We start from the raw sequence: 47169 nt of genomic DNA on the forward strand, positions 1-47169 counted from the left end.
GGGGATCGCTGACTGGGTTTTTGCCCCCCCCCTTTTACCGGTCGGCGACGGGCTGGCGTTCTCGCAGCGCTGGCCCGTTTCTTATTCGAACCGGCGATCGGAAATCTCTAGGCCGCGAGCTCGCTCACGCGCGATGACGACGTTGCTGTGCCGCGTGCACAACTCGATCTGCCGAACGTGCCGGCCCGCACCGTCAACCTTCTCGGCGATCAGCGTCGCGCGCTCGAGGCATCCGCGCCTTTTGCATTTCGAGACGTAGCCGCAGCGATGGATGCGGAGAGTCGTTGGTGCGGGATTGAAGTCGGGTTGCAGCATTTGGCTCAGCCGTTCACTTGTTGGGCTTAACAGCGATCCTCGCACCGCTGTAGGCAGTGCCCGGGTTGTCGCGATACTCGCCCAGAATGCGACGCGATATCGACTCCGCGATTAGCCTAATGTCTCGCTTGCCATCGAGCTCCCATCCTAGCGGTTGATGAAGCTTCCGCTCGAACGCGGGTAATTTCGTGTCTTCTTCAAACGTCACGCGGATCGTTCCGAGCTGACGGCTCTGCGACAAGAATTGTTCGATCTTGCCAGGGTCGGCGCCTTTTGCTCGAGGCAGGAATAGCTCGGTTGTCATCACGGCGTTCGCGTCGGCTTTCGCCTCCCGTATCCGAGTGTAGACCCGCGGCACACCTACCGCGAGCGCGAACCAAGGGTGTTGGTGGCTCTGGTGGGTGTGGTGGCTCTGTTTCCAGCCCTATGAGTTTCACTCTTGCTCCCAACCCGCCCGGCGACGCGACCTGTACAAAACCTGCACAATTTCGCCAAATATCGCCTGCGCGAGATCTCGCCGCAGATTAGGTGATTCAGCTAAGTACTTAATTTCAATAAAGTTTTTCAATGCCGGGGGCGGGGGTCGAACCCGCACGGAGCTTTCGCTCCAGAGGATTTTAAGTCCTCTGCGTATGCCATTTCGCCACCCCGGCCCCTGGTCGAACAGGATCGTTAAATCATAAACAGACCCGCACGCGAAGATCGTGCGCTGGTCCGCAATTGTTCATTCTGTCCGGCGCCTGATGCGTATATGCTCGACCTCGCTTGTCCCCCAAACGGTTCATTGTCGCGGTTCTACTAGCGCTAGTCGTTTCGGGTTGCGCGGCATACCGCCGCTACGAAGCCTCAAAGCCTGAGACCGTTCGAAAAACCGAGGCGATGCTGGCCGACGCAGGTTTCATCACGATCAAGCTGGACACTGACGACAAGGTCGGACTCGTCGAGGACCTTCCGCCGTACGAGATTCGCAGCTACGCGGCTCAATCCGGCACCGTTTACTGGTATTACGACCCTGACGTTTGCGTATGTGTTTATGAAGGACATCAGAGCGAGTTCGATCGCTACCAACTGGCGTTGACGCACGAAAACGACGCCGCGCAGTATGCCGCCGAATCGGACGACGAGCAGGTGGCGTCGTTGAACGCTCTAAACGGCGTATTTTTCCCTCCGTCGATATTCTGGATCGGTGGAATCGCCCCCTACCCACATTTCATTGGCGGTGGATATGGCGGCGGACACGGTGGATGGCATGGTGGTGGCGGGCACGGACGGGGACACGGTTTCGGCGGTGGCCACAGCGGCGGTCACGAGCGCTAGCCGGCCCGTAGCCATCTGCGGACTATTTGAATTGCAGCAGCGATCTCTACGCGGGCGAGCCGCGCCGTGTCAGCCGGGATTGCGCGCGAAAGTCGGCACGCCCGCAAAGTGCGGCGCCCACTTCGGCGCGCTGGCGACGAAGATGCTCGCGGTGAGCTGAAACTGATTCGGGTCGTCCAGGCTGCCAGCCTTGATCGCCGTGAACGGCATCGCTGACAGAACGCTCATGATAGGTGAGCCGCAATCGGCGCAGAAGCCGCGGCTGACCTTGTTGCCGCTGTCGCCCGTCACCTCGTAATGCTTCAACTGTCCGTTGGTCAGTTTGAACGCGTCCTTCGGCACGAGTAGCACCGGGGAGAAGGCGCTGCCGGTTGAGCGCTGGCAATCGCGGCAGTAGCAGCTTGCCTGCATGACGGCGTCGGTCGCGGACTCGTAGCAAACCGCACCACACATGCACCCTCCGACAATTTTTGCTGCCATTGCATATCCTCCTGTTCGATTTCATGCGAGCGCAAGGCGCTCGAATTGATCCTGAGGCGCTTCTATCTTAATCAACGCTGCTCGGAGTTTTTCAGCCGCTCGCTTTTCTTCGGCACTGCCCGCGAGGTTCGCTTCCTCCGCGGGATCGTCGCGCACGCGATATAGATGATTACCGCTGAACTTGCCCATCGCCCAGTACGGCAGCAAGTCGCCCGCGCGGAACGGTTGGCGGATGACCGGAGTCCTCGCGCCCGGCATCCGGTCGAGCACTGCGCGCTCGTCCGGCGGCGGCAACTGGATCTCCGGCATTCGATGTATCGGCATCGTGGACCATCGATTCGACCACAGACTCAGCGGAGCGTTGTCGCCCGACGGCGCGCGCGCATACTTCGCGTCCGCGTCGATCAAATGAACCTCGCGTCCCCAAACCCCCGCCAGCGCCCAGTCACGAATCGAGCGCGCCGCGCCAGTTATGAGCGGGAGCATCGAGCGTCCATGCGTGCGATGCGCCATCTCGACGCCGAAAATCTCCGCGAGGGTCGCGCAGATATCGACATTGGTCGTCAGCGCGTCCACGTTTCGCGCGCTGACGCCCGGCGCCGCGATCAACAACGGCGTATGCCCGAGCGGTTCGTAGATCGGCACCGCGGGCTTGCCCCAGATGTCTTTTTCGCCGAGGTAATGCCCGTGATCGGTGCATACGATCACCGCCGTGTCGTCGTAAAATCCGCCGCGCTCGATTGCCGCGAGCAACTTGCCCAGCCACGCGTCGATCATCGTCAGCTTGGCGCCGTAGCATGCGCGGATCTGGCGCGCCTGCTCTTGCGTGAGCACGCCGCGCGCCAACGCGCCGCGGACATAAGGCGGCCAGATCATGTGCGGGCCTTGCCACGACGAATCGTACATCGAGGCGTACGGCTCAGGCGTATCGAATGGCTCGTGCGGATCGAACTCGTCGACGAACAGCATGAAGCGTTCGTGGCTGCGCGCCGAGCGCTCGAGCCAGTCCGTTGCCGCCGCCATGGTGCGCGGTCCCGGAAAATCACTCTCGTCGCGAAAGTAACCGCGCGAGTTGTCGTACGGCGTATGCCCGCGCGCAAATGACGGCGCTCCGATCCAGCTTGGGTCCGGCCGCGTCTGCCACGGGTCGCTCTCATGCCCGCGCTGGTAGTCCCACGCGGTGAAATCGGTGTGATAGTTTTCGCCGCCGACTTCGAACAGATGCGGATGGTCCGAGACCAGCTTGGTGACGACGCCGGCGGCGCGAAGGTACGCGGTCAGCGGCCGTTCCCAGATTTCGATCGACCCCCACGGCTTCCACAAAAAATCGATCGCACCGCACAGGATGTCGTGACGCGCGGGGATGCATGGCAGCGAGCCCGAGTAGTGACGGTCGAAGCGAACCCCGCGCCGCGCGAAGCTGTCCAGGTTGGGCGTGGCAAACTCGCGCCCGCCGTACACGCCGAGCATGTGACGATTGAGGCTGTCGAGCAGGATTACGATGGCGTTTCTCGGACGCCGCGCCGTAGTTTCGCCCGCGCTCATCGATTGAATCCTAGCATTGGCGAATGTCGCCCGGAAAAGCGTTGAAACCTCGGCCCTTCCGCCACGTCTATAGATGCGAGCCAGCGGGTATAGACTTGCCTCGCGCCAAAGACTGAAATGGAATCGTGAAAGTGGCCCTCATGAAGCGCGTCAAAATTCGAATCGCAATCGCGGCGGCAATCGCAATTTCCGGATGCGCCGTCGCGCCCCCGCCGATAGCACATACCCCGAACGTCGTCGCCACTCCGCAACAGGGCCAGCTCGCGGTAAGCGTCGCAGCCGCACCGACGGTCGGCGAGGTCACCCCCGTTTATGTGTCGATCGCCAACGGTACCGATTCGACCCGATCAGTCGTGCCAAGCCAGGTGTTCGCGCTCAACGACGCCGGCGAGCGAGTCGCTCCTCTACCGCCGGGCGAAGCGGCGCGGCAGGCCGGCAGCGCCAAGGAGCTCGAAGGAGCGGTGAAAAGCGCGACCGTCAGCGGCGTCGGCGGCGCCGCCGTGGGAGCAGCGGCTGGAGCAATAGCAGGCGCGGCGGGTTCGGGTGGCGGCTGGTGGGGTTTCGGATCTCCGGGCTCGGGCGCTTTGATCGGCAGCGCGTTCGGCGGTGGATGGGGCATTATCAGCGGCGCCGAAAGAGGCCAATCGAAAGCCGACCAGCAGGCCAATCAGCAGATCGAGGCGGTCTCACTCAAACCCGAAGAAGTGCGCAAGGACTACACGGTCAGCGGCTACGTCTTTTTCCCGAAGGGGCAATACAACCAGGTCGAGATGCTGCTGGTCGATCGAGAGACCGGCGACACCCAAGTCGTCCGCGAACCCTGGCACTGACAGCTCGGCGCTTAGAGCAGCGACGAGATAATCACGATCGCGCCTTGTCCTTTCCCTTTCTCGGCAGGATCGCAAATCACCGCCTTGTTGCCGATAAACTTCATGTCCGTCGGATCCATCAGGCCCGAGGCGAATGGACGAGAGACATCTCGCTCGACTCGATAGATATTGCCGTCCCGCTCGTTGTCGTTCTCCGCCGCGAATTTGCCAGTGTCCGCGATCAGCAGCTCGTCGCCGTATGAGCCGAAGCCTGATGGCGACCACGCGAAGCCCGAGGGCCGCGTGAATCCGACCAGGTAAACCTCATCCTTCATTTTGCCGTCGGCGCCGACGATGGCGATGCGCCCGACCTTCGATGCAAAACCACCCTTCGCGCGCATCCCAACCAGCATCATGCCCGCCGCCTTCGAATCGGACGCGGGCGGAAATGTGATCGTGGTCAGCTCGAACGCTACCGGTTTGCTGTAGTTGCCGAATGTGCTCGCCTTGCCCGACGAATCGATCGAGTAAATCGTCGAGTTGCCGCTTACCGCCGCGTAGAGCTTGCCTGCGAACGGCGAACTGGCGGCGCCAAACTCCAGGTCGCGGCATTCGGTCGCAGCCGCGGCGGGCAGTTTCGCGAACGTGCTGACCGCGCCCGACTGGTCGATTCTCTCGACTTCGCACTGTCCCTTGATGCCGCCGGTAGCCGCGAGCACGAAAACATTGCCCCCGTACGACCCGAATCCTGCCGGCCCAATCGCGACCCCGGACGGGTTCTTGATTTTCGTCTTGTCCGCGAGCGCTGTCACCTTGCCGCCGAACGTGACCGAGTAAACTCCGCCCGCCTGATCGGACACCACCATCGCGCCATGGTTGTCTTGGAGAAAATACGGCGCGACCAGGCCGGGCGCTTTCAGCGCCTTGATCTCGAACGGTACTTCAACGTCGAGGCCGGCGCCCGACGCGCGCGCGATCGAGTTGGTCAAGCTCGGCAGAGCTGCGATCGTCAGCGCGGCGACACCCAACGCGGTGGCGAACACTGAAACAATTGAAAAACTACTTTTTCCTTTCGAGAAGTTCATCAAGCGCCTCGTTGACAACGTATTTTTCGTTAGGATCGCGGTCGTCCAACTCGGACTTGCGGCGCAACACCCACTCGGCCAGCCCAACAGTCGCGGCCTCCTCGGGATTCGAAATCCCCATCGCCTCGGCGACCTGCATGAGCTGCGCGAACAGCTCGTCGGGCACGTCGATCTGAATTTTCCTGCTCAAGCGGCCTCGCGCGATACACTTTCCGGCGATTGTTCGCCCTTCCATATAGTCTTAGCCCGCGGCGGTCGTCAAAATGAATTCTGACGTGTCATCACCGATCAAATACACCGGCACTGTCGTCGAGTACCTCGATCAAGGCCGACTCAAGGCCGCGCTCGTGACTCGCGAACAGGAACGCCATCTCGCGGTGATCGATTCCGCGGGGCACGAACGATTAGTCCCGCGCGATCTGGTCCTTATGCGCCATCCGGATCGGCGCGCCGATCGCGAAGACGTTGCCGAGGTGCTCGCCGAGCTGGAACGGGAACGCGCCGAACTTACCGCCGAGCTCGATCTCCAGTTGCTGTGGGAGGTCGCGCAGGAGCAGGGCCGCAGCTTTTCCGCCGCAGAGCTCGCCGAGCTGTTCTTCGGCCGGCGCTCGAACGCCGCCGCCTCCGTGATGCTCGAGGCGCTGCTGAACGACCGCACCTACTTCACCCGCCGCCACATGGACTTCGTGCCGCGCACGCCCGACCAGGTCGAACGTCTGCGGATACAGAATGATCGGATTCGGGCGCGCAGCGACGACTATCGCAAGATCCAGAAGCATCTGCGCGACGTCCTCAACGGCGCCGAGAAGCCGCCCGACGACGAAGCGGCCGCGCTTGTCGAAGAACTCTCGCGCTATCTCAAGAACCCGTTCACGCGCAGCCGCGACATGACCGCAATGCTCGCGCACGCCGCGCCCGAAGTCGATCCGGCCGAAGCGGCATTCGAAATTCTTGAGCGCCTCGGAGCGCGGCCGCGCGTACCGCGTTTCGCGTTCATCGCCGGGCTCAAGGACGAATTCAGCGACGCCGTGATGAAGGAAGCGGCCGAGGTGGTGCCCGGCCCGCGCGCGATTTCCGACGGCGGATACGCCGTCACCGTCGATGACGAAGACACGGTCGAGGTTGACGACGCTCTCAGTTGCGAGGCGCTCGCCGACGGCGGCATCCGTGTGCGCGTGCACATCGCGCTGGTCGCGGACTTCGTCGCCAAGGGCAGTGCGATGGATCAAGAGGCGGCCTCGCGCGCGACCACGGTTTATCTGCCCGAGACCACCATCAGGATGCTGCCTGATCCGATCTCATGCCGCGCCGCGAGCTTGATTGCCGGCGAAGATCGCCCCGTACTCACCACCGACGTGCGCTTGTCGGCCGACGGCGAGCTGCTCGACGCTTCGATTTATCCCGCGCGAATTCCAATCATGCGCCGGCTCGACTACGACCAGGTCGATCGCATTCTCGAGTCAGGGGCGTCCGCCGATGACACTGCCGCCACCGTCGCGCGACTAAATGCGGCCGCCGGCCAGCTTCGTCAGCGGCGCCGGACTGCGGGCGCGGTCCTCGTGCAGAGGCGCGAGGCGAAGGTCCGCGTGCGCGGCGACGAGGTGGAAATCACAATCATCGATAACGGGTCGCCGGGCCGCGCGCTGGTCGCGGAGTTCATGGTGCTGAGCAATTTCGTCGCGGCTCGCTACGCCGCCGCGAATCGGATTCCGATCATTTACCGCGTGCAGCCGCAACTTGGCGGCGGCGATATGGCGGCGATGCGCCCGCGGCTGTCGCTGCATCCGGAATATCACGCCGGAATCGGACTCGACTTCTATGCGCAGTTAAGCTCACCGATTCGCCGCTACGCCGACTTGGTCCTGCAGCGACAACTATTGGGCGCGCTTGCAAATCGCGACCACGAAGCGCCGATTTACAATGTCGATGAATTACTTGCCGTGCTGGCCGGCGCCGAGAATGCGGAAGCGTCGGGCCGCGAACTCGAACGACGCGCCAAGCGCTACTGGACTCTCCGCTACCTCGAACGTCACGCCCATGATGGCCCGATCCTCGCCTACGTTGCACGCGAAGGCCAAAGCGCGGAACTCGCCGACTTCGCCGTGCGCGGAACCCTGCACGGCGCGCCCACCTTGCCAAATCAGATGCCGGTAATGGTGCAAGTGAGCCGCGTCGATCCGCTCCGCGGATGGCTCGCGTTCGACTTCGTCGGCCCCGCCGACGAAGCCTCAACCGGCGCAATCAGAACGATCTGATCAGTTTCGCATTCGTTCCGTGTCATTCTAGAGCGCGGCGAAGAATCCCGGAAAAGTGCCGGCTCGGGCACAGAAGCCGGGATTCTTCGCTTCGCTCAAAATGACAAAGTGCGCGCCTTCGAAGCAGGCAAACACAGGCCGTCGTCGGCGCAATCGAATCAGGTTCGTCTGACGATGCCGGACTTACTCGCTACCTGCCGCGCAACATGCCCGACATTCATCGCGATGTACCACGGCGCGACCACCCTTAAGTGGACACCAACTGCCTTCACCGTTTGACCGACTTTGGCCCTCGCGTGCGTGCCGAGCGCCGAGTGGATCGCCAGCGACATGCCCATGATCAGTCCCGCTAGTATAGTCAGACGCATATTTTTTCCTCGACGCTCGCCGTCGTTCGTGACGCCCCGTAGTTAGCCACGCCGGGCGTCCTTGCGGACGCCCTTCTGCGTGACTTCCCTCTTTCGCCCCCCCCAGTCCCCCGCTACGCGTCCGGCGCTCCTACAGCTCCTTGAATGTGTCCTGCTCCAGGCGCCACCGGTCGATCGATTCAATATTGAAGCGCCAGTCGCTGCCGACCTTGAACGCCGGCAACCGCCCGCGCTTGAGCTGCCTGTATATCGTTGACGGATGAACCTTCAGGTAGTCCGAAAGTTCCTTGACCGTCAGTACGTGACTGCTGTCATTTTTCAGCATCTGCCAGCTCCCCTTTTCAGTTTCTCTTTATTGATTCGTGCGATTGCCATCCGACCCTTGAGTAGGCTTAACGCAAGCTGCGTGCCGTGGGAGCGCGGACCCAAATGTCACACGAATAAAGAGGTCTGCGGCCATGATTGACCGCAGCAGCCGGTAGGATTTTGCCACTACGCCAGAAAAATGCCGATCACACCGCGAACGCGACCTATCAATGCCCGCCGCCGCAGCTTTGGGACACCCGTCGTCCTATTTTAACTGCGCGCTGCTATCCGCTAACTGCGGGTTGACGCGCTCAGACTTTGCCGATCAGTTGGCGCCCGACCTCGCGAGCGCCCTCGAGCAGCGCCGCTTCGTCCGCGCCGCGCTGCAGCAAAATCAGCCGGCTCACGCCCAAGTCGGCATAGCACTTCGCAGTGTCGCGATCGACCTTCACCCGCGCGTGCGGCGTGATACTCACTTCGATGTCCTCGAACCGACGCCCCACCGCCTTGCACGCTGCCCGCAGCCCCTCGACGCACTTCGCCGTCCCATCAAGGTCCTGCGCAAAGCCGTACCATCCTTTCGCGAGCCGCGCCGCCCGGCTAAAGGCCTCCTTCGTATGCCCGCCGAAGACAATCTCGGGATGCGGCTTCTGCACGGGCCGCGGCATCGCGTTGACACCGCTGAACTTGATCCACTTGCCTCTGAACTCCGGCTTCGGCATCGACCACAGTGCGATCATCGCCGCCAGCCATTCCTCCGAGCGCGCACCCTTGTGATCGAACGGCGCGCCGATCGCGTCGAACTCCGGCTTGAGATATCCGACGCCGATACCGAAAATCAGCCGGCCGTTCGACAGCACGTCCGTCGACGCGAGCTCTTTGGCGAGCACCACCGGATTTCGCTGCGGCAATATGATGATGCCGGTGCCCAGCCGAATCGTCGTCGTGTGCGCGGCGATAAACGCCAGCGCGATTGCAGGGTCAAGCATCGGGTAATCCGCCGGCACGGGAGACGGCGGCGCCTGCGGGTCCGGCAGTATCACATGCTCGCCCGTCCACACGCTTTCGAATCCCGCGTCTTCGGCCGCACGCGCGACCGCGGCGGCGCACTTGGGAGACGCACATGGTCCGTTGTTGATTCCGAATAGTCCGAATTTCATGAGTTCGTCCTTCTTACCTAGACAGTGCGGCGTCGATCACAGCACCGGGTTTCTTCGCTGCGCTCAGAATGACACAAAAAAAAGACGACACAAGAAAGCTGGCCACGGCGTTGCGCTCCGAATATTGGGTGCAGGGGTCACCCCTGCAATTGACGCGGCGCACCGCGCATCATCATAATCGCATCGACTTCTTTCCGATGCGGTGGCAGAGGCGGGCGCGATGAGATGTCCCCAGTGCGGTAACGACACCCAGCAAGGCGCCGCCTTTTGCTCGCGATGCGGCGCGCGGATGTTCGCGCCCAAGCCGGCCGCCGTGCGCGAGTACGCGCTGGCCACATTCCGCCCCTCGCTATGGTACTACGCCAACGGCTTCCTCGTCGGTGGAGTTCTGATCGCCACCGGCGGGCGCCTGCTCTACCTCAAATTCCAGCCGGTGCAGGTAGGCTTCGCTGTAATCGGTCTCGGCGTGTTGATGTTCCTCGTCACCATGATTCGCGCGCGAACCGTCAATTGGAGTCTCACCTCGGATCGTTTGATCGAAAAGCGTGGGCTGGTCGCGTCGCGCCGGCGCGAGATGGAACTGGCCGACATCCGCTCGGTCGAGGTCAGCAAGCGTGTTTTTCAGCGGATGGTCGGACTCGGCGACGTCACGATCGCGTCGGCGGCCAGCGCCGACTACGCGATCCGCCTCAACGACATCTACGACGCCGACCTCGCGGCAGAGACGATTCGCAAGGCGCGTCTCAAGCGGTTGGCGTAACTGACGATGAGCAAGCGGCCTGACCTGCGCTACGAACGACGCCTGTGGAAACTCGGCATCGACGCCGTCGCCGGTGTCGACGAAGCCGGCGTCGGCCCGATGGCCGGTCCGGTGGTCGCAGCCGCGGTTGTCTTCGCGCCCGAGACCTTCATCAGCGGTGTGCACGATTCCAAGCAGTTGACTCACGATCAGCGCGAGGAACTTTTCACTCCGATACGCGAGCGCGCAATCGCCGTCGGCGTCGGCATCGCCGAGGTCAACGAAATCGATCGCCTCAACATATATTGGGCCACGATGTCGGCGAGCCGGCGCGCGCTTACGGCCTTGAATCTCGCGCCCGGCCACGTGCTGGTGGACGGCCGCCTGATTCCCGGCCTCGAACTGCCGCAAACAAAAATCATTGGCGGCGACCGCAAAAGTTTCTGCATCGCCGCCGCCTCGATCGTCGCCAAGGTCACCCGCGACCGCATGATGGTGATGCTCGACGCCCAATACCCCGGCTACGGCTTCGCGCAACACAAGGGCTACTGCACCAACGACCACATGCAATCGCTGATCAAGTTGGGCCCGTCGCCAATCCACCGCCGCTCATTCTCGCCAGTAGCGGCTTCAGCACAACGCCCGCTCTTCTGACAAGAATAGTTCCAATCAGGGACCCTCCGACTTGCCGCATCGCGTCCGCGCTTTGCTACAATCTCAGCATGGACGACAGCGAATTTCGCGAGCGCTCCGATACCGCGTTGACCAAAGTCGCCAAGTGGCTCGAGGACCTCGACCCTGACGAGGTGGACTACACGACCGCCGACGGAGTCGTGACGATTGAGTTTGCAGGCGGCGCGAAGTTTATCCTGTCACGGCAATCGCAGATGAAGCAGATGTGGCTCGCTGCCGGCTCGCACGGATTCCATTACAGTTGGGACCCGGCGCGCGGTTCGTGGCTCGACGATAAGGACGGCCACGAGTTGTTCCCGCGCCTGGCCCAGACGATATCCGAGCAATTAGGGCATACGGTCGAGCTTTGAAAAACGAGTGAGCCTCGACGCCGACGTAGTCGTGATTGGAGCGGGACCTGCCGGATGTGCGGCCGCGATAAGGCTCGTCGCCGCGGGCTACAACGTCATCGCGCTCGAGCGCAAGGATCGCGAAGACGGCGAGGATATCACGTCGGGCGAAGTGCTCGTTGTTCCAACGCAGAACGAATGCGCACAGTTGGGGGTCAACTTCGAAGGGGACTGGGTACTCGACCGGATTACCGGCTTCCGCAACGTCTATCCCGACCTTTCCTGGACGTACCATCCGATTCCGACTCCCACCTGCCCTGCGCAGGTTGACCGCGGCGGATTCAACGCGGCGTTGCGCCGCAGACTGGTTGAGGTGGGAGGGCGATTGATCTGGAACGCGCGAGTCACCGACCTGGAATTTCGCGGCGACGCCGCAATCGCAATCACCGCCGGCCGCAGCCGGCATTCGGCGCGCATGCTGATCGACGCCGGCGGCCGTTACGCACCGTCGCTGCGTGCTCTGAATCTCAAGTCCGAAGACCCCGAGTTTTCACAAATCGGCGTCGCCGTCTTTTTCAATTCGTTCGACGGCACTCCCCTGAATACCTGGGATCGTCATCTGTACGGGATGCGCGGCGCGATGATCAGCGGCTCGCGAATCAAGCCGGGACTGTATCGATACATCCTTGAAGCGGACCTGGCCGAGAAGCAGACCGACCGGCTCGGCGCAATCGAATTCTACGAGTCAGTCGCGCGAAATCACGATCGATGGCTCTACGAGCGCGTAATGAGAGAGCCGCGGGTGGGACGGCAATGGTCGATGGCGCCGTTGGGATATCGCGTCAGCGCAGTCGCACGCGACCGCCTGCTGCTGGTGGGAGACGCAGCGGGATATCTGTCGCCGATAACAGGACAGGGCAACGAATTCGCGCTCCGCACCGGACGGTTGGCGGCGATTGCCGCCGACAACGCTTTGCGCAGCGGCGACCTGTCCGCGAGCGCGTTCGCGTCGTACATCGAAGGCCGCAGGTATGAGGTCGAGCGGCAGGTCGACTACGTCCGGGCGCAGTTGCGAATCTTGCGCGATCGCGCCGCGCTTTTGAGGGCGTCGCGCGATGACGAGTACAGAGCATCGGTGTTCGGCCCATACGGAATCCCTGCGACCGAGCGCGGCTCGCTTGCGTGACGACGGGATCGGCCCGCTCAGTCCACCTCCTCGAAATCCTTTGCCTCTTTGGCCTTGTCCGTGTCCGGCGCGGTCAGGGTGATTGTCACTTTGTCGATCTGACCGGTAAACGGAAAGTGATCTTTCTTTTTGTAGTTGTTCGACACCGGCGTTCCGTTGTCTACACCTACATCGAAGGTTTCGCTGAGCGAGAAGCTTCCTGGAACCGTTTGATCAAGCGCTCCTTCCGCGACTTTGTTCCCGTTCACGTACAACTCCCCGGTGCCTTTCAGCATTCCGGTTTTGATGAAATTGAATTTCAGATCGACTTTGCCGGTGGGCAACGCCGGAGAGACGATCGCGTACCGCGCTACGTTAAAGTAGTTGTATTCGTAGTGCAGTTTGTGGTCGGCAATGAACAGCGTGTATCCGCCGTTCACGCCGCCGCAGGCCACGATCACTCCTTCCTCGTTACCTTTCAGATTGAGCGTCGTCTCGATAGAATGTGAAGTGTTCTTGACCGGGGCCGATGCGGCTTCGGGGATACGCTGAGCGCCGGGCCAGTAGTAGATGAATTGCTTGCGGTCGCCAAAGGCGCGGCTGAACTGCTTGCCTATCCGATTGGCCAGGTCATCGTAGAGCGGATAGACGTTGTTCTTCCAAGCGGCGTCGTCCCAGGCCTTCTTCAGCTCCTCGAGTTTCCGCGGATTGCTGGCCGCGAGATCGTTGGTTTCCGAAAAGTCCTCGTTGACGTTGTAGAGCTCCCACACGTCCTTGTCGAAGGGGAAGGTGCCCGCAACTATCCACGGCATCCGGTTGCCATGGATCGTCACCGCCTTCCATCCATCTTTGTACATCGCGCGGTTCCCCAATTGCTCGTAGTACTGCTCGGTGCGTGTCGACGGTGCGGAGGCGTTGTTGAAAGAATAGACGAGGCTCTTGCCGTCTATCGGAATTTGTTTGACGCCGTCGATCTCGTCCATGAATTGCGTGCCGGTCGCCTCGAGGGCGGTGGCCATCAGGTCGGTGATGAATCCGTATTGATTTCTGACCTCGCCCTTGGCCTTGATGCCCTTGGGCCACGTGATGATCAGGGGATCGGAGACTCCGCCGTTGTGCACGATCTGTTTGCAGTATTTGAACGGGGTGTTGCCGGCCATCGCCCAGCCCGCGTGATAGTGCGGATAGGTGTCAGGCCCGCCCCATTCATCGTAGTGCTTCATATTTTCTTCTAGGCTGGTTTGCTGGGCATTGAGCACCAGCGACTCGTTGAAGGTCCCGTTCAAGCCGCCTTCCCCGCTGGCGCCGTTGTCAGAGGTGGCCATGATGATGGTGTTGTCGTATTGACCGGTGCGCTTCAGGGCCGCAATCATGCGGCCGATCTGCTCGTCGGTCTGCGTCAGCATGCCGGCGAAGACCTCCATCTGATGCGAATACAGCTTCTTCTGTTCCGGACTCAGGCTATCCCACTTTGGAATCTCCGGGATGCCGTTGGACAGCTTGGTGCCGGCGGGTAGGAGCTGCATTTGCATCTGCTTCGCAAAAATCATCTCCCGCGCCTTGTCCCAGCCCATGTCAAACTTGCCCTTGTACATATCGATGTATTTCTGCGGGACCTGATGCGGCGAGTGCATCGCACTTGGCGCCCAGAAAACAAAAAACGGACGGTCCGGATAAATCGAGACGTGCGAGGTGACGCTGTTGATCGCCCGATCGGCCAAATCGGTGGTCAGATGGTAGCCCGGCTTGCCAATCCAGTTTTCCGTCGGATGGTGATCGTCCCAAAGCAAGGTTCGATAGTCGTCAGCGTCGGCTGCCATAAATCCATAGAAATGGTCGAAGCCCTCGCCGCTGGCCCAATGGAGGAACGGCCCGCTCTGCGAAGCTTCCGGCAAAGGCGTATGGTCCCATTTGCCCACCGCAAAGGTCTCGAAGCCGGCGTGCTGGAAGTCCTTGGCGAGTGATTTTGCGCTCTCGGGCGGGACGCCGTTGTAGCCGGGAAAGCCCATAGCGGTGAGCGCGTGGGAGCCCAATCCTATGCGATGCGGATTTCTCGCGGCCATCAGCGCGGCCCGCGAGGGCGAACACAGCGCCGTGGTGTGGAAGTTGTTGTAGCGCAAGCCGTCGGCAGCGAGCGCGTCGACGTTGGGCGTTTTGATCAATCCGCCGTAACTGCCCAGCTGCGAAAAGCCGACGTCATCCAACAGGATGATAAACACATTGGGCGTGCCCGGCTTCGGCTTCGGAACTTCGGGGTACCATTCCTCTGATTCGGCGTACGTCCGACCAATCTTGCCCTTGAACTCCTGGCCGTACTTGGCGAACGAATCGTCGCCTTGGGGCTCTGCGTTTTGAGCGTGCGCAACCAGCGCGACCAGCGCGCAAATCACGCTCAGGAGCGCGGATATTTTCAGCAGTTTCTTGTTCATCAGGGTAGTTCACTCTCTTTGCGATAACTGTCAGCAGATCGGTTTTTTTGAGGTGTTTCTCTTTCGATTTGGCCGCGCCGCATTTGCTTCTTGAGCGGCCAGGATAACAACGACCAGTAGAACAGGATCGCCTGCTGCCGACCAGTACCCCGGCCGTGCAGTCTTACCCACAGGGCTTGCATTTCTCCCGAATCTGGCTAAACTCCCGTTAGCACTCAGACGTTGCGAGTGCCAATTGACAAAGTCAGGACAGTAATTAACTTTCCGACGGGCTGGAATCGTCCAGCCTGGCAACACTTTTCAGCAAGCAAGGAGGCTGCTGGTCCCCAATGAAAATAAAGCCACTGGGAGATCGAATTCTCGTCAAGCGGATCAAGGAAGAGGAGCGGACCAAGGGAGGGATCATCATCCCGGACACCGCCAAGGAAAAGCCCCAAGAGGGCAAGGTCGTCGCCGTTGGCAAGGGCAAATATGGTGACGACGGCAAGCTTATCCCCATCGAAGTCAGAGCTGGGGACAAGATTCTGTTCGGCAAATACTCGGGCAGCGAGTTCAAGCATGAGGGCGAAGACCTGCTCATCCTGCGCGAGGACGACATCCTGGGAATCATCGAGTAGGCATTTCGGCCCGCCCGTGAACGAGTCCCAATCTGACCCGATGAAACCGCAAATATAGGAGAGGCAAAAAAACCATGCCTGCAAAGATAGTTCGTTTCGGACAAGAATCGCGCGAGAAGATCCTCAAGGGGGTCAACGTCCTCGCCGATGCCGTCACCGTGACGCTCGGCCCCAAGGGCCGCAACGTCGTGTTGGAGAAGAGCTTCGGCGCTCCGACCGTGACCAAGGACGGCGTAACAGTAGCCAAGGAAATCGAGCTCGAAGACAAGTTCGAGAATATGGGCGCACAGATGGTCAAAGAGGTCGCATCGAAGACCTCCGACGTCGCCGGCGACGGCACCACCACCGCCACCGTGCTCGCCCGCCAGATTTTTACCGAAGGCATCAAGATGGTCGCCGCGGGGCACGATCCGATGTCGCTCAAGCGCGGAATCAATCGCGCGGTCGAGGCGATTACCGCCGAGCTCAAGAACCTGTCCAAGCCGACCAAGGATCGCAAGGAAATCGCCCAGGTCGGAACGATTTCGGCCAACAACGATTCGACTATCGGCGATATTATCGCCGAGGCGATGGAGAAAGTCGGCAAGGAAGGCGTCATCACGGTTGAAGAGGCGCGCGGGCTGGAGACCCAGCTCGAAGTGGTAGAGGGGATGCAGTTCGACCGCGGCTACCTGTCGCCGTACTTCGTGACCGATCCGGAGCGGATGGAAGCGAAGCTGGACGATGTGTTTATCCTTATCCACGAGAAGAAGATCTCGTCGATGAAGGACCTGCTGCCGATCCTCGAGACGATTGCCAAGACCGGCAAGCCCTTCCTGATTATCGCCGAGGATATCGAAGGCGAGGCGCTGGCGACGCTGGTGGTGAACAAGATTCGCGGCACGCTGTCGTGCGTCGCGGTCAAGGCGCCGGGCTTCGGCGATCGGCGCAAGGCGATGCTCGAAGATATCGCGATCCTGACCGGCGGGCGCGCGATTTCCGAGGAGCTCGGACTCAAGCTCGAGAGTATCACGCTGACCGACCTTGGCCGCGCCAAGCGCTTGGTCGTGGACAAGGACAACTGCACGATTATCGATGGCGCTGGCAAGAAGGCCGACATCGAGGGCCGGATCAAGCAGATTCGCGCGCAGATCGAGGAGACCACGTCGGACTACGATCGTGAAAAGCTGCAGGAGCGGCTGGCCAAGCTGGTCGGCGGCGTCGCAGTGATTCGCGTCGGCGCGGCGACCGAAGTCGAGATGAAAGAGAAGAAGGCACGCGTCGAGGACGCGCTGCATGCGACCCGCGCCGCAGTCGAAGAGGGCGTGGTCCCGGGCGGCGGCGTCGCGCTGATTCGCGCGTCGGGAGTGCTCGACAACATGCGTGCCAGCGAGGCGGAAAAGGTCGGTATCGCGATCATCAAGAAGGCGATCGAGGGCCCGGCGTGGTGGATCGCATCCAACGCGGGATGGGAAGGCTCGGTCGTCGTTGACAAGATCAAGAACAACAAGGGGCCGTTCGGATTCAATGCGGCCAGCGAGGAGTTCGAGGATCTGATGAAGGCCGGAATTATCGACCCGACCAAGGTTGTGCGTAGCGCGCTGCAGAATGCGGCGTCGGTCGCGAGCCTGCTGCTCACCACCGAGTGCATGGTGGCCGAGAAGCCCGACGAAAAGGGCGCGGGAGCGGGCGGTGGCATGCCGGGCGGAATGCCTCCTGGCGGCATGATGTAACCAGAGAACGGAATTCATCACTCAAACAACGGCGGAGCCATCGAAGCTCCGCCGTTTGTTTTTTTGGACAGCACAGAGCGATCGAACAATGTCACCGCGATGCAACAAATCACTTAGATGCAACGTTGATTAGAAATTCCGATCGTACTGCAGCCGAACCGCAGCCGAACGGAGAGCGCCGAAATAGTCAATTAAGTGGCCCGCAATCGCACTTGGCTAGTTTGTTCGCGATTCGGGCAGATGCGTTCGAAGCGCACACTTCTTGGCCCCGCCCTTGCTGAATAGTTAAACGGGTCGCCGCTGTGAACGCCTTGGGGACTGGGCTGGCGCAGTGCTCGTCCAAAGGAGGAGCTGCTGATGGCAGTACGAGTGCTCATTGCGGACAGCTCGGGGATTACGCGCGACATCATGCGCAATCATCTCGAATGCGGTGGATGTCAAGTGGTGGCGGAAACCGAGACGGTCGCGCAGACAATCGATCTCTTTCGCACTACGCGTCCCGATGTCCTCACGCTCGACGTCGGGTTGCATAGCGCGAATGGGATGGAAGCGAAGTCGCTGTTCAGGATGATTCGCCGGGAGTCGCCGCATACGTCGATCGTGATCGTAAGCGCATCGCAGGCCCCCGACGACCAGCGAATCTACCTGCGCGAAGGCGCGCTGGAATGTATCGTCGAGCCGTTCGACAGCTACGGGTTGGAGCGGATGTGGCGCCGGCTGTCGGATATCTATCCCGAGCTCAAACGGCGGGACGAGGCGGCATCCGGGCGCTGACTGCTAACCGACCGTTAGTCTAACGCTCTAGGGCAACCATCAAGCGTTCGATTAAGAGGGGCTGGCCGGGAATGCAGTTGATCCACAGTACCCACCCGGAATTTTCGCTCGAATAGAGCGGGGCCGGCGTGCCGCAGTAAAAGGCGCGCGTCGAGCCCTGCGATACGTCGCTCAGCACGTGTACGTGGCCGAGCGCGACGTAGTCGTAGCGCGAGCGCTCGATTTCCGCGGGCGTGATCGGCGACGATCGCTCGATCTCGCCTTCCTCCATGAAAAATCCATGCGCTAGCGCGATGTTCCACAGCCCTTCCTCGCGCTCCGGTACGCCGCTCATCGGCCGGTAGTCCGGGGTGTGCTCGACCAGCGCGCGGCCCCATACGCGAGTCGCGAGTCCGGGGAAGTCGATCGTCCTGCCCTCAGGCTCGAGGATGAGGTGCAGATTTTCGGGGAGCGCGGCGGGCGCGAGGCCTGCGTAAATCGATCGCTCGTCGTGCGCGTCATGGTTGCCGGGAATCATCACGACCGGCATCCGCGCCCGCGCGATCGTTCCCAGCGCGAAGGCGAGACCTTCTTCGGTGACGCGCGCTGAATCGAACAGGTCGCCGACTATCAGCAGCATGTCGGCGTCGCGCTCGTTGGCGATGTCGATGACGCGGCCGAATGCGGTGCGCACTTTGTCGCGCAACTGCACGCCGCGCTCGCCGGACCCGAACGTGTCGGTCTCGAGATGGACGTCGGACGTATGAACGATGCTTAGTGGTCGATGCGGCGGCTTAGCTGGCAAAATTGCGTCCTTCGATGCGCCAAGCGGGTCGCGGGCGCTCAGTTCCGGTCGATGTGAACATGCTGTAGAGTCAGATTTACTAGAGTTCGAGCACGCATTCCATCGCAATAGGTTATCGCAGAGGGTTTATCACTTGATCGTCGTAATGAAAGCGCATGCCACCGAAGCTGAAATCCAGGCCGTAGCCAAGATGGTCGAGGAACTCGACTACAACGCGCACATTATCCGGGGCATCGAGCGCACGGTGGTCGCATGCGTCGGCGACGAGCGCGGCGAGCAGCATCAACTGACGCATCTCGAGTCGGTCGCCGGGGTCGAGCGGGTGATGCCGGTGGTGCGGTCTTTCAAGCTGGCGTCGCGCGAGGTGCGGCCCGAAGGCTCGCGCATCAAGGTCGGCAACATGGAGATCGGCGGCAAGCGTATCGCGGTGATCGCGGGACCGTGCGCAGTCGAGAGCGAGGCGCAGGTCGAGGCCGCCGCCGACGCGGTCAAGGCGGCAGGCGCTCATGCGCTCCGCGGGGGAGCGTTCAAGCCGCGGACGTCGCCCTACTCGTTCCAGGGAATGGAAGACGAGGGGCTGAGATTGCTCGAGAAGGCCGGGCGGCGCGTCGGGTTGCCGGTGGTGACGGAAATCATGGATCCGCACGATATCGACCTGGTCGCGGCGCATTCCGACATGCTGCAGGTCGGCGCGCGCAATGCGCAGAATTTTTCGCTGTTGCGCCGGCTCGGTAGAATCAAGAAACCGGTGCTGCTCAAGCGCGGCATGTCGATGAAGCTCGAAGAGTTCATGATGGCCGCCGAATACATCCTGTCGGAAGGCAATCCCAACGTCGTGCTGTGCGAGCGTGGGATTCGCACCTTTGAGACGGCGACGCGCAACACGCTCGACCTCAACGCCGTGCCGCTGCTCAAGGAATGGACCCATCTGCCGGTGATTGTCGATCCGAGCCACGGCACCGGCATCTACAAGATGGTGGCGCCGATGGCTCTTGCGGCCATCGCGGCGGGCGCCGACGGATTGCTGATCGAGGTCCATCCGAAGCCCGACAGTGCGCTGTCCGACGGCCCGCAGCAGCTGAAGCCGTCGCGCTTCGCCGCCCTGATGAAGTCGCTCAAGCCGCTGGCCGAGGCGGTTGGCAGAACGCTGTAGCCTCATAACGGTTTGTGCCAGAACTCCATCGCGACGCGGTTCGCGCCGACGACCACGCGATCGAAACCGACTTTGCGGTAGAGGCCGCGCGCGGCGCGGTTGTCCTCGCGCACTTCGAGCGTGATGCGGCAGCAATTCAGCTCGCGCGCTTTGGACTCGATTCGCGCGAGCAGCATCGCGCCGATTCCGAGCCCGCGCAGTGAAGAATCAACGAAGATGTCGTGGATGTTGAGCAGCGGGCGCGCGTTGAAGGTCGAAAATCCCAGGAAGCAAATCGAAAAGCCGACCGGCTTACCGTCGCGATAGGCCATGAATACGTAGCACGCCGGATGCGCGCGCAGGCCCGGCACCAGGTCGCGCTTGACCTGCTCCGAAGGGGGCACCCCGCCTTCCATCGGGTCCAGCATGTACGCGTCGAGCATCGTGACGAGCGCATCCTGATGCTCGGCGCGCGACAGGTCCGCCTCGACGATCGTCACATTTGTTACTGATGCAAGCGTCATGGAAGTTTGTTGCCATCCTTGTAGGTCTCTTCCCAGTTTTTGAAACCTTGAGGATCCCATCGCTTCCAAACGCCCTCTTGCTTGCCATCCTTGTACATACCCATGGCGGCGATTTTGCCGTCGGTGTACCAGCCGGTGTGCTCGCCGTCCTGCACGCCGTCCTTGTAGTGATCGACGGACTTCTTCTGGCCGTTGTCGTACCACATGGTCCATGCGCCGCTCTGTTTGCCGTCGTGGTATTCGCCCTGCATCATTTTCGAACCGTCGTCGTGATAGACGACGTACGGTCCCTCCTTGACGTCCTGACCGTTGACGTTTTTCACACATGCGGTCTCGGATCCGTTGGGTGGAGGATCGCCGACGAGCCGGGTGCCGAGCGGGCAGATTTGGGCAGTTTTGCAAGCTGAGAGGACGAGTAGAAATGCCAATTTATACCATATGTTGTTGTTTGGTAATCGTGGCACTACCATCGGTAGCTTCGTTCCGTCAAAATTAGTATTTCGCGCGAGCAGGTTTTGCCCGAAGATTCGGGATTTATGGGTGCGCGGGGAATGTGTGCGATGAGGGGAGTGCACGGTGATCATTTAGCACGTCCGGGGAGAAATGATCAGGCTGAAAAGTTCATCCCCCTGAAGTGCATCCGATGAAAATCCGGAGGCTCGCACGGCGATGTCAGCAGAGGATCGCTCCGCGATTTCAGAACCGGTACCGGCTTCGCTGGCGCGAAGCTGTCCGAGATCCTTCCTGCCGCTCGCGCTGCTCGCTTCGTCAGGATGACACAAAAAAATGCTCGCTTCGGCACCAATGTCGAGTTATGCAAAAGCTCTCCTGCAACAAGAGCTTTGCATAACTGCTCGCCGCCTCTTCCCCTCTCCCTGCAAGGCAAGGGAGAGGGGAAGCGCGTTGCCCAGCCGCCTGGCTAGTTCGAGCCGGTCGAGCCTAGCAGGTTGCCGCCGAGGGTTGCGTTGCCGACTGAGACGTCGCCGATCACGTTGATCAGCGCCGGCTTGCCCGACTTGAAGGCGCGCTCGAGCGCGGGCTTTATCTGCTCGTTGGTCTCGACCTGCTCGCCGTGACATCCCATCTCGGCAAAAATCTTGTCGTAGCGGATGTTCGGCAGCATGTTGAACGGATCAGTGCGGCCTTTCAGGCCAGGCATCTGATCGAAATTCGGGCCCCACGAGCTGTTGTTCCACAGCACCGTGATCACCGGCAGCTTGTAGCGCGCCGCCGTCTCCATGTCCCATCCGCCGATTCCGAGGCCGCCGTCGCCGCTGATCACGACGACCTGCTGGCCCGGCCGCGCGAGCTGCGCGCCGATGCCCATGCCGACGCCGTGACCGACGGGAGCGAGCGGGCCCGCGTCGACGACCTGGCCCATGAAGCGGCAGGTGAACGCGCGGCTCATCCACCCGGAGAGCGTGAAGCTGTCGATGACGGTCGTGGCGTTCTTGTCGAGCACGGTGATGAGGTCCTCGCAAAGGCGCGCCGGATGAATCGGCTGATTTTTCTGGACCTTCGCGTTCTGTTCCTTGATCGTATTGTCGAAGCGCTGGCGCGTCTCCCAGACCTGCTTGACCCACGGCGAAGTTTTGTTCTTCGAGAAGTCGAGCTTGAGTTCCTTGATCCGCTTGATCATCTGTTGCAGCACGATCTTCGGATCGCCGACCATCGGCAGGTCCGCGTTGACTTGCCATCCGATACGCGTCGGCGTGGGATCGATCTGGATGTACTTGGCCTTGTCGGTCCAAGTCGGCGGCTGCCCGAAATGCTCGCCGCTCCAGAAGCGGAAGCCGATTGCGACCACCACGTCGGCGCCGCCGGTGAACGGCTTTTTGAATGCGCCACGAATCGCCAGCGGATGCTCTTCCGACACGACGCCTTGGCCGGCGCGACGCGCGTAAATCGGGATGTTGGTCAGCTCGACGAATTCGCGCATCTCGGGGCCGGCCTGCGACCAGAACACGCCGTCGCCGCATGCGATCAGCGGACGCTCGGCCGCCACCAGCATCTCGAGCGCGCGATCGATCTTCGCGGGATCGCCGGCCGAGCGGACGTCGTCGATCGTGAACTCGCGCGCGCCCTTGCGCTGCCCCGAGTCTTCTTCGTGGTGATAGAGAATGTTCTGCGGAATCTCGAACAACGCGACGCCCTGCGGCGGGGAGATCGCCTCGCGGAAAGCTGAGCGCAGATCGAACTGAATCGTGGACCAGTCAGTCACCCGCTTGGTGAACTTGGAAAAACTGTCAACGACTTCGGAGCCGTAGGCCTCCTGGAAAGAGCCTAGATGATCTTCGGTGTTGGGATGCTGGCCTGAGATGCAGACGACGGCGCTGTTGGTCAGTCCCGCGACGCACAGTCCCGTCACCGCGTTGGTGAGGCCGCATCCCGCGGTCACCATGCACACGCCGACTTCGCCCGAAGTGCGCGCATAGGCGTCGGCCGCGTAGGCGGTGGCCTGCTCGTGACGCATGTGGATCAACTTGATGTCGTGATTGCGCAACTGGCCGAGGATAGGAAACAGATGCCCGCCGTTGATTGCGAAACAATATTTGACATGATTCTCGCGCATCACGCGCGCGATTAATTCTCCGCCGTCAGCTTTCGCCATTACTGAGCTCCTTTTGAGGAAATCTTTCCGCTTGCTCCGAATCCTTGCACATTTGCGGCGTCGCCGAAAAGCGCGCTCGCACATCGTGACGATCGGATTGCATGATGCAGTGGCGAGAAATGCATCCGAAGGGTTGATCGCGGCGTGCAAGCCTGTCAGCTTTGAGCATCGTTCGGTGCAAAGGGGCTCGGGAGAATCCGAGCGCCGGTTGTGGTGTGGAGCGGTGGAAGAGTAGCCGAAAGCCAACAGGCAAAGTTTAATCCCCAGGATCCCACGATGCGGCGCGCCCTCGCCTACCTTTTGCTAATCGCCACATTTGTTACCGCGGCGGCTACGGCGCACGCCGACTCGATCCCCCAGGTACCTTCGAACCCTTCGGTACCAACGTCTTCATCCAGGTTCTCGCTGCTCGACCCCAGCACCTGGACAATGCCGCAGTACGACTGGAAGTCTTTCAAACCGCAGGACCCCAACTCGTGGCCGTTCATCCCGGTGCCTGAAGTTGCGACCGATCCAAACGGTGGCGTCACTTACGGCGTGCTGCCGGTGTGGCTGTTCACCGACGACAAGAACGAGATCAGCAGCATCCTGGCGCCCGACATCAACGCCAACAGCACGCTCGGGCCGGGCGGCAATTTTCGCTACCTGGCGTATCCCTCTTCGGACATAAACTGGTACGTAGTCGCGGGCGCGCAGGAAACGATCGCGCGCAAGGTCGATCTCGACTACCAGGCCGGACGCGAACACAAGAAGTGGTGGTCGTTTGAAGGCCGCTTCTTTTTCGAGAAAGACCCGACCGAGCGTTTCTATGGATTGGGTAATCATTCTCACGAAGGCAATCAGAGCAACTACACGACCGAGCAGCTTTACGGCGAAGCGATTTTTGGCCTGAATTTCAGCGACCGGCTGCAGCTCTCGATGACCGAACGTCCGCGCTACGTGCGAATCCAGGAAGGCGGCTTCAACTCGGTGCCCTCGATTTTCCAGTTGTTCCCGAACCAGAAGGGTATCAACGGCGGCACCGAAATTCTGTCGCAATGGGTTATGCAATACGACTCGCGCGACTCGGTCGACATCCCGCGAGCTGGCCAGTTGGGGCGGCTCTATTACGGCGTTGCGGATCGCAGCTTCGGCAGCTCGCAATCGTACAACCGCTTTGGCGGCGAATTCCGCGAGTTCTATTCAGTCGGTCAACGCATCACCTTTGCCGGCCACATTTTCAACGAGTACGAGCCGGCGGGCAACGAGATGCCGTTCTGGTCGCAGGCGCGCCTTGGCGGCGACGAGAGCATACTTACTGATCAGCAAACGCTGCGCGGTTACGGCACCGGCCGCTACATCGATAACAACCTGTTCGTCATGAACGTCGAGATGCGCACGCGGGTGTGGGACAAGAATATCTTCGGCACCCACGGGATACTTGAATTGGCTCCGTTCGCCGAGGCCGGCCGCGTCGCGCATGACATGGGCTACAACCCGTTCTCCGATCTGCATCCGGTCGGCGGAATCGGATTCCGCGGAATCGCGGAGCCGTTTGTAGTTGGCTACGTCGATATCGGATGGGGTGGCGAAGGCGCCGCCGTCTTCTCCGGCATCAACTATCCGTTCTAATCTGGTCGAGCGCAGCTCGCTTTCCCCCTCAATCGAGAGTTGTTGGAGACTGCGGGACTCGTTTCGCACGCGAATCACGTTTGAGCTTCACCTCAGATGCGGCTTTCTGAACTAGATTACGATTTGCCCGAAGAACTGATCGCGCAGGAGCCGCTGGCCCGCCGCGACGAGGCGCGCCTGCTCGTGCTCGATCGCAAATCTAAATCGATCGAGCATTCCCGCTTTTACAAACTCGTCAAACATCTGCGCGAGGGCGACCTGCTCGTACTCAACGACACCCGCGTGCTGCCGGCGCGCCTGTTCGCGCAGAAGGAGTCGGGCGGACGGGTCGAGTTGCTGATGGTGCGGCCTGCCAGCCCGGCTGAAGGTCCTGCGGGCGCGTGGCTCGCGCTGATACGCACGCATCGCGTGCTCAAAGAGAACGCGCGCCTCCTCCTGGGCGACGGTCACGTGCTGAGAGTCGCTGGCTATGCGCGCCCTGGCCGCCCAATCGTCGTGGCTGAGGGCGATACTTCGATTGAACAGATACTCCAGCTCGACGGTACGCTCGCGCTGCCTCATTATATACATCATATACATCGCACGGTCGGCCCCGCCGACATCGACGACTACCAGACCGTCTATGCCGCGCGTCCCGGCGCGATTGCGGCGCCCACCGCAGGCCTGCATTTCACCGACGACGTCTTCAAGGCGCTGGCTGACGCGGGTATCCGCACGGCTACGGTCACGCTGCACATCGGTCCCGGCACTTTCGCGCCGGTGCGCGCCATCGAGGTCGAGAGTCACACGATGGAATCCGAGTGGTACACGATTCCGCCCGCGACCCGCGCCGCCATCGAACATGCGCGGCGAATTGGCGGGCGAATAATCACGGTCGGCACCAGCTCGACGCGCGCGCTCGAGTCGTGGGCAATCACCGGCGATGTCGAGGGCTTCACCGGGCTCTTTATTCATCAGGGCTTTCGCTTCAAGCTGACAGACGCGATGTTGACGAACTTCCACATGCCGCGAACGACAGTGCTCGCGCTCGCGATGGCGTTCGCGGGACGCGATCAGCTTCTCGCCGCATACCGCGAGGCGATTCGCCACCGCTACCGCTTTCTCAGCTACGGCGACGCGATGTTGATTCTCTGATGAGCGGGCCAATCCAATTCAGTGTCACTGCCGTGGACGGCGACGCGCGGGTCGGGCGGATTGTAACCCCCCACGGCGCGATAGCGACTCCCGCCTTCATGCCGGTCGGCACGCGCGCCGCGGTCAAAGCGATGGCGCCCGACGAGTTGTGGGCGATGGGCTACACGATGGTGCTTGCCAACGCGTACCATCTCGCGATTCGCCCGGGCGCGGAGCTCGTTCGCGAGATGGGCGGTGTGGCGCGTTTCATGGGATTTCCCGGCGCGGTGCTGACCGACTCGGGCGGTTTCCAGGCGATGAGCCTGGCGAAAATCAATTCGATCAACGAAGAGGGAATCCGTTTTCGCTCGCATCTCGACGGCGCGCCGCTGATGCTCACGCCCGAAAGCGCGATCGACATCCAGGAACAGCTCGGCGCCGATATCATGATGGCGCTCGACGAATGCACGCCGTTCCCGGCCGAGCATCGCCGCGCGCTCAAGTCGCTTGAGCTGACCGCGCGATGGGCCGGGCGCAGCCTCGCGGCGCGGAAAAGCACAACGCAGGCGCTGTTCGGAATAATACAGGGCAGCATTTTCGAGGACCTCCGCAAAATTAGTGCGGCGCAGATAACCTCGATTCCGTTCGACGGCTACGCGGCGGGCGGACTCTCGGTCGGCGAGCCCAAGGCCGCGATGCTCGAGATGGCGGCCCTGTCCGCATCGATGATGCCGGAGGACAAGCCGCGCTACCTGATGGGCGTCGGCACACCGTCGGATCTGCTCGCCGCAGTGGCGATGGGCTTCGACATGTTCGACTGCGTGTTGCCGACGCGAAATGCGCGCAACGGGATGGCCTTCACGAGCATCGGGCCCGTCTCCGTCAAGCAGGCTGCCCACGCGCGCGACTCGATGCCGCTCGATCCAGCCTGCGAATGCCGCCCCTGCCGGACCCATTCACGCGCCTACTTGCGTCATCTATATTTGTCGGGCGAGATACTCGCGGCGCGCGCCCTTACGGAGCATAATCTTCACTTCTTCGCGAGCTTGATGCGTGATTGCCGCGATGCTATCGCATCCGGGAATTTCAGGGCATTTGCTGCTGTCGCATCGGCGGGCTGGAACGAGGCCGCCGAGCCGGCCGAAGAATGACTTTTCGTTGCGGGAGATCTAAGTTTGATCGATCTTGAGGATGTGACCTGATGTTGTTCGAAGGTACCGCATGGGCGCAGGCTGCGTCCGCCAATCCAGCCGAAGCTCCGTCGTTTGTCCAGCAATTGCTGACCGGGCCGGGACCGATCATGGCGCTGGTCGTCGCCGTCATGTACTTCCTGGTCTTCCGGCCGCAGAGCAAAAAGGCGCAGGAGCAGGCGAAAATGCTGAGCGCGCTCAAGCGCAACGACGAGGTCGTGACGACCGGCGGCATCATCGGGCGGATTCAGGAGGTCGGCGACAAAGTGATCACGCTCGAAGTTGCGCCCAACGTCAGGCTGCGGGTCGAGCGCTCGCAAATCGCGTCGATGTCGAGCTACAAGGCGTCCGCGAAGAAAGACGACAAGTAGGGGCTTCACCATAGTGGAACAGACGCAAAGTTTCGGACCGATCCTGATTCTGCTCGTGCTGATCGTGTCCTTTCTCTACATGCATTTCACCAACGGAAGCGGCCTCACGCGCATCTACATCGCCGGCGCGATCGTGCTGGCGGCAGTTCTGATCCTGCTGCCCAGCCTCAATATCGATCTGCCCGACTGGTTCAAGGCTGGATTCGGCGCGACCAAAATTCAGCTCGGCCTCGACTTGCAGGGCGGGACGCATCTGCTGATGGCGGTGAAGCTCGACGAGGCGGTGAAAACGCAACTGCGCCGCCGCGCCGATGACCTCAAGAAAGAGCTCAAGAGCAACAAGATAGATTTTGACGATGTCGCGGTGGACGATTCGGGCAACCTGATCGTCAAGCTCAAGTCGAGCGCTGATCGCACGCCGTTCCTCGATCTCGCGCAGAAATCGTTCTCGGACTTGACCGTGTCGAGCAACGCCGATTCGTCAAGCATCGGCCCGGCGTACTCGCTCGCCTACAAGCCGCAGGAGTTGCAGACGATTCGCACCAACGCGATGGACCAGGCGCTCGAAACGATTCGCAATCGAATCGACCAGCTCGGCGTGCGCGAGACCACCGTCGCCAAGGAAGGCGACAACGAAATTTTGGTGCAGTTGCCCGGTATCCAGGATCCCGAGCGCGCCAAGGAACTGATTGGCAAGACCGCGGTGCTCGAATTCAAACTGGTTGACGACTCGAAAAACGTGCAGGACGCGATCAAGGAGGGTCCGCCCCCCGGCGACGAAATCCTTTATGGCACCTCGGAGCGCGGCGGCCGCGAGCCGTACCTCGTCGAGTCTCCGGTGCTGATGACGGGTGACGTTGTTACGGACGCGCGCGTGCGTCCCGGCGCGCGGCTCGAGGGTCCGTACGTGGCGGTCGAGCTCGACAATCGCGGCGCGGACATCTTCGATGCGATGACGTCGCAGAATGTCGGGCGGCGCCTGGCGATCGTGCTCGACCACACCGTCTACTCCGCGCCCGTTATCAAGGAGCGAATTCCCGGCGGTCACGTGCAGATAACGGGGCGCTTCTCGATGGACGAGGCGCACGATCTCGCAATCGTGTTGCGCTCGGGCGCGCTGCCGGCGCCCGTGGAAATCGAAGAGGAGCGCACCGTCGGGCCGTCGCTCGGCCGCGATTCGATTCGCCAGGGCGAGCTGTCATTCGTGATCGGCGCGGGCGCCGTGCTGATCTTCATGGTGCTCTACTACAGCGGCGCCGGCCTGCTCGCGGATTTCGGCCTGTCGCTGAATATCCTGCTGCTGATCTGCGTGATGGCCGCGCTCGGCGCCACCCTCACTCTGCCGGGCATCGCCGGGATCGTGCTGACGCTCGGCATGTCGGTCGACGCCAACGTGCTGGTGAACGAACGAATGCGCGAGGAGTTGCGCAACGGCAAGTCGCCGCGCGAGGCCGTGAAGCTCGGCTATGAGCGCGCGTGGTCGGCGATTCGCGATTCGAATATCTCGACCTTCGCGGCGGGATTGATCCTCTTCCAATTCGGCACGGGCCCGGTCAAGGGGTTCGCCGTCACTCTATGCGTGGGAGTGCTGACCGGACTATTTTCCTGTATCGTGGTTACACGAGCTTGGTACGATTACCGGATTTCGATGCGAAAGTTGACCAGAATAAGTGTTTAATTACCGTTAATGAAGCTAAAAGACGCAAACTGAGCTTTGACGATTTTGTGGGGCTGTGGGCAAACTTTCCGGTTCCTCGCGGCTCTTACCTTGACTTGGGCGCTGAGCGCATACTACAAAGTCGCGTCTCTGACAAAATTCCCCAAGTGAGGCGTCTTGTTGGACTCGCATGGCCGATAAAGACGACATACTGCTGAACTCCCGCGAAGTCGCGTTCATGCTCGACCTGAGTCCGGACACGGTGAACGAATTTGCGCGGCGCAATATTATTCCGGCCTTCAAGAAAGGCCGCCAGTGGCGATTTCGCAAGCGCGATATAACCTCCGTCAAACGTCAGTTGCGAGGAATCAACGCGGCGGCCTGACGCGACGCGCTGAAGATCCTGTCCGGCGCCGATCTCCTGGGCTGCGTCTAACCCCGAGGGAGTCTTTCAATGTCCCAACCGCATGAGAGCCGTGTCTACTCCGACCTGGCGCGCTTCTACGATTTTTTCTTCGGCCGGGTTTTTGTCGATCGCGAGCACGAGGTTATCGAGAGCTTGAATCTCAGGCCCGGCAACCGCGTGCTCGAGGTTGGCGTCGGCACCGGAATCGCGCTGGATGGATATCCGCCGTACGCGCACGTTGTCGCGATAGATCCGTCGGCCGACATGCTCGCGTGTGCAAAAAAGCGCGTGACCGAGAACGGCTGGAAACATATCGAGCTCCGCCAGGGCGACGCGCTGAATCTCGACTTTCCCGACAACAGCTTCGACTACGTTACGTCGTTTCACGTGCTGACGGTGGTGCCCGATCCGTACCGGATGATGTCCGAGATGGTGCGCGTGTGTAAGCCGGGCGGACGCATCGCCATCACGACGCATTTCCAGAGCTCGAACCCGATCGTCGCGGCGTTCAACACGATTGTGAATCCGATCACGCGGCAACTGGGATGGACCACCAAGCTGCGCAAACAGGATGTACTCAAGGGCCATCCGATAACGCTCGAGCGCAACGAAAAGATCAGCCCGATGTCAGTGCACACGGTGATCATCGCGCGCAAGAACGTTTGAGACAGCATTCCTCGTAGTAATTCCGCTCGATAATTCCGCGTCCGCGTCCCAAGCCGTAGCAGCAAGACCTGCAGAAGCGGCCCTCATTCGAACGGCCCTCGGGTGTTCGGCGAATCTACTTCCACCAGACTGGTTGCACCCAAAGGAAACACGTCCGAGTGACTTCCGATATACTTAATCTTGATGAGATCGAAATGAAGTCGGGGCCGCGTGCGTCTAAGAAAAGAAGGCACGGCATGGCAAATGCGCTGGAACATCGCGAGTGAAGAACCAGAAGACCCGGGCAAGCGAATGCACCCATGACAGGAGAGGAGAAACAATGAACTACAGACGTCTTACTGCTGGTATCGCAAGTATCGCTGGTATTTTAGTCCTTTCATCGATGGTGGCCTTTGGGCAGCCGGCCACTTCGGCGGCTCCGTCGCAACGAATGGGCATGGGCATGATGGGCGGCCAAGGAATGATGGGCGGGCCCAGTATGATGGGCGGTCAAGGCATGATGGGCGGACCGGGTATGATGGGCGGACCGGGCGGCATGATGGACATGCCTATGATGCAGATGATGATGAGCGACCCCAAAACTCGCGGCCAGATGATGGAGATCCACGGCCGGATGATGAAGGAGATGGGCGAGCTGATGGAGAAGCGTGGCCAGGAGCTGGAACAGGGCAAGTAGCATTTGCGACGCGTGCTTGGAGAAACCTTGAGCAGTCAAGTCGTCGATCCAGTGTGCGGGATGATGGTCGATCCGGCGAAGAGCGCTGGATCGTTTGAATACAAGGGCACGACCTACCATTTCTGTGGCGTCCGCTGTCTCGAGAAATTCAAAAGCGATCCTGACGGCTTCCTAGCTCGCGGGTTGCCGCCGAAGCCGGGGCCGGCCAAAGGCAGCGCGCCCTTGCCAGCCGCGGCGGCGAGTCCCCTGTACACGTGCCCGATGCATCCTGAGATTCGGCAGGACCATCTGGGGTCGTGTCCGAAGTGCGGCATGGCGCTGGAGCCGGTCGCGCCAATCCCGGCAGCCTCGAAAACCGAATACGTCTGCCCGATGCATCCGCAGATCGTCCGTTCCGCGCCCGGCAATTGTCCGATCTGCGGTATGACGCTGGAGCCGCGCGTCGTCAGCGCCGGCGAGGAGGTCTCCCCGGAACTGGCCGATATGACGCGGCGATTTTGGATAAGCACCGCGCTCACGATTCCGCTGATTTTGATCGAAATGTCGGACATGCTCCGGGGCCAGCCGCTTCAGCGCGTGATGCCCGCGTCGATGCGGACGTGGATCGAATTGGCGCTCGCAAGTCCCGCCGTGCTGTGGGCGGGCTGGCCGCTGTTCGTGCGCGGCTGGGATTCGATCGTCAACCGCAGTCTCAACATGTTCACCTTGATCGGGATGGGCGTCGGAGTCGCTTACGGTTACAGCGTGTTCGCCGCGGTCTTCCCGAATTTATTTCCCGATTCGTTCCGCACCGCCGACGGTAGTGTACCGGTTTACTTCGAGGCCGCCGCCGCTATCACCGCGCTGGTGCTGCTCGGCCAGGTCCTAGAGCTTCGGGCTCGAAGCAACACCAGCAGCGCGATCAGAGCGCTGCTGGGATTGGCGCCGAAGACTGCGCGCGTCATCATGCCCGACGGCCGCGAGGAGGATATCGCGCTCGAGCGCGTCGTCCCCGGAGATCGGTTGCGCGTGCGGCCGGGCGAGAAAGTCCCCGTCGATGGCATCGTAGTGGAGGGGACCAGCTCGGTTGACGAATCGATGGTTACCGGCGAGGCAATCCCGGTTGAAAAGAAACCGGGCGATCGGCTGATCGGCGCGACCATCAACGGCACCGGCGGATTCATCATGCGCGCCGAGCGCGTCGGCGCCGACACTCTGCTCGCGCAGATCGTCCGCATGGTAAGCGAGGCGCAACGCAGCCGCGCGCCGATTCAGCGGCTCGTCGACATAGTATCATCGTATTTCGTCCCAGCCGTCGTGCTGTCGGCCGTGATTACATTCATCGTCTGGGCGATCGCCGGCCCGCAGCCGCGGATGGCGTATGCGCTCGTGAACGCGGTCGCGGTTCTGATAATCGCGTGTCCCTGTGCGCTCGGCCTCGCAACTCCGATGTCGATCATGGTTGGCACCGGCCGTGGCGCGACCGCGGGCGTGCTGATCAAGAATGCCGAGGCGCTCGAGATTCTCGAGAAGGTGAATACGCTCGTCGTCGATAAGACCGGGACGCTGACCGAAGGAAAACCGCGCCTGGTCTCGGTCACCGCGCTCGATGGTTTCACCGAAGCCGATGTCTTGCGGCTCGCCGCCAGCCTCGAGCGTGGCAGCGAGCATCCGCTGGCGGCTGCGATCGTGGCAGGCGCCGAAGAGCGCAAGCTGACGCTCGCGACCGCCGAGGACTTCAAGTCGGTGACGGGCCAGGGCGTAACCGGGCGCATCGAAGGTCGCGCAGTCGCGCTTGGAAATCAGCACATGATGCGCGCGCTCTGCGTTGCGCTCGACACTGTCGCGGCCGATGCCGACGCGCAGCGAAAAGACGGCCACACCGTGATGTTCGTCGCGATCGACGGGCGCCCGGCTGGACTCATCGGCGTTGCCGATCCAATCAAGGCTTCAACCGCGGAAGCGCTCAAGTTGCTGCAGGATGACGGCGTCAAGATAGTCGTCCTGACCGGCGACAATCGAATCACCGCGGCGGCGGTCGCGAAAAAACTCGGCATCGATCAGGTCGAGGCCGAAGTGATGCCGGATCAGAAAGCTTCGGTGGTGAAGCGATTGCAGTCGGAAGGGCGGATCGTCGCGATGGCCGGCGACGGCATCAACGACGCCCCCGCACTCGCGCAGGCGCAGGTCGGTATCGCGATGGGCACCGGGACCGACGTGGCGATGGAGAGCGCGGGCGTCACGCTGGTCAAGGGCGACTTGCGCGGAATCGCGAAGGCGCGGCGCCTGAGCCGCGCGACGATGCGCAACATCCGGCAGAATCTTTTCTTCGCGTTTTTCTACAACGTGCTAGGGATACCGCTCGCGGCCGGCGTTCTCTATCCCACGTTTGGCCTGCTGCTCAGCCCGATCATCGCGAGCGCCGCGATGAGTCTCAGCTCGGTGTCGGTAATCACCAACGCGCTCAGGCTGAGGAGAGTGAGTCTGTAGCTCAGAGCCGTCGAGGTTTGGGTTACGTTGACAACTCGATCTCATGTTCGATAGGTGTTAGCCGCCGAGCGAGACGACAAGCGCAGCGTGGCTGAATCGAACAAACCCGACTCTGATTCTCAGGAGAACGACGAACGCGTCGAGCAGCTCGCCAGGGAGCTGGCCGACCGTCTGCGCGCGATGCCCAATCGGCAGGAACTCACCGACTACGCGGTGAGCCTGCTCAAGGAAAGCAACGAGGATGCGGGCACGTCCGAGCAGGCGGCGGCGATGGTCGAACGGGCAGCGCGGAACGATCCGTTCAACCCGATCGCGTTCGCAATTCCACTGTTCGTGATCGGCGCTGTGCTGTGCGCGACAGGAATCTTAGCGGGCGTCGGCCTCGGCGTGATCGGGATCGCGCTGCTGATGGTGCTGTGGGGGCTGATCGTCGCATTCTTCAGCCGCTTCCGCCGCGGCGCCGATAAGCCGCAGTCGTAAGGTCTTCCCGAGAGGATCGCTTCTTCCCCTCTCCCAATGGGAGAGGATCGAAGGTGAGGGACCTTATTCAGCGCGCGATTCTTTTTGCGCGCGGTTCAAGATTCTGAGCTCAGAAATTTCTCGATCTCGGAAAGAACTTCGTCAACGCTCCCGAGTACCTGATCATTCCAGAATCGAAGCACGCGGTAGCCGCGCGAGGAGAGATACGTTGTGCGGGTTTCGTCGTCCCCGGATTGACCCGCATGCTGGCCGCCGTCGACTTCTACAATCAACCGACGCTCAATTGAGCAGAAATCGGCGAAGTACGGTCCGATCGGAAATTGACGGCGGAACTTATACTTCGCACAATCGCCTACCTCGAAGATGCCGCCAGAGGATCTGTTCAGCCGGCGTCTGCTGGCGGCGTAGTTTTGGGCGGTTTGGTGCGATGTTTCGGCTTGCGGCATCGTTACGAGAATTTTGAGGTTCCGAGCGAAAAAGCAAGGCACGCGGAGAACCGGAATCTTGAATCGCGCGCGGGAACGCGCGCTGAATAAGGCTTTGATCCTCTCCCTGCTGGAGAGGGGAAGTGCGGGAGAGGGAAAGATTGGGGAGGAGAATGCAGGATCGCCTGGTTGAACATCAGATGTGCAAGATCCGTCATTCTAATGAGTCTTTTTTGTTGCAGAGATCGGGCAAAATTAGGTAGCCTTACGCCGGATTTCGAGCAGGGTTGCGAGTAGAAAGTCGCAACGATTGGAATTTTTTACAGAATTTTGCTCAGATTGCGGTGAGCGCCTGCGGGCGGCTCCATGGAGTTTTGGGTGGTAACGGATGGCTAAGTTTGACTGGAACGAAACGAAACGCCAGATAACCGATTCGCAGGCCTGGCAATCGATATTCAGGCACGGCTACGAAGACACCCCACGCAACCGGATCCTGATGGTCTCCGGCAACGTGTTCCTGCATCTGCATCCGTCGAAAGTGCAGAAGCATACAGTGCGCCTGCGCTTCACCTGGTGCATGGGCGGCATCACGTTTTTGCTTTTCCTCGTCACCGTCATCACCGGCGTGTACCTGATGTTCTACTACCGGCCGACGGCGGAATACGCTTACGCCGACATGAAGTACCTCGAGTTCGACATGCCGTTCGGGATGCTGATGCGCAACATGCATCGATGGGCCGCGCACGGGATGGTGATCGCGGTGTGGCTGCACATGTTCCGCGTGTTCATGACGGGCTCATACAAACCGCCGCGCGAGTTCAACTGGGTGGTCGGCGTGATCCTGCTGGTGCTGACGCTGCTGCTGTCGTTCACCGGGTACCTGTTGCCGTGGGATCAGCTTTCGATCTGGGCGGTGACGGTTGGATCGAATATGGCGCGCGCGACGCCATTGCTTGGGCATGGCGGGCCGTTCCACGAAGTGTTGGGTGTGAATCCGGTTTACGACGCGCGCGCATTTATTTTCGGTGGCGCCGAGATCGGGCCTCATACGTTGCTGCGCTTCTACATATTGCACTGCATCTTTTTTCCGTTGATCGCGAGCATCTTCATGGCGGTGCACTTCTGGCGAATCCGCCGCGACGGCATGTCGGGGCCGCTCTAGGATTGGTCGAGGCTGAGGATGGGAGACGTATTTTCGTGGTTTTTGCACCAGGGAATTGTGCGGGTGCTTTCGGTGCCGATTGGGATGTCGCTCTTGCTATATCTAATGTACAGGCTGGCAGCGCCGCCGCCGTGGAGCGACGACGAGGACGGAGCGCCTCACTAAGGGATTAATCATGGCAAGCCCGGAAGGTAACGAAGGCGGCATCGTGATGCGCGCGGCGGGCGCGGGTGCGGGAGCCGCGTCGAGAACTCCGCCGGCGGCGGGCGGCAAGCGAATCGAAGTCCCGATCAAGAAGGCGGGCAGCGGGGTCGAAGAGAAGCTGCACACCTGGCCGTTCCTCGTGCGCAACGAATTCCTGATGTCGCTCCTGGTCATCATCGTGCTGACGGTGTGGTCGCTGCTGCTCAACGCGCCGCTCGAGCAGCCGTCGAATCCCACCCGCACGCCCAATCCGTCGAAGGCGCCGTGGTACTTCCTGGGCTTGCAGGAAATGCTGGTGTTCTTCGATCCGTGGTACGCGGGCGTGGTGCTGCCGAGCTTCATCATCGTGGGCCTGATGCTGATCCCGTATCTCGACATCAATCCGAAAGGTAACGGCTACTACACGTTGCGCGAGCGATTTTTCGAGATCGCGGCTTTTTTCATCGGCTTCCACATTTTGTGGGTCTCGTTCATCATCATCGGCACGTTTTTCCGCGGCCCCGGCTGGAACTGGTTCTGGCCCGGGCAGGTCTGGGATCCGCACCTGGTCGAGGCGCTAACCAACGTCGATCTGCCGTACATGTTCGGCTTCCGCGACTACCTGGCGTCGGCGCTGTTCGGATTGTTCCTGATAGGCGGCTACTTCGTGGTCGGCTACGCGGCTTTATATTTTTGGATACGATCGCGGCCCGCGGGGGATCCGTGGTCGGCGTTTCCCGGCGGCGGTCCCGAGATTCTACAGAAGTGGGGGCCGGTGCGCTTCGGCATCACGGGATTTCTGCTGATAGCGATGGCCGGCGTGTTCATCAAGATGGCGTTGCGGCACGCGCTCAACATCAAGTACATCCTGGTCACGCCCTGGATTAACATCTGACGTGGCCGCGACGACCCCGTGTTCATCCTCTCCAAAGTATTGCAGGCGCTCGGACTCGCCGACGTCGGGTTCGCGCTCTACGTCGGGATCACCCAGGCGCACGGGATGGGCAACGAATACAAGTTCACCGGGATCGGAATTTTGGTTTTTCTCGTCGGCTACATCATCGAGGGGCTGTGGGTTCGCGCGGGCAAATGACTACTGACTATTCGACTGAGTATTTGGACGGTGGCCGCGCGGCGGCTTTTGGAGTTGAGGGATAGGTAGAGCAGATGGCTGGCAGACCGGGGCTTGATCCCACCGAAGAAGGGAAATCATACAGCGCGTTGTTCGTGCTGCTGGTAGCGGTGCTGCTGGTCAGCGCGGTCTGGTCGATATGGGACGACAACATCTCGCGCCGGCCGTGGAAGCAGTATCAAGTCCAGTGGGATCACCTGGCGTACGACAAGTATATGCAGGATGCGGCCGACGAGCAGAAACGTCTCGACGCCGATCCTGAATACCAGAAAGTCAGCAAGGCGCTGGCCGAGGCGCAGAAGGAACTCGACTCGGGCGCGACCGCCGCGAAGCTGGCGGATCTGCGCGGGCAGTTGGTCGATCTCAACAATACAGCCAACGACAAAGATCAGCTGGTGCGTTTCACCAAGTCGTATTTGACCGAGCGATGGTACGACTACAACCACGCCGTCCAGCACAAGGAAGACCCGACTCCTTATAAGAAGGAAATCGATCAGCTCGACGCGGAACTCGCGCAGGAAAATATCGTCTCCGACAAGGCCAAGGCCAATCTGCAGGCGGTGAAGGATCAGATCGAGGCGCTCAACTCGAAGGTCGACAGCCTGACCGATCAGATGAAGAAGCTGACCACCAAGCGTGACGACTTCTTCGACAAGGCCGACTCGTGGATGATCCCGGTCAAGTTCCGCAACACCATCCTGTTCCGCTATCCGAAGATTCCGAAAATTCAGCAGACTGCGATCGACGACTTCGATCGCAACGCCTTCGACGAGGCGATCGCGCGGGTCGATCGATGCCAGAGCTGCCACATGGGCGCCGACAAGAAGGGCTTCGAGAATGCGCCCGAGCCGTTCCGTACCCATACCAACTTCGATCAGATCATATTGAAGCATCCGCCCGACAAACTCGGATGCACGCCATGTCATGATGGGCAGGGACCCGCGGTCAGTTCCGTGCGGCTCGCGCATGGCGACGATCCGGATTGGGATTCGCCGATGCTGCGCGGCGACAAGATGCAGTCGCGATGCATCAAGTGCCATATCGACGTGGGCTCGCTCGACGACGCCGCCGGCAAACCGATCGCGACAAACTGGGTCGAGGGCGAGCGCATGTTCCAGCAGATGGGATGCGCGGGATGTCATCTGGTCGCGGGCTACGAGGACATGCCGAAGATCGGTCCGTACCTGAAACTCGCGTCGGCCAAGCTCGACCCGTCGTGGACCGTGCGATGGATCACCGACCCGCACACCTTCCGGCCGCACACGCGCATGCCGAACTTCTACTTCTCGCATGACGAGGCGACAGCGCTGGCCGCGTTCATCATGGACAGCTCGACGAAGAATTCGAAGGACTGGCTGACGGCGCATCCTGAGCTGCCGACGCTCGAAGCCGACATCAAGAATCCGGCGTTCGTCGAAGAGGGCAAAGGGCTGTTCGAATCGGTAGGCTGCAAAGGATGCCACGCGATCGAGCCGGATCAGTATGGGACTCCGGTCGGCGTCGCGGAAGGCTTCAAGCCCGCCGAGGCGCGCACGACCAAGGACTTCGCGCCCAACCTGAGCAAGATCGCGGAGAAGACGTCGGCGGCGTGGATCTACACGTGGCTGAAAACTCCGCGCGACTTCTCACCGCATACCGCGATGCCGTCGCTGCGCCTGAGCGATCACGAAGCCGAGGCGCTGACCGGGTTCCTGATGACGCACGGTGAGAAGAAGGAAGACGCCGGCGTCGAGACAGCACTGAAGGATCCCGAGAATATCAAAAAGGGCGAAGCGCTGGTGCGCAAGTATGGATGCTTCGGATGCCACGAGATCGAAGGAATGGATAAGGAGTCGCGCATCGGCGTCGAGCTGACGACGTTCGGCTCCAAGCATCTCGACGAATTATTTTTCGGCAACCAGACCCAGATTCCCGAGACGTGGGATCAGTGGACGTTCCACAAGCTACAGACGCCGCGCATCTACCAGACCAAGGACGTCGAGCAGTTGATGCCGAATTTCGACTTCGACGACGCCGACATCATCAACCTGCGCGTGTTCCTGGCCGGCATGACCGACGGCAAGGTGCAGGAGCGGTACCGGATGCCCGGCTCGGAGCATCAGACGCAAATTGTCGCGGGCGGGCGAATGGTCAATTACTACAACTGCGTCGGCTGCCACATAGTAGATAATCGAGGCGGCTATATACGCCGCTTCTACTCAGAAGATCAAATCAACTTTGCGCCGCCAATACTCAATGGCGAGGGTTTCAAAGTACAGCCCGAGTGGCTATTCACATTCCTGCAAGGACCGACGCCGATTCGTCCGTGGCTGAAGATCAGGATGCCGACGTTCCATTTCACCAACGCCGAAGATGACACGATCGTGAACTACTTTACGGCGCTGTCGGACATCAACGTGCCGTTTATGTTCATCAACACGAACCTGACTCCGACGGCCGAGCTGCAGGCGGGCGCGAAGCTGATGACCAACGATTATTTCAACTGCTTCAGTTGCCATCAGCAGGGAGACAAGAAGCCCGAAGGACCGGAGTCGGGATGGGCGCCCGATTTGGCGCTGGCGCATCAGCGCTTGAATCCGGACTGGATACTGAAGTGGATCGCAAATCCGTCGGCGCTGCAGCCGGGGACCAAGATGCCGTCATTTTACCCGGGCGGCCCGGACGACATTCTGGGCGGCAACCAGGACGACCAGATTCGCGCGCTGCGCGACTATATTTTCTGGTTTGGGACTCATCCGGGAGAGACAATACCGGGGCAAGTGGCAGCGGTGCCGGCCAAAGTGAGTAAAGCGGCGACAGCGGCGACGAAAGTGACTAAGAAGTAGGTTATGATCGTCTAATTGATTGAGTTGGCGACTGAGTATTCGCTAAGATGAATGATTGTTTAACTGAGTAAAACGATCCGGGTAACTTCCCAGGAGGCAATGGTAATGAAGAAGTATGCAGTTGTACTGGCGGCGTGTGCCGGTGTCGCGCTCAGCATGAGCGTCGGCGCCAGCCTGGCGAACGCGGCAGGCGGCACGATTAGCGGAACCGTCAAGTACGACGGTACAGCGCCCGCGCCCAAACCGGTCGAGGTGACCAAGGACAAGGAAGTCTGCGGACTTCATCAGCACTTCGCCGAGGACCTGGTCGTTGACAGCAGCGGCGGAATCGCCAACGCGGTTGTGATCGTGAAGGGCGCCAAGGGCGACCTGAAGCCCGGCGATGTTACGTTCGATCAAAAGGGCTGCGACTACGTGCCGCACGTGCTCGCGTTCCCGGCCGGCAGCACCGTGAACATCGTGAACTCGGACGGAATTCTGCACAACATCCACACCTATTCGGAAAAGAACCCGTCGTTCAACATGGCGCAGCCCAAGTTCAAGAAAGTGATCAAGCAGAAGATCGATCAGCCCGAAGTAATCAAGGTCACTTGCGACGCGCATGGCTGGATGCACGGCTGGTGGGTCGCGACCGACACGCCGTACTTCGCGGTGACGGACGACAAGGGCAACTACTCGATCGCGGGCGTGCCGCCGGGCGACTACACGGTCGAAGTGTGGCAGGAGAAGCTCGGCACCGAGGACCAGAAAGCCAGCGTGAAAGACGGCGCGACGGCGACGACCAATTTCTCGATGAAGCCGAAGGGCTAGTCGCGGGAAGCACATAGACGAGTCACGGGGCTGGAGCAATCCGGCCCCGCTTTTTCCGCAACGATGATTAAAGGCCTCGACACGCTCGACGTCGCGACATCAGACCTCGCGGATGCCGCGTCGATCTACGAAAAGAACTTCGGTTTTTCAGTGTCCAGAGCGGCTGACGGGAAGTCGGCAATGGTGAAAGTCGGCGGCGCGGAGATTCGACTCGTCGGCGGTGGCGTCGAGTCGTCGAGCGAAGGAATGATCGGCCTGTGGCTCGAAGCGGAGGACGTCGATCAACTAGTAGCGAATTTTCACATTGCCGGTCTTGACGCTGGCACGATTCAGATCGAGTCGGGACGCCGCATCCTGACGATCGATCCCAAACTCGCCAACCAGGTCCCGCTGTTCATCTTCGATCGCAAAGCCTAGCCGCAAGCGAGCCTAGACTTCGGTTGTGAATGTTGCGCGGACCGCTTCTTCGAGCCGGCGTGTCAGCTCGGCGCGGTCGGCGCTGCGCATTCCTTCGGTGGGGATCGGCTTTCCGATTATCATGCGCATCGGCAGGCCCGGCGTCACGACCTTTGCGCCGCGCGGAAAAAAGACGCCAGAGCCGCTGATCGACATCGGCACCGCCGGCAACTTGGACAGGATCGCGAGCCACGCGGCGCCATCGTTGAACTCGTGGACGATGTTGTCGTTGAAGCGATGCCCTTCGGCGAACACGCAGACGTCCATGCCGCTCTGGATTATCTGAATCGCCTTGCGGATTTCCCTGCCGCCGGCATCGCGGTCGATAATGACATGACCGCCACGCTGCATCGCGTAGCCGATCACCGGGATTTTGAGCAGTTCCTTTTTGGCGACGAAGCGCGGCTCGCCCGGCATGTACGCGGCGCAGGCGAAGATGTCGAAGAAGCTCTTGTGGTTGGCGACCAGCACGTACGACTTCAGGCCGGCAAGATTTTCCAAACCTTCGATCTGTACTTTGACCCCGCAAAGCCCGATTATTACTCGGCCCCATACGCGAGAGATCTGCGTGACGGCATGCATTTTGCCCATCGTGGCCGCGATAGCCGCGGCGATAGCGCAAGGCACCGTCCACAGCACCGACAACAGCGTCGCGACTACACCCCACGCAAGGTTGAACACGCCGCGCGGAGCAGCAGCGGTGTAAGATGAAGTTTGCGGCTGACCGGCCATGCAAAAATACTCTGCCCGCAGGCAGCGCCGCCCTGCAAGCGCGTCGCGGATATGATTAGCATAATGCATCCTTCGGACCCCAAAAGTTGACACCGGCTAATGGCGTTGGTACCTCTGATTGTAGAAAGACTGACCAGAGCGTCGAGGGTTCAATCGTGCAAATTACCGGGTTTCAACAGTTTCTCGAAATCCTGACCGTTCCCGACAACATCCCGATCATCGCGATGATGATCCTGGTGATGTTTTTCACGTATGTCGCGCTCAAGCAGGCCCGCCGCAACGATCAGCTGATCGAGCACGGCCATCGCGAACGTATCATCGACGAGATGAGGAAGTAGGGAGCAGGGATGCCGTTTACAATCATCGCCGAGAATTGCACCGGATGCAGCGCGTGTGAAAAGCGTTGCCCGACCGGCGCCATCTCGGGCCTGTCGAAAAAAGTCTATTACATCGAAGCCGCGATGTGCATCGATTGCGGCGCGTGCGGGGTGATCTGCCCCGACGACGCGATCATGAACAATCACGGCGAGATAACCCACGTGCTCAAGCGCGCCGAACGCCCGGTCGCCGTCGTCCATCCCGACAATTGCAACGGATGCGGCGTGTGCGTTGACGTTTGCCCGTTCGATTGCATCTCGCCGTCACCGGAGAACACGGCGGTCTATCTCGGCAAGGTGCAGGTCAACGAAAAGACTTGCGTCGGATGCCTGCTGTGCGAAGAGGTCTGCGGATGGGACGGAATTTACATTATGCCGTCCGGCCAGAAGGAGGCGTTCCTGAGCTCGCTCGGCTACGAGCCCCGCGAGGAAGACGCCGCCTGATTTTTTCAGTATCCACGCGGGCGGTTCTCGTTTCCGTCGTTGTGCTGGGTACTTTTCAGATCACCCTCTCTGCGGATTTGTCGCCGGGGCCCGAGAATGGCGCCGAGGCGGCATGCGGTGAGATCAAAACCGCGCTGCATGCGCTGGCCGACGCGGAGCACGACGAATCGTTCGCGCTCGATCTTGCGGCGGGCGGCGGCAATTCAACCGCGATAGTCGAGGCGCGGCTGTCCGTGCTGCTCGATCGCACGAATGATTTGCGCGTTACGCTCAGGCGTGTGCGTCAAAGCGCAGTCGCGCGCGATCCGATGGTCGATCAATGCACGCGGATGGGATTTCGCGCGTTGGTTATATCCGAGAAGTTGAGTTCAGACGTGGAGACTGTGCTGTTCGACGGCGACGATTCTTTTGCTCAGGCGCCTGCGCTCAAGCCTGGCGCGCCCGCTGCATCTCCGCCTGCTCAGCAACCCTGACTTGCCGAGCTGCGGCGTTGCGCGGAACGAACACTGCCGCCGCCGCGAGCATCAGCAGAACAGCCTGCGCGCCGAGCGATTGAACCGTCGGGAAAATACCGAGCATAGGGATCGTCGGCGCGTAGTTCACGAACGTCGCCGATACGACCGACGCTTCCTGCAAGCTCGCGACGCCCTGGCCAACGAACACGATCGCCAGCGCGTAGAGCATCGTGGAAGTCGCGTAGAAGAACAGCCTCATCGGGATTCGATCCGCCGCGCGCTTGATGACCACGAAGGTTGCGGCCAGCGCGACCGCAGCGGCTACGATGCCGGCTGTGACCGCGTGACGCTCGGCAACTTCGGTCGCGCCGTTGGTTAGCGCCTGGAAGAACACTATGGTTTCCGCGCCCTCGCGCATCACGGCGAGAAACGCGGTCAGCCCGAGTGCGATCCCGGGAATCGTGCTGCGCTCGGCGCTCTCGAGTTTGTGCGAGATAAACCTTATCCAGCGATCGGCCTGTCCCTTCGAGGTCATCCACGAGCTGACGTAGAAGAGGGTCGCGGCAGCGAACAGTTGAAAGACGCCTTCGAGCGTGTCGCTGGCGTCGTCGGTGATCAGATGATTGACCGCCCATGCGAGCATGATGCTCGCGACAATCGCGGCAACCGCTCCCGCGTAGATGTCGCGCGCGCGGCCGATTCGTCCCGCACCGCGCGTGCCGGCTGCGAGCGCGACGACGACGAGCATCGCTTCCATGCCCTCGCGGAAGAGGATGCCGAGCGAATAGAAGAAGTAGGCGACGGCGGTTTGAGTCATGACGCAGTAATTCTGAGAATGATTCTCAATTACGATATTATTCCACGCCGGTTTGCGCTGTCAACGCCGTCCTTGGCAGGCTCGTCCGCTCATACTTGCGACCATCTAAAGCCGGTAGTAGCCTCAGAATCGAAGCGGGCCCGCCGATTTTTCGTGCGCACGGCCGCTTCAAGCTTTTTTCGGGGATCGGGCTCGGGGTCACTTCCTGATGCGATGCGTATATTGCAGCGAACGCGCGGGCTTGCTTCGCCGTGTATGCACGCCGTGCGCGAAAGTGGTCGCGATCGTGGACCGCGCCGGCGGCGAAGTCGGCCTGGCCGGGCTGGTCGATATTTTCGTTGCCGAGAGGCTCACGCGGGAGCAGGTCGATATCGTGCTCGACGCTCAAGTCGGGGTCGAGCCGACAATCCGCGACCGGCTGACCTCGAACATGACCAACGTCCTGATGCGCAACCTCGGGATGCCGGGGCGCCAATCGCCTGAAGACGTGATGAAGGTTCGCACGGCGATGCGCAGCGGTGGCGGCGCTGGCACGTGGGTCGGCGGCGAGGAACCGCCGGAGCATCACTGATAACGAATCGACGATGGAAAAAGATCGCAGCGACTTTGCCGTGATGAACCGGATGATCGATCACATCCGGCTGCTGATCGCCGTGGATGACGAAGCGATTCCGGTCAAGAAAAAGCTCGAAGCGCAGGCGATTCTCAAAGACTTCCAGGCGATGCTGGCCGAAGCGCCGGAAAATCAGGAGCGCGGCCGTATCAAGGGTTACTACGAAATCTTGTGCCGCAAGCTTGGCGACGAGGCCGACGTTGCGGCGTTGCTTAGCTCGCTCAAGAATTATATCCCGTACCTCTAGTTCGGGGCTGACTAGCTTTCGGAGAGACGAATGAGTTTGCAGCAGATCGGCGTCATTGGGGCAGGACAGATGGGCGCGGGAATCGCGCAGGTAGCGGCGCAGGCGGAAATCGCGGTGGTGATGCACGATATCGCGCCAGAGTTGTGCAAGCGCGGCGTCGATTCGATCGCGCGCAACCTGGACCGCATGATTGAGCGCAGGCGCTTTAAGCCCGAAGAGCGCGACCGCGTGATGCGCCGGATCGAGACCACCACCAATTTCGAGGACCTGGCCAAGGTCGGCTTCGTAATCGAGGCGGTGATCGAAAACGAAGACGCGAAGATCGCGCTGCTGCAGAAACTCGACAAGGTCTGCCCGCCGGAGACGATTTTCGCCTCGAACACGTCGTCGATTTCGATTACCAAAATGGGGGCGAAGACTTCTCGCGCCGACCGCGTGATCGGGATGCATTTCATGAACCCGGTGCCGGCGATGAAGCTGGTCGAAATTATTCGCGGGCTGGCCACCTCGGAAGCGACGTTTCAGCAAACCCGCGCGCTCGCCGAGCAGCTCGGCAAGACTACGATGACCGCGCAGGATTTCCCGGGGTTCATCGTCAATCGCGTGCTGCTGCCGATGATCAACGAAGCGATTTACACGATGTACGAAGGCGTCGGCGGCGTGACCGATATCGACACCGCGATGAAGCTCGGCACCAATCAGCCGATGGGCCCGCTCGAGCTGGCTGATCTGATCGGGCTCGACACCTGCCTCGCTATCATGGAGGTGATGCATCGGGTGCTGGGCGACGACAAGTACCGTCCGTGCCCGCTGCTGAAGAAGTACGTCGACGCCGGATATCTGGGGCGCAAATCGGGCCGCGGTTTTTATGTATATGATGAGAAGGGGACTTTGATTCCGCCACCGCGTTAACTGCGTGCCGGTTACCGGCGCGCGCCGGGAGGACACGAGTATGTCCGTAAAGGCATTCATTCTTATCGACACGTCGCCGGGGAAAGCGCGCGAAGTCGCAGCCAAGATTCGCGGCGTGGCCGGGGTTTCCGTGGCGCATGCGGTCACCGGGCCGCATGACATCATAGCGATTGCGGAGGCCGCGGACGTGACCTCGCTTGGCGAGCTGGTGGTGCAGAAGATTCAGAGCGTGACCGGCGTGAATCGGAGCCTGACGTCGATCGTCGCGGATTAGGCGCTCGCGCGCGCGGCGAATCGTATAGAATAAAAAGAAGACTGAGTTCAGGAAGAATGTATCGATGGCTGAATTACCGGTAATCAAGCGGCTCAAGAAAGACCTCGAGACGCTCAAGCGCGAACTCACCGTGGACCTGCCCAAGGAACTCGAGCGCGCGCGAGCGCATGGCGACTTGTCGGAAAACGCGGAATGGGCGATGGCCAAGCAGCGGCAGGAGTTCCTGCGCGCGCGGGTGGGCAACCTGGAGACGCGAATCGCGGAGCTCACGATGATCGATCTCGAGACCATCCCGCGCGACACCGTCGGCCTGGGCAGCCGCGTCCATCTGGAAGATCTCGATGAAGGCGGTGTTGCGGTGTTCGAGATCGTCGTGCCGGAGGAAGTTGACGGCGCGCAGAACCGCATCTCGCTGTCGTCGCCGCTTGGCCGCGCGCTAATCGGCAAGACCGCGCAGGACGATATCGAGGTCGTCACGCCCAAGGGCAAGCGCGCGTACATGGTGAAGAAGCTCACTACGATTCACGTACTGATGGCCGTGGAAAACGGCGAAAATAAGTAGCGGACAATCGAAGAGCGGGCTCCGCGGCCCGCATTTGATTCTTGGATCCTCAGTCTCCATACATTGAATCGATCTGATCCTTGAAGTGCGCCTGAACGACTTTACGGCGCACCTTGAGCGAGGGCGTTAGCTCGCCGTTTTCCTGCGTGAACGGCTGCAGGACGATCGTGAAGGCGACGACCGCTTCCACGTCGGAGAGCTTCTTGTTTATTTCGCGAATACGTCCATGGATGAACGTCTTCAACTCCTTTGATTTCGCCAGCGCGTCCGCATCTTTTGGATCGAGGTTGTTCTCTTTCAGAAAATCCACGAGATTTTCGTAATCCGGCACTATCAGTGCCGCGAGATGCTTGCGGCGGTCGCCGATCACGCAGGCCTGGCTGATGAATTTGTCGCCGACGAGCTTGCTCTCGACGTACACGGGCGAGATGTTCTTACCGCCCGACAGCACGATGATTTCTTTTTTGCGATCGGTGATCGAGATGTAGCCCTCGACGTCGATCTTCGCGATGTCGCCGGTATGGAGCCATCCGTTTTCGTCGATCGCTTCCTTCGTCTCAGCCTCGAGCTTGTAGTAGCCCTTCATGATGTTCGGTCCACGCAACAGCAGTTCCCCGTCCGGCGCGGTTTCGACCTGGATGCGCTTCAACGGCAGTCCCACCGTGCCGATTCTAGTCTTGCCGTTGTGCAGATTAACCGACACGACGGGCGCCGCCTCGGTCAGGCCGTATCCTTCGACGATTGGAACCTCGGCGGCGGACAGGAAGCGGTTGATCTCGGTTGGTAGCGGCGCGCCGCCAGAAATCAAGTAGCGGATTCGCCTCCCGAAGATTGCGCGCACTCGTGTGAAGACCAGGCGGCGGAACACCGCCATCGAGAGTGCCAGCAGCGGCGGGACCGGTTTGCCTCGATGCCGATACTCCGCCGCTTGCTCGCCCGCATTGAGCGCCATTTT

General features: G+C 60.9%; 53 protein-coding genes and 1 tRNA gene. 35 read left to right on the top strand and 19 right to left on the bottom strand.

The genetic code is table 11. The annotated features are described in order from the left end of the window. Positions 1–81: 81 nt before the first annotated feature. From VJX68_RS12405 to VJX68_RS12415, 3 genes are all read right to left on the bottom strand, one after another. Positions 82–315: a hypothetical protein gene (locus VJX68_RS12405; protein ID WP_324096011.1), complete on the bottom strand. Its 234-nt coding sequence runs from the start codon at positions 313–315 to the stop codon at positions 82–84. 13 nt (positions 316–328) lie between these two features. After that, a complete protein-coding gene (locus VJX68_RS12410) occupies positions 329–619 on the bottom strand; it encodes a hypothetical protein (protein WP_324096012.1) in 291 nt (96 codons plus the stop codon). A gap of 264 nt (positions 620–883) precedes the next feature. Beyond that, positions 884–968 (bottom strand) — tRNA-Leu (locus VJX68_RS12415). A 226-nt stretch (positions 969–1194) separates the two neighbouring features. Here VJX68_RS12415 and VJX68_RS12420 point away from each other — a divergent pair. Further along, positions 1195–1632, top strand: a complete 438-nt coding sequence (locus VJX68_RS12420; protein ID WP_324096013.1) for a hypothetical protein — start codon at positions 1195–1197, stop codon at positions 1630–1632. 69 nt (positions 1633–1701) lie between these two features. Here the strand turns inward: VJX68_RS12420 and VJX68_RS12425 are convergent, their stop codons facing one another. Together VJX68_RS12425 and VJX68_RS12430 are read right to left on the bottom strand one after the other, a co-directional pair. Then, a complete protein-coding gene (locus VJX68_RS12425; RefSeq protein WP_324096014.1) occupies positions 1702–2112 on the bottom strand; it encodes a GFA family protein in 411 nt (136 codons plus the stop codon). 21 nt (positions 2113–2133) lie between these two features. Next, positions 2134–3657 carry a sulfatase gene (locus VJX68_RS12430; RefSeq protein WP_324096015.1) on the bottom strand — a complete coding sequence of 508 codons (1524 nt, stop codon included), beginning with the start codon at positions 3655–3657 and terminating at the stop codon, positions 2134–2136. Positions 3658–3788: 131 nt separating this feature from the next. Here VJX68_RS12430 and VJX68_RS12435 point away from each other — a divergent pair, with 131 nt between their 5' ends. After that, entirely contained in the window at positions 3789–4487 is a 699-nt protein-coding gene (locus VJX68_RS12435; protein ID WP_324096016.1) for a hypothetical protein, read from the top strand. Positions 4488–4498: 11 nt separating this feature from the next. On the opposite strand, the gene VJX68_RS12440 is transcribed toward VJX68_RS12435, so the two are convergent. Beyond that, complete coding sequence (locus tag VJX68_RS12440; RefSeq protein WP_324096017.1) at positions 4499–5551, bottom strand: NHL repeat-containing protein; 1053 nt, start codon at positions 5549–5551, stop codon at positions 4499–4501. Next, positions 5526–5741 (bottom strand): hypothetical protein, encoded by a 216-nt coding sequence (locus VJX68_RS12445; protein WP_324096018.1) that lies wholly within the window; start codon positions 5739–5741, stop codon positions 5526–5528. The genes VJX68_RS12440 and VJX68_RS12445 overlap by 26 nt, the downstream gene beginning before the upstream one ends. Before the next feature lie 73 nt (positions 5742–5814). On the opposite strand from VJX68_RS12445, the gene VJX68_RS12450 reads away from it, so the two are divergent. Further along, on the top strand, positions 5815–7806 hold the full coding sequence (locus VJX68_RS12450) for a ribonuclease catalytic domain-containing protein (RefSeq protein ID WP_324096019.1): 1992 nt from the start codon (positions 5815–5817) through the stop codon (positions 7804–7806). A 158-nt stretch (positions 7807–7964) separates the two neighbouring features. Here the strand turns inward: VJX68_RS12450 and VJX68_RS12455 are convergent, their stop codons facing one another. From VJX68_RS12455 to VJX68_RS12465, 3 genes are all read right to left on the bottom strand, one after another. Then, positions 7965–8174, bottom strand: a complete 210-nt coding sequence (locus VJX68_RS12455; protein WP_324096020.1) for a hypothetical protein — start codon at positions 8172–8174, stop codon at positions 7965–7967. 130 nt (positions 8175–8304) lie between these two features. Next, on the bottom strand, positions 8305–8499 hold the full coding sequence (locus tag VJX68_RS12460) for a helix-turn-helix domain-containing protein (protein WP_324096021.1): 195 nt from the start codon (positions 8497–8499) through the stop codon (positions 8305–8307). A 292-nt stretch (positions 8500–8791) separates the two neighbouring features. Further along, the gene (locus tag VJX68_RS12465) at positions 8792–9640 is read right to left on the bottom strand and encodes an LLM class F420-dependent oxidoreductase (RefSeq protein ID WP_324096022.1); all 849 of its coding nucleotides are present in this window, start codon (positions 9638–9640) and stop codon (positions 8792–8794) included. A 220-nt stretch (positions 9641–9860) separates the two neighbouring features. On the opposite strand from VJX68_RS12465, the gene VJX68_RS12470 reads away from it, so the two are divergent. The 4 genes from VJX68_RS12470 (at position 9861) to VJX68_RS12485 (ending at position 12587) form a co-directional block, all read left to right on the top strand. Continuing rightward, complete coding sequence (locus tag VJX68_RS12470; RefSeq protein WP_324096023.1) at positions 9861–10400, top strand: PH domain-containing protein; 540 nt, start codon at positions 9861–9863, stop codon at positions 10398–10400. 6 nt (positions 10401–10406) lie between these two features. Beyond that, positions 10407–11033 carry a ribonuclease HII gene (locus VJX68_RS12475; RefSeq protein ID WP_324096024.1) on the top strand — a complete coding sequence of 209 codons (627 nt, stop codon included), beginning with the start codon at positions 10407–10409 and terminating at the stop codon, positions 11031–11033. 68 nt (positions 11034–11101) lie between these two features. After that, positions 11102–11422 (top strand): iron donor protein CyaY, encoded by a 321-nt coding sequence (gene cyaY, locus VJX68_RS12480; RefSeq protein ID WP_324096025.1) that lies wholly within the window; start codon positions 11102–11104, stop codon positions 11420–11422. A gap of 7 nt (positions 11423–11429) precedes the next feature. After that, positions 11430–12587, top strand: coding sequence for an NAD(P)/FAD-dependent oxidoreductase (locus VJX68_RS12485; RefSeq protein ID WP_324096026.1), 1158 nt, complete (start codon positions 11430–11432; stop codon positions 12585–12587). A 17-nt stretch (positions 12588–12604) separates the two neighbouring features. Here the strand turns inward: VJX68_RS12485 and VJX68_RS12490 are convergent, their stop codons facing one another. Continuing rightward, positions 12605–14995 (bottom strand): arylsulfatase, encoded by a 2391-nt coding sequence (locus VJX68_RS12490; protein WP_324096027.1) that lies wholly within the window; start codon positions 14993–14995, stop codon positions 12605–12607. Positions 14996–15324: 329 nt separating this feature from the next. Between VJX68_RS12490 and groES the strand changes: the two genes are divergently transcribed. From groES to VJX68_RS12505, 3 genes are all read left to right on the top strand, one after another. Beyond that, positions 15325–15612, top strand: a complete 288-nt coding sequence (groES, locus tag VJX68_RS12495) for a co-chaperone GroES (RefSeq protein ID WP_324096028.1) — start codon at positions 15325–15327, stop codon at positions 15610–15612. A 74-nt stretch (positions 15613–15686) separates the two neighbouring features. Beyond that, positions 15687–17324 (top strand): chaperonin GroEL, encoded by a 1638-nt coding sequence (gene groL, locus VJX68_RS12500; protein ID WP_324096029.1) that lies wholly within the window; start codon positions 15687–15689, stop codon positions 17322–17324. A 357-nt stretch (positions 17325–17681) separates the two neighbouring features. Further along, positions 17682–18098 carry a response regulator gene (locus VJX68_RS12505; RefSeq protein ID WP_324096030.1) on the top strand — a complete coding sequence of 139 codons (417 nt, stop codon included), beginning with the start codon at positions 17682–17684 and terminating at the stop codon, positions 18096–18098. 19 nt (positions 18099–18117) lie between these two features. Here the strand turns inward: VJX68_RS12505 and VJX68_RS12510 are convergent, their stop codons facing one another. Further along, positions 18118–18882 carry a metallophosphoesterase family protein gene (locus VJX68_RS12510; protein ID WP_324096031.1) on the bottom strand — a complete coding sequence of 255 codons (765 nt, stop codon included), beginning with the start codon at positions 18880–18882 and terminating at the stop codon, positions 18118–18120. Between the two features lie 133 nt (positions 18883–19015). Between VJX68_RS12510 and aroF the strand changes: the two genes are divergently transcribed. Next, on the top strand, positions 19016–20035 hold the full coding sequence (aroF, locus tag VJX68_RS12515) for a 3-deoxy-7-phosphoheptulonate synthase (protein ID WP_349255914.1): 1020 nt from the start codon (positions 19016–19018) through the stop codon (positions 20033–20035). A gap of 2 nt (positions 20036–20037) precedes the next feature. Here aroF and VJX68_RS12520 read toward each other — a convergent pair whose 3' ends face one another. From VJX68_RS12520 to VJX68_RS12530, 3 genes are all read right to left on the bottom strand, one after another. Then, the gene (locus tag VJX68_RS12520; protein WP_324096033.1) at positions 20038–20538 is read right to left on the bottom strand and encodes a GNAT family N-acetyltransferase; all 501 of its coding nucleotides are present in this window, start codon (positions 20536–20538) and stop codon (positions 20038–20040) included. Continuing rightward, a complete protein-coding gene (locus VJX68_RS12525) occupies positions 20535–20861 on the bottom strand; it encodes a toxin-antitoxin system YwqK family antitoxin (protein WP_324096034.1) in 327 nt (108 codons plus the stop codon). Before VJX68_RS12525 ends, VJX68_RS12520 begins: the two co-directional genes overlap by 4 nt. 596 nt (positions 20862–21457) lie before the next feature. Beyond that, positions 21458–23149, bottom strand: coding sequence for a thiamine pyrophosphate-binding protein (locus tag VJX68_RS12530; protein ID WP_324096035.1), 1692 nt, complete (start codon positions 23147–23149; stop codon positions 21458–21460). A 429-nt stretch (positions 23150–23578) separates the two neighbouring features. On the opposite strand from VJX68_RS12530, the gene VJX68_RS12535 reads away from it, so the two are divergent. The 10 genes from VJX68_RS12535 to VJX68_RS12580 all read left to right on the top strand — a co-directional run bounded on the left by VJX68_RS12535 (position 23579) and on the right by VJX68_RS12580 (position 33788). Then, entirely contained in the window at positions 23579–24760 is a 1182-nt protein-coding gene (locus VJX68_RS12535) for a BamA/TamA family outer membrane protein (protein ID WP_324096036.1), read from the top strand. A 96-nt stretch (positions 24761–24856) separates the two neighbouring features. Continuing rightward, entirely contained in the window at positions 24857–25894 is a 1038-nt protein-coding gene (gene queA / locus VJX68_RS12540; protein WP_324096037.1) for a tRNA preQ1(34) S-adenosylmethionine ribosyltransferase-isomerase QueA, read from the top strand. Next, positions 25894–27024 carry a tRNA guanosine(34) transglycosylase Tgt gene (gene tgt, locus VJX68_RS12545; protein WP_324096038.1) on the top strand — a complete coding sequence of 377 codons (1131 nt, stop codon included), beginning with the start codon at positions 25894–25896 and terminating at the stop codon, positions 27022–27024. The genes queA and tgt overlap by 1 nt, the downstream gene beginning before the upstream one ends. Positions 27025–27074: 50 nt before the next feature. Next, positions 27075–27434, top strand: a complete 360-nt coding sequence (gene yajC / locus VJX68_RS12550; protein ID WP_324096039.1) for a preprotein translocase subunit YajC — start codon at positions 27075–27077, stop codon at positions 27432–27434. A gap of 13 nt (positions 27435–27447) precedes the next feature. After that, positions 27448–29112 (top strand): protein translocase subunit SecD, encoded by a 1665-nt coding sequence (secD, locus tag VJX68_RS12555; RefSeq protein ID WP_324096040.1) that lies wholly within the window; start codon positions 27448–27450, stop codon positions 29110–29112. Positions 29113–29281: 169 nt separating this feature from the next. Further along, on the top strand, positions 29282–29476 hold the full coding sequence (locus tag VJX68_RS12560; RefSeq protein WP_324096041.1) for a helix-turn-helix domain-containing protein: 195 nt from the start codon (positions 29282–29284) through the stop codon (positions 29474–29476). A gap of 69 nt (positions 29477–29545) precedes the next feature. Further along, entirely contained in the window at positions 29546–30163 is a 618-nt protein-coding gene (locus tag VJX68_RS12565; RefSeq protein ID WP_324096042.1) for a class I SAM-dependent methyltransferase, read from the top strand. A gap of 319 nt (positions 30164–30482) precedes the next feature. Continuing rightward, the gene (locus tag VJX68_RS12570; RefSeq protein WP_324096043.1) at positions 30483–30839 is read left to right on the top strand and encodes a hypothetical protein; all 357 of its coding nucleotides are present in this window, start codon (positions 30483–30485) and stop codon (positions 30837–30839) included. Between the two features lie 27 nt (positions 30840–30866). Then, the gene (locus tag VJX68_RS12575) at positions 30867–33308 is read left to right on the top strand and encodes a heavy metal translocating P-type ATPase (protein ID WP_324096044.1); all 2442 of its coding nucleotides are present in this window, start codon (positions 30867–30869) and stop codon (positions 33306–33308) included. A gap of 87 nt (positions 33309–33395) precedes the next feature. Beyond that, complete coding sequence (locus VJX68_RS12580) at positions 33396–33788, top strand: hypothetical protein (protein WP_324096045.1); 393 nt, start codon at positions 33396–33398, stop codon at positions 33786–33788. Between the two features lie 95 nt (positions 33789–33883). Here VJX68_RS12580 and VJX68_RS12585 read toward each other — a convergent pair whose 3' ends face one another. After that, positions 33884–34234, bottom strand: a complete 351-nt coding sequence (locus VJX68_RS12585) for an endonuclease domain-containing protein (protein WP_324096046.1) — start codon at positions 34232–34234, stop codon at positions 33884–33886. Positions 34235–34601: 367 nt separating this feature from the next. Here VJX68_RS12585 and VJX68_RS12590 point away from each other — a divergent pair, with 367 nt between their 5' ends. From VJX68_RS12590 to VJX68_RS12615, 6 genes are all read left to right on the top strand, one after another. Next, entirely contained in the window at positions 34602–35375 is a 774-nt protein-coding gene (locus tag VJX68_RS12590; RefSeq protein ID WP_324096047.1) for a cytochrome b N-terminal domain-containing protein, read from the top strand. Positions 35376–35550: 175 nt separating this feature from the next. Continuing rightward, on the top strand, positions 35551–36453 hold the full coding sequence (locus tag VJX68_RS12595; RefSeq protein ID WP_324096048.1) for a cytochrome b family protein: 903 nt from the start codon (positions 35551–35553) through the stop codon (positions 36451–36453). A gap of 18 nt (positions 36454–36471) precedes the next feature. Next, positions 36472–36651, top strand: a complete 180-nt coding sequence (locus VJX68_RS12600; RefSeq protein ID WP_324096049.1) for a hypothetical protein — start codon at positions 36472–36474, stop codon at positions 36649–36651. Positions 36652–36725: 74 nt separating this feature from the next. Continuing rightward, entirely contained in the window at positions 36726–39515 is a 2790-nt protein-coding gene (locus VJX68_RS12605; RefSeq protein ID WP_324096050.1) for a c-type cytochrome, read from the top strand. A gap of 105 nt (positions 39516–39620) precedes the next feature. Next, on the top strand, positions 39621–40325 hold the full coding sequence (locus VJX68_RS12610; protein ID WP_324096051.1) for a carboxypeptidase regulatory-like domain-containing protein: 705 nt from the start codon (positions 39621–39623) through the stop codon (positions 40323–40325). A gap of 63 nt (positions 40326–40388) precedes the next feature. Next, positions 40389–40742, top strand: a complete 354-nt coding sequence (locus tag VJX68_RS12615) for a VOC family protein (RefSeq protein WP_324096052.1) — start codon at positions 40389–40391, stop codon at positions 40740–40742. Positions 40743–40754: 12 nt separating this feature from the next. Here VJX68_RS12615 and VJX68_RS12620 read toward each other — a convergent pair whose 3' ends face one another. Next, the gene (locus tag VJX68_RS12620; RefSeq protein WP_324096053.1) at positions 40755–41513 is read right to left on the bottom strand and encodes a lysophospholipid acyltransferase family protein; all 759 of its coding nucleotides are present in this window, start codon (positions 41511–41513) and stop codon (positions 40755–40757) included. A gap of 155 nt (positions 41514–41668) precedes the next feature. On the opposite strand from VJX68_RS12620, the gene VJX68_RS12625 reads away from it, so the two are divergent. The 3 genes from VJX68_RS12625 to VJX68_RS12635 are packed head-to-tail and all read left to right on the top strand — an operon-like array spanning position 41669 to position 42807. Next, positions 41669–41851, top strand: coding sequence for a hypothetical protein (locus tag VJX68_RS12625; RefSeq protein WP_324096054.1), 183 nt, complete (start codon positions 41669–41671; stop codon positions 41849–41851). A gap of 9 nt (positions 41852–41860) precedes the next feature. Further along, positions 41861–42334 carry a 4Fe-4S dicluster domain-containing protein gene (locus VJX68_RS12630; protein WP_324096055.1) on the top strand — a complete coding sequence of 158 codons (474 nt, stop codon included), beginning with the start codon at positions 41861–41863 and terminating at the stop codon, positions 42332–42334. Between the two features lie 41 nt (positions 42335–42375). Beyond that, positions 42376–42807, top strand: a complete 432-nt coding sequence (locus VJX68_RS12635; protein ID WP_324096056.1) for a hypothetical protein — start codon at positions 42376–42378, stop codon at positions 42805–42807. Here the strand turns inward: VJX68_RS12635 and VJX68_RS12640 are convergent. Then, the gene (locus VJX68_RS12640; RefSeq protein ID WP_324096057.1) at positions 42761–43606 is read right to left on the bottom strand and encodes an FTR1 family iron permease; all 846 of its coding nucleotides are present in this window, start codon (positions 43604–43606) and stop codon (positions 42761–42763) included. The genes VJX68_RS12635 and VJX68_RS12640 overlap by 47 nt on opposite strands. Positions 43607–43814: 208 nt before the next feature. On the opposite strand from VJX68_RS12640, the gene VJX68_RS12645 reads away from it, so the two are divergent. The 5 genes from VJX68_RS12645 (at position 43815) to VJX68_RS12665 (ending at position 46214) form a co-directional block, all read left to right on the top strand. Continuing rightward, complete coding sequence (locus tag VJX68_RS12645) at positions 43815–44177, top strand: hypothetical protein (protein WP_324096058.1); 363 nt, start codon at positions 43815–43817, stop codon at positions 44175–44177. Positions 44178–44190: 13 nt separating this feature from the next. After that, entirely contained in the window at positions 44191–44466 is a 276-nt protein-coding gene (locus VJX68_RS12650; RefSeq protein ID WP_324096059.1) for a hypothetical protein, read from the top strand. A 30-nt stretch (positions 44467–44496) separates the two neighbouring features. Further along, complete coding sequence (locus tag VJX68_RS12655) at positions 44497–45378, top strand: 3-hydroxybutyryl-CoA dehydrogenase (RefSeq protein ID WP_324096060.1); 882 nt, start codon at positions 44497–44499, stop codon at positions 45376–45378. 40 nt (positions 45379–45418) lie between these two features. Then, positions 45419–45652 (top strand): Lrp/AsnC family transcriptional regulator, encoded by a 234-nt coding sequence (locus VJX68_RS12660; RefSeq protein ID WP_324096061.1) that lies wholly within the window; start codon positions 45419–45421, stop codon positions 45650–45652. Positions 45653–45716: 64 nt separating this feature from the next. Further along, complete coding sequence (locus tag VJX68_RS12665; protein WP_324096062.1) at positions 45717–46214, top strand: GreA/GreB family elongation factor; 498 nt, start codon at positions 45717–45719, stop codon at positions 46212–46214. Positions 46215–46263: 49 nt separating this feature from the next. Here the strand turns inward: VJX68_RS12665 and VJX68_RS12670 are convergent. After that, on the bottom strand, positions 46264–47169 hold a 906-nt coding region (locus VJX68_RS12670; RefSeq protein ID WP_324096063.1), incomplete at its 5' end, for an AMP-dependent synthetase/ligase.

This window comes from Binatus sp. (SeqCode), assembly GCF_035272065.1.
Taxonomy (GTDB): domain Bacteria; phylum Desulfobacterota; class Binatia; order Binatales; family Binataceae; genus Binatus.

Excerpts from the sequence above, each read along its gene's own strand:
- VJX68_RS12405 (WP_324096011.1), bottom strand. The coding sequence starts at position 315 with ATGCTGCAACCCGACTTCAATCCCGCACCAACGACTCTCCGCATCCAT.
- VJX68_RS12410 (WP_324096012.1), bottom strand. The coding sequence starts at position 619 with ATGACAACCGAGCTATTCCTGCCTCGAGCAAAAGGCGCCGACCCTGGC.
- VJX68_RS12420 (WP_324096013.1), top strand. The coding sequence starts at position 1,195 with ATGCTGGCCGACGCAGGTTTCATCACGATCAAGCTGGACACTGACGAC.
- VJX68_RS12425 (WP_324096014.1), bottom strand. The coding sequence starts at position 2,112 with ATGGCAGCAAAAATTGTCGGAGGGTGCATGTGTGGTGCGGTTTGCTAC.
- VJX68_RS12430 (WP_324096015.1), bottom strand. The coding sequence starts at position 3,657 with ATGAGCGCGGGCGAAACTACGGCGCGGCGTCCGAGAAACGCCATCGTA.
- VJX68_RS12440 (WP_324096017.1), bottom strand. The coding sequence starts at position 5,551 with ATGAACTTCTCGAAAGGAAAAAGTAGTTTTTCAATTGTTTCAGTGTTC.
- VJX68_RS12450 (WP_324096019.1), top strand. The coding sequence starts at position 5,815 with ATGAATTCTGACGTGTCATCACCGATCAAATACACCGGCACTGTCGTC.
- VJX68_RS12455 (WP_324096020.1), bottom strand. The coding sequence starts at position 8,174 with ATGCGTCTGACTATACTAGCGGGACTGATCATGGGCATGTCGCTGGCG.
- VJX68_RS12460 (WP_324096021.1), bottom strand. The coding sequence starts at position 8,499 with ATGCTGAAAAATGACAGCAGTCACGTACTGACGGTCAAGGAACTTTCG.
- VJX68_RS12465 (WP_324096022.1), bottom strand. The coding sequence starts at position 9,640 with ATGAAATTCGGACTATTCGGAATCAACAACGGACCATGTGCGTCTCCC.
- VJX68_RS12470 (WP_324096023.1), top strand. The coding sequence starts at position 9,861 with ATGAGATGTCCCCAGTGCGGTAACGACACCCAGCAAGGCGCCGCCTTT.
- VJX68_RS12475 (WP_324096024.1), top strand. The coding sequence starts at position 10,407 with ATGAGCAAGCGGCCTGACCTGCGCTACGAACGACGCCTGTGGAAACTC.
- cyaY (WP_324096025.1), top strand. The coding sequence starts at position 11,102 with ATGGACGACAGCGAATTTCGCGAGCGCTCCGATACCGCGTTGACCAAA.
- VJX68_RS12490 (WP_324096027.1), bottom strand. The coding sequence starts at position 14,995 with ATGAACAAGAAACTGCTGAAAATATCCGCGCTCCTGAGCGTGATTTGC.
- groES (WP_324096028.1), top strand. The coding sequence starts at position 15,325 with ATGAAAATAAAGCCACTGGGAGATCGAATTCTCGTCAAGCGGATCAAG.
- groL (WP_324096029.1), top strand. The coding sequence starts at position 15,687 with ATGCCTGCAAAGATAGTTCGTTTCGGACAAGAATCGCGCGAGAAGATC.
- VJX68_RS12505 (WP_324096030.1), top strand. The coding sequence starts at position 17,682 with ATGGCAGTACGAGTGCTCATTGCGGACAGCTCGGGGATTACGCGCGAC.
- VJX68_RS12520 (WP_324096033.1), bottom strand. The coding sequence starts at position 20,538 with ATGACGCTTGCATCAGTAACAAATGTGACGATCGTCGAGGCGGACCTG.
- VJX68_RS12530 (WP_324096035.1), bottom strand. The coding sequence starts at position 23,149 with ATGGCGAAAGCTGACGGCGGAGAATTAATCGCGCGCGTGATGCGCGAG.
- VJX68_RS12535 (WP_324096036.1), top strand. The coding sequence starts at position 23,579 with ATGCCGCAGTACGACTGGAAGTCTTTCAAACCGCAGGACCCCAACTCG.
- queA (WP_324096037.1), top strand. The coding sequence starts at position 24,857 with ATGCGGCTTTCTGAACTAGATTACGATTTGCCCGAAGAACTGATCGCG.
- tgt (WP_324096038.1), top strand. The coding sequence starts at position 25,894 with ATGAGCGGGCCAATCCAATTCAGTGTCACTGCCGTGGACGGCGACGCG.
- yajC (WP_324096039.1), top strand. The coding sequence starts at position 27,075 with ATGTTGTTCGAAGGTACCGCATGGGCGCAGGCTGCGTCCGCCAATCCA.
- VJX68_RS12560 (WP_324096041.1), top strand. The coding sequence starts at position 29,282 with ATGGCCGATAAAGACGACATACTGCTGAACTCCCGCGAAGTCGCGTTC.
- VJX68_RS12565 (WP_324096042.1), top strand. The coding sequence starts at position 29,546 with ATGTCCCAACCGCATGAGAGCCGTGTCTACTCCGACCTGGCGCGCTTC.
- VJX68_RS12570 (WP_324096043.1), top strand. The coding sequence starts at position 30,483 with ATGAACTACAGACGTCTTACTGCTGGTATCGCAAGTATCGCTGGTATT.
- VJX68_RS12585 (WP_324096046.1), bottom strand. The coding sequence starts at position 34,234 with ATGCCGCAAGCCGAAACATCGCACCAAACCGCCCAAAACTACGCCGCC.
- VJX68_RS12590 (WP_324096047.1), top strand. The coding sequence starts at position 34,602 with ATGGCTAAGTTTGACTGGAACGAAACGAAACGCCAGATAACCGATTCG.
- VJX68_RS12595 (WP_324096048.1), top strand. The coding sequence starts at position 35,551 with ATGGCAAGCCCGGAAGGTAACGAAGGCGGCATCGTGATGCGCGCGGCG.
- VJX68_RS12605 (WP_324096050.1), top strand. The coding sequence starts at position 36,726 with ATGGCTGGCAGACCGGGGCTTGATCCCACCGAAGAAGGGAAATCATAC.
- VJX68_RS12610 (WP_324096051.1), top strand. The coding sequence starts at position 39,621 with ATGAAGAAGTATGCAGTTGTACTGGCGGCGTGTGCCGGTGTCGCGCTC.
- VJX68_RS12615 (WP_324096052.1), top strand. The coding sequence starts at position 40,389 with ATGATTAAAGGCCTCGACACGCTCGACGTCGCGACATCAGACCTCGCG.
- VJX68_RS12620 (WP_324096053.1), bottom strand. The coding sequence starts at position 41,513 with ATGGCCGGTCAGCCGCAAACTTCATCTTACACCGCTGCTGCTCCGCGC.
- VJX68_RS12630 (WP_324096055.1), top strand. The coding sequence starts at position 41,861 with ATGCCGTTTACAATCATCGCCGAGAATTGCACCGGATGCAGCGCGTGT.
- VJX68_RS12640 (WP_324096057.1), bottom strand. The coding sequence starts at position 43,606 with ATGACTCAAACCGCCGTCGCCTACTTCTTCTATTCGCTCGGCATCCTC.
- VJX68_RS12645 (WP_324096058.1), top strand. The coding sequence starts at position 43,815 with ATGCGATGCGTATATTGCAGCGAACGCGCGGGCTTGCTTCGCCGTGTA.
- VJX68_RS12650 (WP_324096059.1), top strand. The coding sequence starts at position 44,191 with ATGGAAAAAGATCGCAGCGACTTTGCCGTGATGAACCGGATGATCGAT.
- VJX68_RS12655 (WP_324096060.1), top strand. The coding sequence starts at position 44,497 with ATGAGTTTGCAGCAGATCGGCGTCATTGGGGCAGGACAGATGGGCGCG.
- VJX68_RS12660 (WP_324096061.1), top strand. The coding sequence starts at position 45,419 with ATGTCCGTAAAGGCATTCATTCTTATCGACACGTCGCCGGGGAAAGCG.
- VJX68_RS12665 (WP_324096062.1), top strand. The coding sequence starts at position 45,717 with ATGGCTGAATTACCGGTAATCAAGCGGCTCAAGAAAGACCTCGAGACG.